This window comes from Bacillus sp. 7_6_55CFAA_CT2, from assembly GCF_000238655.1.
Classification (GTDB): domain Bacteria; phylum Bacillota; class Bacilli; order Bacillales; family Bacillaceae_G; genus Bacillus_A; species Bacillus_A cereus.
This window is the reverse complement of record NZ_JH414709.1, coordinates 690,172-747,842: the sequence shown is the minus strand read 5'-3', so window position 1 is coordinate 747,842 and position 57,671 is coordinate 690,172. Positions and strand designations below refer to the sequence as shown.

The following is a 57,671-nucleotide window of genomic DNA, read 5'->3' as shown; positions in this document are numbered from 1 at the left end:
ACCACAATAAATTTCGTTATATAGTTGACCATCTTTAATAAATACTACTCTACTGCAAAAACTCGCAGCATACGGATCATGTGTAACTAACATCATCGTTGCTTTTTCTTCTTTATTAAGAGTATCAAGCATCTCCATTACATCATTTGAAGATTTAGAGTCCAAGTTCCCTGTTGGTTCATCTGCAAGTAATAATTGCGGCTTATGAACGATCGCACGAGCGATTGCTGTTCTTTGAGCTTGTCCCCCTGATATTTCAAACGTTCTTTTATTCAATATATCTGTAATATTTAACTTCTCTGCAATCTCTTCCAATCGCTTGTTCATTTCTTGCACGGAAACACCATCTAAAGTCATCGGCAATACGATGTTTTCTTTTACAGTAAGTGTGCTAAGAAGATTAAATGATTGAAAAACAAATCCTAATTGTTTTCTGCGGAATAACGCTAATTCTTCTGATGATAATTGAAAAGGATTTGTGCCATTAATAAATATTTCTCCCGATGATGGAGAATCAATAGTAGATACCATATTCAATAACGTTGTTTTTCCGCTACCTGATGGACCCATAATTCCTACAAATTCACCTTCTTGAATTGATAAATCAATATCTACTAATGCTTTATAAGGTACTTTCCCTTTATATACTTTACTAATACTTTTTGCATGTAAAATTTCCATGTATATTCTCCCTTCATTTCCACTGCTCACTATAAAGTGTAAATGAATTGTCTTACAGCTCATATTGATTCATCTTTCATTTACCTTACACGCTTGTAAGATTTCTGAAAAAACTGACAACATAATTATTTCAAACTAAAATTAACGCATAACTATCTTATAATAATTGTATAGTAGTAGGAAATATAATGTATAATAAATCTTTATTATATAAATGAGAAAAGACCGATTGCTATCGGTCTTTTACTACCAAACGTTATATTTTTATCCACTCAGATTTTCTCAATATATAATGATTATATATTTGATTTTCTATCCTCTGTTGGCTCTTATAAATAAACCCGCATTTTTCAATAACTTTATTTGATGCTACATTGTTAATTAAAGCAATTGCGTTAAGGACATTTAAATTTGTTTCTTTAAACAAATAGTCAATTAAACCTTTAGTCGCTTTTGTAGCATAGCCATGATTTTGATATTCATTTGAGATAGCATACATTATCTCTCTGTTTGGTGAAGGGAGTTCTTCTTTCATACCTGTGCAGCACCATCCAATGAGTTCATTTGTAGCTTTCTTAAATATTCCTAGCTTTAACGTATGATTATCTATGTTATTCGTAGTTTTCACTGCATCAAGAAATGCTTTGTTTGCTGGTATTTCATAATCTGCAATCCAATCCACCCTTTGTTCTTTCGTTGATTTCCAGTCTGGTAAAAATTTTGCTATTTCCGGTTGATTTGCTATTTTATAAATACTCTCTGCATCTTTGACCGTAAATTCTTGCAAGTATATATCTCCACAATCTATTTTAAATAACTTAGTGAATCTCTCTTCTCCCATGTTAATCCCCCTTACTTACGTTATAGCTCTTTAATCTGCTTCGTAAGTTCCATAAACCGTTCATCCAGTGCTTTATATTCTTTGTCTTTAGAAGTTAAAAAGCTTAATTTCCCTAATACTTCTTGTCTCTCTGTTTCTAACGTTAAACGTAGCTCTTCAATATCATCTCTTGTTTTAGTAGGTTCTTCTAGCTGCTTTTGTATCGTATTGTTTGAAAACACGAGTTTTGTGTTAGTTGTTTTCTCCAGAAAATATCGATCGTGAGATACAATTACTAATGTTCCGTTATACTCAGCTAATGTATTTTCAAGTTGTTCACGTGAAGGTAGATCCAAGTGATTCGTCGGTTCGTCTAAAATGAGTACATCTTTTTCATCTAAAATATAAGCCATTAGCTTACATTTTACTCTTTCTCCCATACTCATATGCTCAATCGGCTCTTTCCATTGAGACGCTTGGAATCCTAAATGTTTCATTAAATTTTGGACTTTTCCTCTTTCTTCAAACGTCTCTTTAAAAAATAAATTTTCTGGTGTTTTATCAAGCGGTAAATCAAAAACTTCTTGTGTTAAATAGCCGATGTTTGCAGATGGTGAAATCCATATTTCTCCTTCAGCAGTTTCCGTTCCCATAATCATCTTCAGTAATGTTGTTTTCCCACTACCGTTTGGTCCAACAATCGCAACTTTCTCACCGTGCTGAATTGTAAAATTAACGTTTTCAAATAATACTTTCCCATGAAAGTCTTTTTTTAATTGCTTCACTTCTAAAAAGCGTTTTCCTACTTTTTTGTTCGCTTGAATAGAAAACTCAACTGAATACTCTTCTTTCACACGTTCTACTTTCGTTTTCTCCAGCTCTTTTTCGAGTCGTTTTCGTTTTGACTTCACTTGTGCATCCATTCGCTTCGCTTTTACACGATAGAATTCTTTCACACCTTCTTGTTTTGTAGACTGCGCGTGTGCCTTTTGTGACCATGAACTCAATTCTTTTATATGTGTTTCTACTTGTTCTATCTTTTTTTGCTGCTTTTCATATTCACGCTGCTGCGTCTTTCTTTTATGCTCACGTGCTTTCATGTAGCTCGTATAATTACCACTATGCTCAATTAATTTTTTGTCCTCAATTGACCATATTTTTGTTGCGACAACATCTAAAAAATATCGATCATGTGATACAACGATAACTGTACCTTTCATGTTTTTTATTTGTTTAATGAGAAATCCCGTACTGATCTCATCTAAATGATTTGTCGGTTCGTCTAATATTAAGACATTAGGATTTTCAGCAAATCCTTTTGCTAATCGAATTTTCAGCTTTTCACCACCACTTAAAGTATGAAAATCGTTCGTTGGCACGCCCCATTTCGCAAGAAGTTCTGCTTCTTTTGCAATTACATCATTACTAATAAAAGATTCTATTTCTTGCTCAACATATGCGGTTGTCATATTCATTTGCTGCCATTCAACAATCCCTTTTGAAGGCTCAATCTTTCCATTTATTAATTGAAGTAACGTTGATTTACCAGCACCGTTTTTACCAATTAATCCGATAACATCCCCTTGTTTTACTGTCACATTCATTTTCTCTAACAACATATTTTCTTTTATTTCAACATAAACATCATTTAATTTTAATAGTTCTTTCATAATACCGATCCCTTTCATTAAGGGAGAATAAAAAAATCCTCCCAAATAAATTTGGCAGGATTAGTCGTTAAAATATTTACACCCAAATAAGCTATTACGTAACATAAATAGCAATACCGTTCTATGGAAATTGGGCAGACTAATCCTATTTTTTAGAAATTGAAATTTATTGAATTTCAACATTTAAAAATAAGATTAGTTAATCATCGTCCACCCATCATTCCTTTCTGTCATTAATAACCATATTGTACCATGATAATACTGTATGCGTAAATATTATTATTTGTACTTCAAAAGCAATTATTTTTCTTCAAGTTTATTTTTACAATTTCATGTGCTCATATCTTTAATTTTTACTAATTTGTATCATTTATTCATATGAAAACTTTTTAAAAAATACAAAACAAGGCTAAAAAACTTATCTCCAACGTTCTTTAGCCTTGATCACTTTTTACACATTAAAAAATATTACTCGTACTACCGTACCTTTATCAACTTCTGAATGGATTTCTACACTATGTCCTAATTGCTTCGTAATTTCATATACGAGATATAGCCCCATTCCTGTTGATTCTTTAAAATCTCTACCGTTTTCTCCTGTAAAGAAAGGTTTGAAGACTCTTGGTAAATCTTGCTTCGGTATACCTACGCCATTATCAGCAATTTCAAGTATAACGGTATTACCTTCCTTACAAGCTTTCACTTTAATCTTTTCTCTACTACCTGATGAATATTTAATCGCATTCGATAGTATTTGCCCAATTAAAAATTGTAACCATTTCGCATCACTTTCTACAGTAATGTCCTTATCAATTTCAAGCTCTGGATATACAAAATTCCGGATAAAGAACCGTTTATGCTCATGTACCGAATCATTCACTATTTTATGTAGTTGTACTCTTTCTACATAAAAATCTTGTGTAAATGCTTCTAAACGTGCGACATACAGAGCCATTTCTAATCCCTTTTTTAATCGATCAGTTTCCTCATTTATACTTTCAAAACGTGAATCTACTTCATCCTGTGTAATTAATTCTATTACAGATAAAGGTGTTTTCATTTGATGAATCCACTGATTCATAAAGGTTAAATGGTCATTATTTTTTCTCTCTTGCATTTGCAGCTGATTTTGATAATGTCGATATTGCACCTCAAGTAGTTCTTGAAGAGCAGCCGATACAGCTGCAAAATCAGATTTTTGAACAGATTCATCCAAAGATTGCATCGGGTTTGCTAAGCGCTCATAAAAAGAACGATGTGTAAAATAACGAAACACTAAATAACTTCCCATAAAGAAAGCCCCTAGAAACATTGCATATAACGCCGTTGTAATATGATTATGCCCATCAAACCAATATACGAGAAATATAGCTAGTAGTTGAATTATAGTAAAGCAAATAAGTGGTATATGATCACGTATAAATAATCTTATCATTTTTCTATACCAGTATCCCAAGTAATATGCAATCTATATCCAACACTACGAATCGTTTCAATCGCACCTTCTATATGTAACGTTTGTAACTTTTTACGCACACGTGTTGTATTTACACTTAATGTATTATCATCAACATAAGATTCGCTATCCCATAATTTATTTAACAACACTTCCCTACTCACAACACGCGGATAATTTTTCATTAATGTCTCTAATAAAATAGCTTCGTTTCTCGTTATATCAATCTCTTCGTTTCTAAGTTTCAATACAAGTCTTTCAGGATATAAACAAAGGCCTTGTTGCTCAATCATTCGCTCTTCTAGTTTCGGTGCATAATCTCCATATGCACGTCTTAAATGACTACGAATTTTCGCCACTACAACTTCATAATGAAAAGGCTTCGGAATAAAATCATCGCCACCATTTTCTAACGCCATAACTTGATCCATCGTACCTTCACGGGCCGAAATGAATAGTATCGGACATGTAGAAACACCGCGAATTTGACGACACCAAAAGTACCCATCAAAACTCGGTAAATTAATATCTAATAAAACTAACTCTGGTTGTTCATCTAAAAAAATGTCTAATACATTTTGAAAGTCCGATACAATAACTCCTTGATAACCATATTTCGCAACATGTTTTGATAATAGTTCTGCAATTTTCATATCGTCTTCTACAATCATAATTTTGACCATTATTGAACTCCTTTTTAATCCACAATCTCAAATATACTTATATAAAATAAATACTACCTCTTTTCACAAAATCCGTAAATTAAAAAAGGATGCTTTTATACAAAAGTATCCTTTTTCGTCCCTTATCTATTTAATATGAAATTTACTAAAAGTAAATCCTAGTTTCTCCACATAATCCATCCCTAATTCCATACGCGCCGTTTTCAACGGATCCACAACTTGGCAAACTTTTAAATTACCTGCTGCCGATAATAAAAGCGTTGCATCAGCTTTAGACATTGCTAATTCTTCATGTAAAAATGTCACCATATTACGTACAGCACGATTTGCTGCATCATCTAGCAATTTTTCTGAAGCAATCGTCATTACTTTTTCTTTTTGAATAGCCATTGGTAGTGGCCATTTTTTCCCTTTTATAATTTGAACTGTTACAGTTACCTCACCAGCAACCTCTACTCCACTAACCCCAATTTCACCATCCCCCATTGCTGCGTGTAAATCACCTAACGCTAATAGTGCTCCTGGGACATTAACTGGTAGTAGTAATGTTGTTCCTTCTTTAATTTCTTTACAGTCCATATTCCCGCCGTGATCATGCGGTGTGCCACATGAAATGCTCTCTTCTTTCGGTGCAATACCAATTACCCCAATCATTGGATTAATCGGGATTTGTAGTTCACTTGAAAACAAAACATGTTCATTATGTATTGGGACAATTTTCACTGTATTTTCATTTAACTCATTCCCTATTACACCAAGGTTTGCACCTGTAGTTAAAACGCCCTGCTCTGCAATTTTAATCTTTTCAATCGTTACGGCTAATATATCGCCAGGTTCTGCTCCTTTAACATATACAGGTCCAGTCGCTGGATTAATTCGGTTCCAATCTAATTCTTGAAACACAACATCTTCAGAATCGATTTGATTTTCAAAGCAATCATATGTTTCAAATACAAGACTGCTCCCAATTTCCACTTCCATACAAGGCTTATTTTCTGGTGACATTGAGTAAATGATATGGTCTTTATGAATTCGATACATAATACCTCTCCCTTTTATATTTATCTACTATTACTAATTAGCTCTTTTTATACAAGCTCCTCTTAAAATTAAATGTTATTTTTATGTAAAAAAGCACGCAGATTGTTTTATAACATACACTCTTTACTATAACAGAAAGGTGGTATCACTATGCCCCTTATTCCATACAACGAAAGTGATGTTGATTTACTAGCTCGTTTAATTCGTGCTGAAGCTGAAGGCGAAGGTCGCCAAGGTGAGGAGTTAGTTGGATGCGTTGTAGTAAACCGTGTATTTTGTGATTGCTTAGATTTTAAACAACTCCGTACCGTACGCGACGCTGTATATCAAAGCCCCGGCGGATTTGAAGCAGTACAATATGGATATTTTTATCAACGCGCTCGTGAATCAGAAAAAGAAATCGCACGAAAAGTTTTACAAGGTCAATGGCGCTGGCCTGCACGATGGGCTCTTTGGTATTTCCGTCCAGTTGGAGCTTGTCCACCTGAATGGTATAATCAGCCATTTGTAGGACAGTTTAAAAGCCATTGTTTTTATGAACCAAGTGGTGATGAATGTCCGAAAATGTATTCACGATAGTAAAATTTGCAACGCAAGTACTTAGAAATTTTGGTACTTGCGTTGCTTTTAACTGTGTTTTAGAAATCTAATAGTGTGATGAATTTTTCTATGCCTACTACATGTATTAATAATGGTATACGAGGACCATTTGATTGATTCATAATGAGCTTATATATAATAGTGAATAATTGTTTTTGATTTTCTTTCATTATTTTTTTATTTTCATGATGACAAATCGCATATAATTGCTCCATTAAGTTAGAGTAATCTTTATTAGAACGAAGTATTTTACAAACTTCTACTAGCCATTCTTTCTGCCTTTCATCTAATGTGTAGTAAAACTCTGCATTTTTCTCCTCATTTACCGCGATTAATTTTTCAGATTGAAAGTTTCTTATCCAATACTCTGCGCGATTACTTATCGCTCTCATTTCATCTAATGCATAGCTCCTATCTATTTTCTTTAATATCCCCTGTAAAATAGTTGAATCAAAATTTAATAATGGTAACGTTCCTGCTACTTGATTAAATTTCGGATATTCTTTAAACTCACTATCAACTCTAGAGATTTTAATTGCATCAAATAAATCTTCATTTTTGAGCGTTTTATTTTCATAACTATCTTTCAATCGCTCATACTCTGTATAATTACGAATCACATCTTCATCCAACCCAATATGAAAAGCAGCGCCTGGTTTGTATTTGGCAAACATAAAGAGAATTACTTCTGGTATATACACTTTCAATAAATCGCTTGGTGTAATGCTATTCCCTGAAGAACTAGACATTTTTTCTATGATTCCCTTTAATACCAATGAAATCGTAAGCAACGTAATGAGGCGCTTCACGATTGAATATTTTCCTTGCAATTTCTTTTGATACATTATAACTACCCGTTTCTGATGAATGATCTCTTCCACCCGGTTCAAAAATAACATCCTCTATCATCCATCTCATCGGCCAATCGATTTTCCAGTTTAGTTTCATTTTATTTGTATTTAATACGGATAATTCTTTTTCATTTCCGCATTCACATTCATACCGGACTGTTTTTAATACTTCATCAAAATGTGTAATAGTTGTTGTATCTTTTCCACACCTCTCACAATATAATGTAGCTGGATAAAAATTGTTTCGCTCTTCTTCACTACACTCTCCAGTTTTAAAATCCATTAAAATATCATATATTTCTTTTCGTTTATACAAAGCCTCTAAAATATTTTTGTTATACCTTCCACTTCTATATTCATCATGTTGATAAATAAATTCTACTTCAATTCCAAATGCTTGAAGCGATGTTTCAAACTCTTTTTCAAAATGCTCCGCATACGAGTTATGACATCCAGACGGATCTGGAATATCACAGTATGGCATACCAATATACTTTGCAAAAGATGGATCAATATTTTTTGGAACTTTTCTAAATCGATCATAATCATCCCACGAAAATATAAAACGAGTCTTTTTCCCTAAACCTTGAAGTGCTCTTACTACGAAATAAGTCGTTACGATTTCACGAAAGTTCCCAATATGAACAGAACCTGAAGGACTAATTCCAGATGCACAAACAAACGTTTCTTTATTTGGATGTTTCCTAATTAATTCATGTGCTACTTCATACGCCCAATGCATTTATTGCTCACCTCAATTATTTTTTGTTTTCGTATTCTCAGTTTTATGCAATAAAAAAACTCCCACCCCCAAGATTATTCATCTTGAGGACGAGAGTTGTTAGCTTCGCGGTACCACCTCAGTTTGTTAATATGTCACCATATTAACCTCTTCAGGTACGGCAAAATATGCTTATACCCTATCTCTATAACGGGAGAACCCGTCGCACCATCCCTAAATAAATTAGTTCCTTGCGCAGCTCCAAGTCTTTTTTCGTTAAGATGTATACCGCTCTTTCTCAGCTACCAGAGCTCTCTGTACGTATTCTTTCTTAACTACTCTTCTCTTCCATGCCATTTTAAATATTAGTTTTTTAATATGATAATTTATAACACTTTTATTGTCAAACTTTTCCGAATCAAAAACATATAATTACCTAAAAAAATTCTTTATCGCTTCTAATTGAATTTTATGACTACACTCATCACAACAATATGCCCCGTTTGGTTTTTCTTTAAATCGCTTATATTTTTCACTGCCTTCGTAAACACGAAATATATTCTTACAAGAAAAGCAAACAATCTCATAAAACATCATATGCATTTTCCTCTCCTTGGTTATACACTTTTTTAATCACTTGTGAGAAGGTCATTTTTCTACAGCATAAATTTTAATATCCTTTGACTAAAAGGTTTACCTCTATTCTTATCGAATTATATTAATATCTTATAACGCGAGGTGAACATCTTGTTCAGTAATATAGAATTAGTTTTAGATGCTAAAGCAAGTTTAGCTGAAGGACCATGTTGGAATGAAAAAAAGCAACTTTTATATTGGGTTGATATTATGGAGAGAAAATTATGCATATACAATCCTACCGCTAATACGAACCGAGTAATTGCACTCAATCAACAAATCGGCTGTGTTGTTCCATATTTAGAGGATGTACTACTCTTAGCTATGGAAAAAGGCTTTTATTCTATTAATATAAATACCGAAAAACTGACACATATTTTTGACCCTGAACCACATTTAATAGAAAATCGTTTCAATGATGGAAAATGTGATCCAGCTGGTCGTTTCTGGGCAGGTTCTACAGATACATACGGTATGAATGCTGCAGGTTCCTTGTATTGTTTACATCATAATTTAAGTGTAGAGAAAAAAGTTTCACATGTAAATACATCAAATGGAATTGCTTGGTCACCTGATCATACATACTTTTACTTTATAGATACACCTACTAAAAAAGTGGTTCGCTATCAATATAATATACGTACTGGAGACATTCATAATCCAATTGATGTAATCATTTTCTCTGAAAATGATGGTCTACCTGATGGTATGACAATTGACGAAGACGGCTGTTTATGGATTGCACATTGGGGAGGTTCAAAAATAACTAGATGGAATCCCTCTACTGGAGAAAAAATATTAAGCATTCCAATTCCAGCTTTATATGTAACATCATGTACATTTGGAGGACCTAATTTAACAGATTTATATATCACAACAGCCAGAACAAGAATGACAGATGACGAATTAAAAGAGTATCCACATGCTGGTGGTATTTTTCGAATTCAAACAAATATAAAAGGTTGTCCTACATATGAATTTTGCAATAAAAATATTGGGGCTGAAACAATATGAACCGTATCGAATACATAAGACAAGAAGAAAAGAAATATCACGACCTTTGCTATGAACAATATAAACTATTTGAAATTGGCTCTTGGCTGTACAAACCGGTTAAAACAGTTATGGACTTGATGGATCACTTTGAAGGACAAAACAACTTGCAAGTACTTGATCTTGGCTCTGGCATCGGTAGAAATAGCATTCCAATTGCACAAATAATAAAAAATTATAATGGCACTGTTACATGTGTTGATTTACTTGATTCCGCTTTAACAAAGCTACAAACTTATAGTAAAGAACATGATGTATTCGAGGTTATAAAAACAGAACAAACAGAAATTGAAAACTATCATATTGACTCTAACGCTTATGATTATATCGTTGCAGTATCAAGTTTAGAGCATGTTAAATCAAAAGAAGATTTTAAAAAAGTGCTCCATTCTATGAAACAAGGGACAAAAAACGGCGGTATTAATTGTTTAATTATTAACTCTAACATACAAGAAATTGTTTTAAAAACGAATGAAGAATTAGAAGCTTTAATTGAAATTAATCTCCCAACTGATGAAATGATACATCTATTAAAAAGTATTTATAAAGGATGGAAAGAAGTAAAAGTTGAAATAAAAGAATTAGCTTATAATATGGTTCGTAATGAAAGACACATTCAATTAAAAACAAATGCTATAACGTTTGTAGTTCAGAAATAATCGTATAATAAAGATATGGTTATTTCTCTCAGATTTATTTTTATTGCACGAAATTTGCAAGTATAAATATTTATGAAACAAAAAAATAAAAGAGCACTTGTTTCCGCAAGTGCTCTTTTGGGGATTTTGAGATACCCTATTAACGAAAGTTAAGGTTACTTAAAGTTAATAGGTACTTCTATTATATGCTTGTCCTTTTTATTTGTGCATAATCAATATATAAACATCTTTAATAATTCTTAATAACTTTTAATTATAGTTCTCTCTTACATTTTATCGTTAAAAAATTAATTGGAGGTTTATTTGCCATGTTCTTATTTGGTTCATCAATTTCCGAAACTTGTACTAATCCATATTGATTAAAATCTTTTTTTATAGATTCAGAATCATAGAAGAACATTTTTACACCTTCCATTATCTCATAATAATCTTTATCCAACTGTTTTCCTTTTCCGTACATGGGAGCTTTTTTAGAAACAGTTGTAAAAACCATATATCCGCCTGGTTTTAACTGATTATAACAATCTTCAATAAAATTCTCTCTTTCCTGTCCATTCAACAAATGAAGAAGTGCATGACTAAATATCCCATCATACAGTTTATTATCAAAAGGCATTTCGTTTACTGAACCGTGATACATACTAACATCTTCTAGTCCGTTTTCTCTTGCTAAATCGATCGCTGTTTTCGAAATTTCAATACCTGTTACATTTATACCATTATCGATAAAAACCTTTGCATTTCTTCCATAACCAATACCCGGAACTAATATATCCTTAACGTTCTTTTCAATAAAAAAATCTTTTGTCAAAATTGCAGATTCTGTAGGTTCCAATCCCCACATCGTTTGTTTTTCAATAAAACTTGATTCCCAAAATTCCATTATGTTTCTATCTCCTTATTCTTATCTCATGTTTAATATCACATGAAAGACCTATTCATTTTAACGCTGCTTTTTTCACCACAGTCACTATAGCTCCATTGAATATAGCATATTAATAAGCCTATATCTAATTTAAAGATTGGCTGAATATCTATTCTAAATATTAACTTTTACATTTAGAAAAATAAAAAATGCCAATAATTCAATTGTATATTGGCATTTCACATAAGAAATTATCTTTTTATTTTGTGCTGATCTAATGTTTTTTCTAACATTTCTAAAGTTATCGGTTGAGCTTTCTCTATTAATTGATAACCAATACGTCCATTCGGCTCAGCTGTAACTTGCTGCAAAATCTTTAAATCATGTATTCCTTTTTCTCTTAATTGCATATAAAGTTGTTGTTCAGACATTTTTGCCTTCATCAAGTTCGCTTTAATAATCTCTCCATTTTCAACAATTACAAAGCTACTGCCATTTAGGAATTGTTCCGCCTCCCTTGATTTCAGTTCAAAGAAATGAATGATAAGAAGTACGCTTGCAAATATTACAGCTGCAAATATAGATGGGACTACATTCCTACTTAATACAGGCTCTACAATAATACGCGCAATTGATACTACTATGATGATTTCAGCTCTTGTCATTTGGCTAACAGATTTACTACCTGTCATTTTTAATGCAAGAATCCCAGTGAGAATTAAAATAATGCTTTCAACAATAATATGCATAATAGCCCAATCCTTTAATGGTAAATGTTATTAGCATTCTAGATGCACTTTAAACTTTTTGGTGAAAATTAAAACTTACATATATAGAAAATGGATCTATTTAGATCCATCTTTTTTCAATAAGAATTTGATGATCTATTTTCTATTGTCAAAAAAACAAAAGCACCCAAATGGATGCGTATAGATTAAACTTATTCATTATTACTTTCTCCACTTTGATCATCAACTGATTTCGAGTCTAACATGCTGCCTATATCAGGCGGTAAGGCTAGCTCTATACCAGCTACTGGTTGATTATCTTCATTAAACCATTGTTTCTTAAATTTACTCAATTCTTCATTTTTCTTATTTCCATCCATATTACCCCGCCTTTTATGTACGTGATATTAAATACTTTACTTAATATGTACATTGAGAAAGATAATATACGATTTGTACATAATGAAAGAGCAACAACCCGTTGTGCCTATTAAAAATTAACACGTACATGCTACTCCTCGTTTTATTATCATATTAATGACAAAATATATGTGAGCTACGTGACAAGTACGTTGTCATTTTATTCAAATGAGACAAATACTTTTAAAGGAGTAATTATTCCTTGACTTAATTCCTCAAAACATTTTTCAAGTGCAGTATAATGAATTTCATGTTGAAAAATCTCTTCTATCCATGGCGTCTGTTCTATTTGACTAAAAAACCAATCTGCATGTTTTTGGTAACCATATCCATCACTTGAACCAATGATTTTCAATTCTTTTCGATAAAAGTCGGCGGTTAATGTTAAGTCTTCTATATTACCATCAGAAAGAATACATATCGCTCTATTACTATTAATGGCCTTTTGTAATGTGTGAAACCCTCTATTTGTAGCAGAACATTCCAAACCGTAATTATATGTTTCTATTATTTGTTTTTCTGAATCAAAGAGGTTTTTCGCACCAAACTTCTTTGCAAATTCTCTTCTATTTTTATTAGGCTCAACAACATCCACATGCTTAACACCTACATAGTATTTTAAGAAATAACAAGCGAGTAAACCGATAACTCCCAGTAATAAGTACTTTTTCATCCTGTCGCGGGTCTAGCTTCAATACCCCTTTAGCAGCATCACACGAAAGAATAGATAATAAAGCAACTTTAGGTTTTATATAACTAGGTACTCGAATTACTTTATCTCCCTTAACTATTCCTATCGTTTCATGTCCATAAAAAGAAACTACTTTATCACCTACGTTTAAATTTGTTACTTTATTACCAACTTGAATTACTTCACCATAACTTTCATATCCAGTTTTTTTTGGATAGATAGGATTTGTATCTGTAACATCCGATTCTTTATACTGTGGTAACTCTGCTCCAATACTTATTGCACCTGCAATTGTTTTAACGATAATTTCATTATCCTGTATAGACTTAATTTTACATGTTTTCCACTTAAGACGTTTTGGTCCTTCTAAAACTAATTTATTTTGTTCCATTTATACCCCTCACATTTTATAAAATATATTCTCACTAAATTTCAAACAATGTATAATAGATTCATCTAAAATTAAGCTATAAAGTTGGCTAGCAACCAACAGTGATAATATGATAATTGAATTTGATGGATATGAAATAAATGAGTATGTTATTGGCCTTACCTGCTCTATACACGAAATAAGAACAATGTATTTACATGTTAAAAGTGAAGAATTATCTAACGAAGATCTTCTAAGCTTATTTTGTGTACGGTATCACTTTGAAAAATCCTCAAAATTACTACAAGAAGAAGTCCTAAGCGATGCTGTCATTGATTTAGATACAGACTATATTTATATCCCTAATAGATAACAATACACTAGATTTAAATGAGTAGAAATTACGATTCAGCTAAGTGTTTAATAAAATAAGTGAATGCCCAAATTAATGTCGCAAATTGAGTGACAAAATACATTGTCCATTCAAAACCAGTCAATTTTCTCTCTCGTTTCACTTTCTTTAAGTATCTGTAAAATATAAATGTACTTAAAAACATAAGTAATAATGATAATTGCTGTAAATCATCGACTATACGTACCCCCATAGACTCCATCACCCTCCCATTCAAAATAAATGCTATACTTTAAAGATATCATCTATTGGTAGTTTATTTCCATTTAAAACAATTATGTCCTAAACAAAAAGAGCACTCAACAATTGGGTGCTCTAAAAATTATTAACATAACACTTTTCTTCTACTTTTTATAACTCAGTTCTATCACTTTGGGTATATGATTGTTATCATATTTCCTTTTATAGAGGTAACGTCAGGAAAATACGAATATACAAAGTTAAGGAATTTTCATTACTTTATAACCATTTTTAAGTTATATTCAATAACCATGCTTTGACATTGTCTAGAGCATGGTTATTATTTAAACAAATATAAATCTGCTTAGTTGATTTTTTAGTTCATCAATTTATTGAATTCATTAACTGAAAGAAGTATTCAGGTTTGTGAGTTTTATTTAGGTTAAACCATGAATGTAATGTATCTGGTGCAAATACATCTAATTTTTTCAGTACTTCCATCGCAAATTCCAGAGGAGCTATTCCTGATGCAGTAACTAAGTTCGCATCAGATACCGCAGATCTCAACTCATAGAATTTTTCTCCTTTATAGTTAGGACATACCATTTTAGTGTATTCTAAATTATTAGTTGTATGCTTTCTAGTATCTAAGTATCCCCTATTTGCAAGGGCCTCAGTTGCACCACAAATTGCACCAACAATAGTACCAAACTTTAAAGCTTGGCCAACTCCTTCCAAGATAGGTTGATGAATCTCTTCACTCCAAGTAGTCCCTCCTGGTAAAATTAAAAGATCTTTACTCTCAAAAGTACATTCATCAAGGGAAATATCTGGTTTTATGCTCAGTCCCCCCATAGTAGTAATCATTTCTTTATTAGCTCCTACTGTAATTACTTTTAAAGGTACTAAATCTTTTTTAAAATATCTTCCTGAATTTAGTTCGGTAATTAAATATCCATATTCCCAGTCCGACATTGTATTAAATACATATAGAAAAACTTTTTTTGTTTGCATCCCATATCACTCCAATCACAATTGATATGGATATTATAATATAACTTCATGAAATTTTATTAATTCCGACAGAACTTCAATAAGTCTTTTCTTAAGACTTATTGGCTCAATAACTTTAATAGATTTATTGTACGGTAAAAGTAAATAAGGTACATATGTATGTATCATATCTTTTTCAAGAAGAAAAACTGCTTGATTTGAAGTTCGCACTTGTAAATAATGTCCTAAAAACCAATGTTGGCAAATATCATCCAATACACTTTTATCCCCACTAATAACCAAAGAAATAATCCCTTCCTTATCTTCTATAGTTGGAAGAAGATTTTTTATAAAAAAGTCACGTGCTGAAAAATTTTCTGGCCGGTTAAACTTATTTTCGGTTAGCATTAAATTTTCAATTCGATCTACCCTAAAACTACGGATATCATTCCTAAGATGACAAAATCCAATCACATACCACCTATTATTCCAATAGATAATTCTGTACGGATCGACCAATCTATAATTTAATTGCTTTTTCCCACTTTTATAATAAAGAATTTTTACTGAATACCCATCAGTTACGGCCTCCTCCAACTCCTTCAAAAAATGTTCCATAGAGGATGAACTAAATCGACTTATTACTTCTAGACTACTTAAATGTCGGTTTATCTTTGCTTCCTGCTCTTGATTTGAGTATTTACTTAGTTTTGAAATGGCCCTATTTAATGCTTCACCTCCATAATATCCGGCTTCTTCTGCAAAAACAGCAGCGTGAAATAGTGAAGTTTGCTCTTCAAAATCAAAAAAAAGAGGAGCCTCAATAAAATTGTTTAATAACGTGTATCCACCGTTATGTCCTGGTTCTGAAATTATAGGTACACCACTTGTTGAAATTGTATCAATATAACGATACACAGTCCTTATATTCATCTCTAACTTTTCTGAAATTTGTTTTGCAGTAATTTTTTTACCTGAGCGAAGCATCCATAGAATCGCTAACATATTATCAATTTTAGGCATGTAATTCCACCTCTCTATGGAATTTATCCCTTATTATATATTTCTGATTTTTAGTATAACTCATCAACTGTTCCTTTCCGATAGCTTTCTAAATAATGAGGCCCTAGACACATTTGTAATTTCACAAATTTGATTTACATTCATATCTACCTCTTCATAAAGCTTTACTGCATAATTCATTCCTGCATGATTTTTATAGTATTTCTTTAACCAACCTTTAAATTTTCCTTCTTTCTTATTCAGTTCAATACCTTTATGTTTCCACCTACGAATCAGATCACGTTCTAATTGGTTTATACCCGCCATAACCTTAATTAAGCATTGGTTTTAGGGATTATCTTCCAATAAATCGAGCCATGTATCTTTGAAGGATTATAATTATCATCCTTATTATAATATTTAGTTACAACAATAGCTTCAATTATTATAGCGATACACACAAACAAAAGAATTATTTTGCGTCTCACAACAAAGCTACTTATTCATTTTTTTCTTTTTTAAATTGGAAGGATATATGTTCCAATTGTTTGATTTCCTCTATTATTTTACGAATTCCTTCTTCAATCCTATCTTCCTTTACATTCGATACGTTTAACTTTAATAGTCTTTCTTTCGGAAAACCTCTCACATAATTTTTATCAATTGTATCAATACTTATTTGTTTTTCACTTAGTCTTTTGAAAAACATTTCTGAAATACTCGTTTTATGTAATTTTAAACAAGTATGAATTCCAATTGTATTATGCTTTTTATATGTGAATAAAAGTGGGTTTTCACTATGAGTTCTTTCTAGTGTTTCTGCTAATTTTTTAGATCTATTGTGATAGGAAGATTTAATTTTATTTTTATGACGTTCAAACATACCGCTCTTTATATAAATTTCTAAAGCCGCTTGAGAAATCATTGGACTATCAATATCTAGTATCTTTTTGTATGTATAGAACGCATTTGCAATGGATGGTGGGATGACTGCAACTCCAACCCGTAAACCAGGAAAAATAATCTTCGAATAACTTTTCAAATATATGACATGACTACAATTATCCAAGCTATATAACGGATCTGCTTTTGAATCAGTTTCTAAATCTGCTAAATAATCATCTTCCACTATAAATACATTGTATTTCTTAGCCAATAGTGCGATATTTTCTTTCTCATCTTTAGAATAAGAAGTTCCAAGCGGATGATGATATCTCGGTATCGTATAAAAGAATTTTATTTTTCCAGTTTGAAATATTTGCTCCAATTCATTCAAATCGATACCTTCATTCGTACGTTTAATACCGATTACAGGAACTTTATTTATTTCTAGATAATCAATATATAGATGATATGTTGGCTGTTCAATTAATACAGTTTCATTTCCATTCGGAAATGGTATAGAAGTTAATATAGCAAGCGCCTGCTGCACACCTGATGTTATAAAAATATTGTCTTCTTTCGTGAACACTTGATAATTTGCCAACTGTTTTTGAATGACTGGAATTAAAGATGGTAACCCTTTCGGTGTTCCGTATACGAACAAATCATTTTTATAAGTATCAATAGCCTTATTAATGCAATGCTGAAAATCTAAATATGGGAAAACATCTGGATCTGGTGCTGAAGAAGCGAAATCAATTATCTCGTTATTTTCTATGGTACTCCCAGATTTCTTAACAACGTAGTATCCACTTTGAGGGACAGAATATATAATGTGACGCTTTTCTAATTCATGAAGCGCACGTATAACTGTTGCCTTATTACATTCATATTGCGTAACGAGTGACCGTATAGACGGTAATTTCTTTCCTTCTTTTATATCTCCATTTTGAATCTTATTTTCAATGTCATTTAAAATATGTAAATACTTATACATATTACACCTCCTTCAGCAATTCTATATTTGATTCCATCGGTTTTCTATTCATATAGCATTCATTCCTCAATTAGTTAATTTTCCGATCATCTATATCGTAAATCCCAATAGCATATGAATCATTTTCAATCCATTTCTTTACTGCTTCTGTTTTAAGTACAACTTCAACTTCTTTTTCTATTTTCTGTCCAAGTTCTCTCGCCCCTACTTCATCATCGCTAATCTTAGTTTTTATATCAATGGTAACAGGTTGATTCTTTTTATAATTTATTTGCTGAATACCAAACCCTTCATATCCATTTTTTCTGAATACATCATCAAATATATGTCCAAAAACTTGATTCCATCTACTCTCTGCCTTTACAACTTCTCTATTTCTTTGAGTTATATTGATTTTATAAGACGTTACACCTTGTATCACCAATCTTTTATTAATATCATTTTTTATTTCGTTACTATCTTCGCTATCAGCAATCTCTAAATCTACTATCCTTTCTTTTTCATCTCTTATAGCAGCACTAAAAAAAGATTCCTCCTTTACCGCTGCTGTGGCAATATCCATCACTATAGAATCTTCACTTTTAGCATCTTCAATGTCATTCTCACAGGCACATAATAAAGCAAATGGAAATAAAAGTACAAGTAACTTCTTTCCCTTTCTCATGTAGCACCCCTCCAAACATTTTCATTTACGATAAACTTTTTACTTTGACATATAAATACCTTCTTTAATTATTAAATTTAACATTATTTCACATTTTCCCCACTTAACAAGGAAATTACAATTAATAAATAGAATATCTCTATGAATAAATAAAAAGTGAGGGATATATAATGCAACGTGTAAATACGATTGATATTAGTAATGTACTACAATTGGACAAAACTCTTTCGACTTTATTAAATAAAATGATTTCTTCAAAACTAGACCTTGAAAATTGGTTAAAAGAGCAGTCAAAAGTAATTTGGGACATCGAAGAACAATTAAGATCACATTACATCGCCTTTCAATGTAATACGGATGATGAAGAAATAAAGGATACTTTTGAACATGATCAACAATTTGTAAAGCCACTTTTAAAGCGGTACCAAAATTTATTGGATAATAAATATTTAGAGTCACCTTTTCGAATGGAATTAGATTCTAACGTATATGGTTTATTAGATACAAAAATAAAAAACGCTCAAAAGTTATTTTGTGAGGAAAATATTGAATTAGAAATAAAGGAAGACAAATTAATCACAGAGTACTTTGAAATCACTGGAGGATTAAGTGGAATTTGGGACGGAGAAGAAAAAACGATAACAGAATTACAATCCTATTTACAAGATTCGAATCGTGACACCCGTAAAAAGGCAAAAACCATTATTTCTGAAAAATTTTTATCTGTTGAAAAAGAACTCCAAAACATATTAAATCAATTAATTGAAATTCGCCATCAAAAAGCAAAAAATATTCAACTAGAGAATTATCGCGATTATATGTTCAAAAAATACGAGCGTTTTGATTATTCAGCGAAAGATTGCTATGAACTAGCTGAATCCATACGTAAGTATGTTGTGCCTCTTAAAGATAAAATATTGCTAGAGAAAAAAGATAAACTGCAAGTTGATACGCTTCGCCCGTGGGATGTATCAGCTGTAACTCCAGATCAAAAAGTACTTAAACCTATTGCAAATGAAAATGATTTAATTGAAAAGAGCACTCATATCTTTAATAAACTAGATGTTGAATTTTCAGCACTTTTAAACCGAATGTATAAACACAATTGTCTTGATTTAACAAGCCGCAAAGGAAAAGCAGCTGGTGGCTTTTGTGAGTACTTACCAGCTTCACAATTATCTTATATTTTTATGAACTTAAATTATACACAAGATGATATTGTCACTTTTATACATGAAATGGGTCATAGTATTCATAACGAACTCATAAAACCATTAAAATTACGACAGTATATAGAAATTCCAGCTGAAACAGCTGAGCTAGCCAGTATGACAATGGAGTTATTCTCGCTTAATTATTGGGATACCTTCTATACAGACAAAAAAGATTTAAAACAAGCAAAAATTAACTTCTTTAAAGATGTTATTTCATATTTACCTATTATGCTTATTGTCGATCAATTTCAACACTGGCTGTATGAAAATCCAAGTCATACTTCTGAAGAAAGAAATGAAAAATACTTACAACTTCAAAAACATTATCAGTCTAGCTTCATACATATTGATGGCTACGAAAACTGGATAGCAACGAGTTGGCTACCTGTACTCCATATTTTTGAAGTACCATTTTATTATATTGAATATGCGATCGCCCAACTTGGTGCATTACAAATGTATAAACAATATAAAGAGGATCCTAAGCAAGCGCTAGAAAATTATAAAAAGGCATTATCACTAGGAAGCTCACAATCTATAAAAGAAGTGTATGATGCAGCCGGTATTCGTTTTGATTTTTCTGGTGAAACAATTAAAGAACTAATGCTATTTGTAGAAAAAGAATTAGAATTACTTGAGCAATTATAAGAAGAAAGCTGCACCTATATTTTTGGTGTAGCTTTCTTCTTTATTTTATTAATCAGCTCTATGTACTGAGTATCTCCATATCCGATTGTTGGAAAAAGATAAAACAACTTTATTAATAATTCACGAGTTGATAAATCTTTATTTTTAGAGATGAATTTCATTACTGCATTATCTTCTGTTAACATTTCTAAAAATAAGTCTATAGCCTGATACATTACAGGTGGTACCTTATGAGAGGTCTTTTTATGGTGTACTAATACTTCATTGTATATAGAAGAATAATTCCCCAATTCAAGTTCAATTTGATTTACTTTAAATTCATCCTCTCTAAAGCTATTTAAGTATACCTTCCCTTCATAAGCAGACTGTTCAAGGTGAGAAAGTATGGTAAGTAGGTTCATTTGGCAAAACATATCTTCACCAAACCATAGAACAATACATTTATACTTTTTCGTAAAAAGGTTTTCTAACGGATCTATAACCTTTTTTATATAACTTTCTACTGAACTGTTATGTCCTTTCGCTCTTGTTTTAATAAACTCTTCATTAAAAACTTGAGTAGTAGCCGAGTTCACACACATTGCCTCATTAAATGGTGCATAATCAGAATCACCCATTAGCTTTTCGTTTTTAAATTCTTCATACATAACTTGACCATTTAATATGTTAAGTACCTCTTTATCAAATAGCTCACTCTTCCTATCTCGTAACTGTTCAACCTCTATTTTTCTAGAAATATTCATTTTAAACACCCCTTCTTTATTTAAATTTAGTTTAACAAATGATTGAATAGGCATTTTGTTAAGTTGGTATTCTCTTGGATTCATTCCAAAAACATTTTTGAAAGCTCTACTATAAGCCTCTTGGGAAGAGTAATCGTAATCCAACGCTACCTCAATTATCTTCCTACCTTTCTTTAAATCTTCCGTAGATAAATACAACCTTCTAAGAAGAATATAACGTCTAATACTGAAACCCGTTACTTGATGAAATTTAAAAGAGCAATAATAAGGAGAATACCCCATGTAACGAGATAATTCATCTAATGAAAATCTCTTTTTTAAATTGCTCTCAATCCAATTAATCATCTGCTGTATATGTTCATTCATTTCCTTCACTCCTTATTTAAAAGTATAGGAGAAGTGCGTTTCTTTCTTTTGATATTTCTTGTGTTTTATAACATGAGCCTTTCTCTAAAGTCTTTATAATCTATATATAAGTATTAATTTTATATTTTTTCATCTATCTTATTTTGTCATACCTTCTATTCATTTTTCAATTTAGCGTTAATGAGTATGTTGGCAACACCTTACTAATTATTAAAGGTCAATTTACATCATATTTCATTTTAAAGGATTTCAAAAATTAAACACGAATTTTATAAAATAAAATTCTTTTAATTCCCAAGTTAAAAAATTAAGGTTTGGAAAGGACGTTTCAATGAACAAGCTAGAAAAAGAAATACTTCAATTCATAAATGAACAGTATCCGTTGAATTTTATTAACATTAAGCCAATAACAAATGAGATGTATGAATGTCTTACAGAACAAGGTACATACTTCAGTAGAATTACAAACTACAAAACATATGAAGAACAGATAGAAGAAGTTTTATATACAAATTTTTTATATCAAAATGGTTTAGGTGTTCCACCAATAATCCCTTCATTACAAGGGAATTTTGTAGAAAAATTCACATTAGACAAGGAGATTTTTGCTGTATTATATAAAGCTGCTCCTGGTATACATTTACCAAGGTCTGAATGGAATTCTAATATATTTAAAAAACTTGGTAAACAAATTGGAAAATTACATCGTATATCTAAAAGCTTTGAAAAGATTAAACCAGTAAAACATATAAACGATTGGTATGAAAATGAAGAATATAATTTTCTTAAATATATCCCTAAAGAAGAAAATACAATAAGAGAAATTGCATCTGACGTTTTAACTTCCATAAAAGAGCTACCAAAATCCCCTTCAAATTACGGCTTAATACACGGAGATTTATGGTTAGAAAACATTTTAGTCGAAAATAATTCAAACTTAACAATGATAGATTTTCAAGACTGCGAAAAACATTTTTACATATTCGATTTAGCCGTTCCTATTTATAGTGCGATAGAATATTCATTTTCTGGAAATGGGAATATCATTGACTATGAACATTCTATTACAAAAGCACTATTTGAAGGCTACCAAGAGGAAAATGAACTACCAAAAGAGATGATAGACAAGTTTCCATTATTTATTAAATTAAAGGAGATTTTTGAATATAGCTTAATGCATATGTATTGGGATAAAGAAGAATTAACGGAGGAACAAGTACGGATTATGAACCTTTATAGGATGAAGATCGAAAATAAGTATACCTATATCAATATTTAAGAATGCTGTTGTTTAACTAAAAGGAAACTTTGGTTAAACAACAGCATTTATTAATTTGCTGACAGCCTTTTTTATGACTTATAAATACTGATTCAATAATCTTTTCAAATACACTTCATTTTGCGGTGATACTTTTTCAGAAAATCTAGCTGCAATAATAATAGGAGCCCATTGAAAAACTTCATCTCTTGATAAGCCGGTACGACTGCAATATATATGTAAATACATCTCAGCTAATTCTACCGAAGATTGTGAGTACAACAAGTATGTTCGAAATACATCTGCACGAATATCACCTGAACTTGCATCTACCCAGTCTATAACTTTCACTTTCTCTTCCTTACTCAAAATCAAATTAAATGGATGGAAATCTCCATGACATAGCCTAAAATCAAATGTAATAGAATCTAATTTTTGTAATATATTCTTCTTTTTGCTTTCATCCAATTTATGTACAGATTTAATTTGACGCTCTAACCTTTTCCTCATTAACTCCATTTCATCTGTATTCACACGTATAGCATGGATCTTTTTTTGCTCATTAACACAAAGTCCGATATAACGCTCTGCCTCATTTAAATTATTAAGTAGGAGATCACCAACACTGTCCCCTTTTACGTATCCCATAATAATTGCCTGTCTATCGTGTATCTTTGTCACTTCAAATACGTTTGGAACTGGCAGCCCGCATGAATAAGCATATTTTTGTTTTTTTGCTTCATTCATAGACTCTGTATCTGGGAGGTAATCTTTAAATAATTTTACAACCTTATCATCAGTTAAATAAATTTCTGCTGTATTCCCTTTTGCAATTGGATTACCTAAAACCACTTCATTTCTCCCCTTAACATAAATTAAAATAACACCTTATACCTCTCTTTAAATTCACTATAATCCTAGCTAAAACCTTCTTCACGAATATACAAAAAACTTACCGCTTTCCATCCTTAAATAGAAAGCGGTAAGTTTAATTGTTTAGGAATATCAGAATGAAACTCTGATGTATGCACAATTGAAAATGTATATCCTTGCTCAATAAATGATACTTCATTACATTTATATTCAAATGATACACCATTTTTCTTAAAGTTATTTTGGATTCGCTGTAAAAATGCGACGTCTGGTGTTCCGAAAGAAACGTGTACTTTCGGTGATAGAGCTTTCATCGCGATTGGAATCCAAGGTCGCTGCCACCAAGTTGCGACGACATAAGCAGTGCCACCAACTACAAAGTTAAAAATATCCCCGTCTTCCATCGTTTTCATATTTAGATTTGATTTCAGCCATTCCCTAAAAATAGGTACACTTTTAACAGGAAGACCAATTTCCCTTACATATAAAATGTTTAAAGGTGACTGCGGTACTAATACATCTTCTTTAACATAACTATGCGCGATAATTTCGAGTAGATTTCCATCTCCGTCTTTAAAGTATAAATTGAATCGACCATCCTCTTCATCAATTATATGACCATCTTTCCATTTCGCAATGAGTAATCCAGACTCCTCAAGCCATCTTGCTGTTTCATGAAATTTTGAATATGGGATTTCAAAAGCAACATGTGCAGGTGCAATTGGTTCATACACTTCTTGAAAACTAATTGTTGTATAAGGTGTTACTTCAAATTGAATGAAGGATGCTGTTTCTTTTTTTATTGGAAAAGATAATATGTCCTTATAAACTTGTTTTACCCCTTCTATGGAAACCGTTTGTAGTTTTATATCTGATATATGTGTAATCACTTTACATTCCCCCTCATTTCTTATTATCTATTCGTATTGTATTACACTTATAAATAGATAAAATCAAACGGAAGGATGGATTTTCCATATAGAAACTACAACTTTAGTATGAATATGTTAGCTCCAATTATTTTTTATTTCTGCTATAACAATTTCTGGTTTATCCCAGTGCAACATGTGTGTAGTATCAGGAATTACTTTTACTATACTGTCCGTTTTCTCTTTGAAAACATTTACTGTCTTATCTCTATAATCCGCCCAAACTTGTGGAACTGTAGCTCGGAGTAATACAATATTAGCCGGCAGCTTCTCATATATATCTATCGTTTCATCTTTGTACATACCTCTTATTATATTACTAGCTGTATTCCCCCTGGCATGCCACCATACTTTGTTATCCATTTCGATCCCTAGGTCCTTTACAGCAACTTCTAACAATGAAGACCACCTAGTATAAGCTTCTTTTTCACTTTTGAAAAATTCGTCCCAATTATTAAAAACGTATTCATCAAAGTCCTTTTCATAATAAGCAATTTCTTCTTCCAACGTTTTTTCTTGAAGCCTTTTTGTTTGATATCCACCATCAATAAGAATACTTCCTTGTACTTTTTCTGAATGATGTAACAAATAAAATAACGCTACAAAACTTCCCCATGAATGTGATAGAAAATAGAAGTATTCGATTCTCAATTCATTTATTATTTCATTTAACCAATTTGCTAAATTCTGCATCTCATAATCTTCTGTTCTTTCAAATGGCGGTGTTTTACCATGTCCAGGTGCATCAACGGAGATAAATCTATACTCTTCTTTTAATTCCTCAGCAATTTCTATAAAACTTAAACTCGTACTACCTAATCCATGTAAACAAAAGATAACGGGCTTGTCATTATTCCCCCATTCAGTAATATGTACATTTATTTTTTCATTGCTAATATAGTAACGTTTCAAAACATTTATCCTCCATATTTTGATTTACACTTTATTTATTTCTATTATTTTCAAGTATTTCCTGTATTCTTTTCCACACAAAAAGCTGCTTTTCTTTAAATGAAAAGCAGCTTTTACGCTAAAATATATTATAATTTAACAGCGATAATCATAAATCTTTTTGAATTTGTATGAATCCCTTTTTCAGAACTATTCGTGTCAATGAACTTTTGTAAAATATTAAAATCCTCTTCCTCTTCTCCAAATCTAGGAATAATAGGCGTATGTTTTAATAAGAAAATGAGATCTTCAGGCGTATTGTAATAATCAGTAACATCATATTCACGTACTTGCACGAGTTCAAATCCTGCATTTATAAGTTCACCCATATACTTTTCTTTTAAAGTTCCATCTCTTTCACCTAAGCATTGTCCTCTCCCAAATGTCTCTTTTAGGTTTAATTTATCATGTTCGCTAACTTGTTGCGTTAAGAAAAAAGCACCCTTTTTCATTACTTTTGATAATTCAGTCGCTGCAAATGGTGCATGACAACTTGAAGCGATATCAAAATGCGCATGCGGAAACGTTAAAGCTTCAGAACCCATTTGAATAAACTCAACATTTTGTACACCTGATTTTTTCAAATTAGAATGTGCCGTTTCAATCATGCCGTTAGAATTATCAATTCCAATCAACAATTTAGCTGATGATGCTATGTTAAGTACATTTTCTCCTCCGCCTGTACCAACATCAAGTAGAATGTCTGATGATTTACATCTTTCTTTCACTTCTCCATAAAAGTCCCATATTTCTCCTACAGTTTCACATTTTATTTTACTAAAATCCCATCCATTTAATCTTCCTACTTTATCATAAAAGCTTTTGTACTCTAATTCATTCACCTTATAACTCCCCTTTGTAAAAACGAATTAAATATGTATAATAACCTACAACACTATTTAATTATATATTATAAAATACAAATTATTAAAACACCATTCCACTTCGTACGACGATAAGTTTACATAACAATTTTATAGTTCATCTTTATCTATATGTTCTAAATGACCTCTTCCCCAACTACACACACTATCCAAAACAGTACTGACTGTTTTTCCATGTTCAGTTAAGCTATATTCTACTTTAGGTGGTATTTCTTGATAATGCTTATGAATCTTATAAATCTCTTTCTCTTGTAAAAAGGCCTGGCCATAATAATGAAATTGCACATACTGTTCTATATTTAATGCAAAATAGTTTTACTACGGGTAATGTATTATTTCCAGATGGAGGGTACACATATCATTAAATTATTAGCAACAAAAGCCCCTTATTACAGTGGCTTTTGTTGCTAATTTAAACATTGCTGAAGTAATATAGGATTCTCTTTTATTAGTTCTGCTAAAACAAAAGTTGTGGAAAAGGTTGTAAGATTAACTCTTTATCCAGCAACCCCTTTTGTTCTCGAATCATACCGCCTCATCCAATAAAAGCCGCCCTAATTTCTATTCCCTACACTTTTATATAAAATTAACCTTATAAAGGTAGGATTCAACAACTTCTTACAGAATTCTATATTTAATACGTATTGGACGGATTATTTTCAAATTCCTCTTTACTAAAGGTGGTTCATACAATTGTGAAATTTGTACAAGAACGAAGATTAACTGTCAAGACAATTTTTTCAAAAGAATACAAGATTTTTATTTTTGGTTTACTCATTTCACGAATCGGGGATTCATTATATACTTTTGCACTGCCTTGGATTGCCTATCAATTAACTGGTTCAGCTGTAATTATGAGTTCTTTATTTGCTGTAAACGTATTGCCAATCGTTTTATTTGGCCCTTTAGTTGGTGTACTAGTTGATCGATATGATCGAAAAAAGTTACTTTGGATGGCGGATATTACCAATATTATTTTAGTAAGTCTCGTACCAATTCTACATGCATTACATATATTAGAAGTCTGGCATTTATACGTAATTACTTTTATCTTAGCAGTTATGTCCATGCTTTTTGATGTAACAACAGTTACAGTCATTCCACACATCGCAGGTGCATCATTAACGAAGGCTAATTCTTTATATCAAATGGTTAATCAATTGGCTAGTTTGTTTGGTCCAATCATAGCTGGGCTTTTCATATCTTTTATTGGCGGCTTTCAAGTACTTTGGATTAATGCTCTTTCATTTATTGCTACATTAAATTGCTGTGATTATATTACCTTCTATGAAAAACTTAAATAAAAAGAATACTGATAAAAAAATATTGCAAAATGTACTAAATGATTTGTTTGATGGTTTTAAATGGCTCAAAAATGATTGGTTAAATATAGCTTTGTCACTTCAAGCTATGGTAGGTAACTTTGGAGCAAGTGCTGTTTTAGGTGTACTTATGTATTATTTATTATCGACATTAAATCTCACCTCCGCACAAAGTGGCTATAATTATACTTTAATAGGAATAGGTGGGCTTTTAGGAAGCTTAATTGCCGTTCCTTTAGAAAAGAAATTTCGACGTGGTGTACTTATTCCTTTACTCCTATTTTTAGGAGCGCTTGGGTTAACATTTGCTTTGTGGAGTACATATTGGCTTGCTCCCGGAATTGCTTTCGGAATCGCGATGACATGTAATATCACATGGAATACGATTGTTACATCAATTCGGCAGGAAACTGTTCCATCCAATTTGCAAGGACGTGTTTTAGGTTTTTCTCGTGTACTTACACGATTATCTATGCCATTGGGGGCATTAGTAGGTGGAATTATTTCAGCCTACAATCCTGTATTTATATTTGCTTTAGCTGCTTTTACTAAAATAATTGAAGTCTTTATTGCCTTATATAGTCCGATACGAAAACTGTAAAGATAAAGATTTATATATCTTGAGATATTAATAAAATAAAAAAGGCATAAAACATGCCTTTTTTTATTACTTATTTGTTTATTGGATAACAAACTTCTGTAACCCACTTATTAGAATCGGATTCCATCGCTGGGCTCACATGATAAATATTAAACATCGGGCCTGCTAATTTGTAACCCTCTGTCTCAATCCATTTTGCCGCAGCCTCATTTACAGCTGTCATCTGTTCATAACTTCCATTAACTGTTATAGAAGCTACATTAGTCGATTCCATATTTTTAAATGTAACGTCTTTTGTATTTTCGTGCTTACCAAGAATACTTAGCTGTATTTCTATATCCACATCATTTTCTTTGTATTCACGATCATGGAAAACCGCAATACTATAACTCGGTTGGGCAATACTAATATTTTTCATTTGAATTTCTTGCATTAATACACTCCATAAATCACCTTCGCAATTATACGATGGAATAATCTTTCTAACACTAGCTACAGTTCTTTCTGGAATTTCTTTTATTGAAACATGATAATTCATCTCAACAACATCCTCTCTCATCGTTTTCATTGAGTCTTCGAGGAGACGTAATTGTTTTTGGAGGTTATTCATGTCTTCTTTAATTTGAGCACTACGATTAAAAAATTGCTCTTTTATGGTATCTATATTATCGCATTCTATTATTTCTTTGATGGTAGCAATATTAAACCCCATAGCTTTTAACGTTTGAATTTGATTTACTTTTTTTAATTGGTCTGCTGAATAAAATCGATATCCACTCTGCTCATCGACTTTTACTGGTTGTAGTAATTCCACTTTATCGTAGTGTCTCAACATTCGTATACTAATGGAAGATAGTTTTGAAAAATCCCCTATTTTAAACATGATTTCCTCCTATAAGTTACATCTGCTTTGAAGCTCAACTTTATTTTAAACAATAACATTGTGTGAGGGGCAACTGTTTATAACGTTTGAATTATATTTCTTTAATTATTTACCCTTATATACTCTTCTGTCTTATGCCTATAAAGATTGATAATAATCCGTTCACAGCTAATAAAATTACTATAATACTTGTAAGTAAACCTACATCTGCCGCAAATATTTTTATCGTACGCCATGGTGAGCTTGTACAATAAGTAAGAAGTGGGATGAAAATAATAGATAATAGTAGGAATAGAGCCCCTACGAATAACCAAGTTAATTTTTTTACAGTTTCCTTATGTTTATATTTTTTAATTAACATAATTGATGAAATGAAAAGCGCGAGTATAACTGTAGACATAACAATTTGTGTAAATGGTATGCTTTTATGGGGATCAACCGGTTCTTCTTCATTCAAAATATTAATAATCCCCTTTTTTAATACTGAAAGTGCTGGTTCTTCTAATACATGATTTTTATTTGTTAAAATCACACCACCCCAGCCACTTTTATTTAAAGTAAATATTTCTGTACGAGCATCGGGCGTTGATCCTGAATGCCAAATCATCGTTTCGCTTTCATTTATACTTGTTGTTCTTAATCCAAAACCATAGCTTTTTTCTGAATTTATGTTATAAAGTGGTGTAAGATAAAGGTCGATGTTTTCTTTCTTTAAAAATTGAGTATCTTCTTGTCGATTCAAAAACATAATAAATTGAATCATATCTTCCAAATTTGCGGTAATATAACCATACGGTGCCCCGGCATTATCATAGGATACTACACTTTTTCTTGGTATGCCAAACCATGACTGATAACCTGTTAAATAGCCTTTTTCATATGCAGTTTCTTTACTTGCTGCCGCACCATTCATATTTAATAGCTGAAAAACATGTTTTTCCATATATGAGGAATATGTATCATTTGTAATTTCCTCAATAAGTGCACCTAAAACAATATAATTCGCATTACTATATTGATATTTTTCTCCTGGTAGAGCAGTTAATTTTACATTTGAAAGTCTCATTACATTTTCTTTTAATGCTGTAGAACTTTTGGATTGCTTATCTGATATTAATAAGCCTTCATATGTGTTTATTCCGCTTGTATGAGTTAAAAGGTGTTGGATTGTTATAGATGAGGATATTTGAGAATCTTTTAGTTTAAACCAAGGAAGATGTTGTTGAACTGAATCCTCTAATTTTATCTTTTTGTCTTCTATTAATTTCACTATAGCTAAAGCTGTTAAAGATTTGCTTATTGAGCCGATTGCAAATGGTGTTTTACTAGTTATTTTTTTTTCAGATTCCCCAGTAATCCCCCACGTTTTAGTGAAGAATACATCTTTATTATGTACAATTGCAACAGCAGCCCCTGGAATATTCTGTTCCTTTATAAATTTTTCAATATACTTATCTAAAGTAGCTTTAATATCTTGCTGAGCATATGCTTTTGGATAAATGATACATAATACTATTACATTACAAAGAATATAGATTTGAAATAGTTTATAGATAGTTTTCTTCATTATACTTTAGATAGCTTTCTTTTTTTATAACTTACTAAGCTAATAAACACTACTACAGAGAGCATAAAGCTAATCATTATTAATAAAACGTTCCACCATTGATTCTCTGATATGCGATATAAAATATTATAATTAAATGTATTTTTGCTATTAGTTGAATTAAATGATTCAGTTAAAAATATTGAAAATGTAGTTTGCGAGATGAGGTAAGTAATAATTGCGATGAATATGCCACGTAAGATAAATGTGTTGAATTTTCTTTTTTCATTTTGAAGTTGTTTCATTTTAACTTGTAAATCAATTTCATTTATTTCTATAAAATCTTTAACAAATAATTGAGGGGTACCTAAATCATCTATACTGTCTTCACCATGTTCATGACACTCTTGAATATGTTCTAATATTTGTCTCTTAATATTTTCCCTTTCTTCTAAACTAATATCGTATTGCTTTAATTCCTTAAGTACGTCTCTTAAAAATTGCTTTTCTTTACCTATCAATTTATTCCTCATTTCAGAAGGTCTCCTTTCAAACCGCTTTTTAATAATGTTTGAATGTCCAATTGCAATTCTAACCACTCATTAATTTTCTTCTCAAGACGTATTTTCCCATTTTCATTAATTTCATAATAAATCCTCACTTTACCACTGTCTGTTACCTCTTGATAAGTGTTAACCCACTCTTGATTTTTCAACTTAGTTAAAATAGGATAAATACTTCCTACTCCTTTCAATTTTAAATTGTTTATTTCAAGTTCTTTCATAATCTCATAACCATAACTTTTCTTTTTCGACAAAATAGATAATACACACATTTCTAAATGACCTTTAATTAAACTTGTTCTATCCATAGGATAAATTTAACAGAAATATATACTTCATTCAAGTATATATTTCTGTTAAATTTAAAAAATCACACAATGAAAAATAGATTAATAAACAAAAACATATCACTTACGAACCATTTTAAACCTTAATTTTCGCTTTTATAATATAATAATTACATAATATATTAATCGTTTATCACTATTTGTTTGGTATCTCTCCTTCCATATTACTTCTTTTCTTATTGAAAAATATTGTATGGAGACATAAAAATACTAAAAGATCCAATTTCTTAATTTTGATATTAAGAAATTGGATCTTCTTTCATTACCTTGTATTAATCATACTGCGCTAATATATACATTATAAAGAATATATGTTTTATTAATTTATATTAATAAAACATATATTAATAAAATTTACTGATTACTCTCAAGACATTCATAAACCGCCATCATATCTCGTTTATCCAACTCACGTATGCGATTGAAAATGGGTATTTGTCCAACAGCTTCTGTTAATAAGCTTTCATTCACAACATCACTTACTTTTCCAGTTAACCACGTTTGTACATCCACGCCCTCGACAACTTCTTTTAACCCTTCGTCATTAATACCACTTGCATTACAAGTTACACATGGAATTGTTAGTTTAAAGACACCATCATGTAAATTATCTTCGGTTATCACTTTCTTACCTTTACAAAATGGACATGGATTACTTTTTTTAATTTTATTAATTTGGGTAACTAATTTTTTGTATCCAAACGCTTCGTATACATACGTAAGTTTTTTATATTTACCATTTGTGAAATACTTATCTATAATGGTTTCTCTCGTTTCATAAACATTAGGGAAATCACAAACAGTTACCTGATTATTAACACTAATGGATTCGATATTTCCTTTTATTTCGCTCCAGAATGGTAAGACATTTTGTAACACCATTTCATAGTTTGAAAAGCTTGCTTGTTCTAATTCAAACATTTTCAATGCAACTTGTGCTTTTCTGGGCAATAAAGAAACATCTTCCGTCAATACCATATCGCCACCAACAATAGACTTCAATTTAACAAGTGCCGGTAAATCACCAACTATTTTCAATACTTTATTAATAGGCTGATTGATTATTTCACGAATATCTACGTTACCAAATTTAAGTGGTTTATGATGATTTAAAACCGTCCCCTCACAAATTGGACATTTCATCATTTTTTTTGAACTCTTAATTTCTTCTTTAATAGGTGCTTTTGAAATAACAATATATCCACCAATAATTGTATTAAACCCTACCCATGTTCTGCGTGTCTTTCCTTTTTTATCATAAAATGATTTTTCAAAATATCCGTACCAAAACGTATGCTTTTCTTCTTCTGACATATCATTATAGCTCTTTGACAAATCGTGACCAAGCTCATTTTTTATTTCTTCGAATAGAAATTCTATTTTTTCATGCTGATAAAATTTTAATACCTTCATGATTTCTTGATCGAATAGCCCATCCCAAAATGGAACACTTTTATCTTGAATGGCAATATCTTTATCAAAAACTTCAATTTGAAGACGTCCAGAACAAGATGGACAATGATTGTCCTGTGAATAGAAATCAAAACTTCTCGTATCTTTATTAATTGGATGAGCAGCTACAATATGATTAATTAATCCACCAATCTCATATAAGAAACTATATTGACTATATAAATGTCTTTCAAGATCAATAGCAATAACAGGTGCGATTGTATCAGATTCATATTCACCATAAATTAACCTAGCCATTGATGATAAACTTTTTAAAATACCGCCCTTATAAACATTTTCGGCATTTTTAAAATAGTTAATATGATTTTCTTCTAAATAGTGAACTCCTTTTTTCTGCTTAAGCATTGAAGAGATATTTATTTTCTCTGTGCTATTCACATTACTTTTTTGTACGATAGTAATCCTCATGTTTAACTAACATCCAAATAGCTCTACAGATTCATTCTGCCTTTTTCCAAAATCAACTATATAATCAGAGCTTTCTAACATGTAACGATTATGCTCAATCATAATGATAGAAACTGATTCATCTTGCAGAATACCTCTAATACTATCGATAAATTGATTTAAAATATTTTGTGATAAACCTTTTGAAGGCTCATCAAAAATGAATAATGTATGTGGATTTCTAGTGTTTGCAAATAATTCCGAAACTAAATGAACACATTGAAACTCACCTGTCGATAATGTTTGTGTTTTTCTCTCTAATGTTAAATAGCCGAGCCCTAATTTAATTAGTAAGCTCAAACGTTTATAAGCGATATCTTCATTTGGAAGTTCATCAATAATATCCTCAATCGAGCGCTCAAAAATATCATCAATGTCTTCACTATACTTTGTGAGTTTCTTTTTAATATCTAGGAAAGTTGCTACAGTTGATCGACTTGTAATTGATTGATTTCGGTCTTGTCCTACCATAACTAATTTATCTTTTGGATATCGTTTTAAAAAATCTGTAGCTAGACATTCGTTGACAAGTGTAGATTTCCCACATCCCGATTCTCCTGTAACCGTTACAAGCCTGTTTTTAGGAATTTGAAACTCCGCCATTTGGATATTACGGCAATATAAATCATAGAATGTATAATATTCTGTTGGTATTTCTTTATTTCGCTCCCACAGTATTGACTTTGGTCTTGGTGATTCTTTCACAACTTTCCCGCCATATTTTCCGCTACCAGGTCCAAAGAACAATTGCTCATCAGTTGTATCTAGTACCGTATCTGAATGATCAATAAGCCAAATTTGATTTTTACACCCTAATCGTTTAATCTCTTCTAAAATTTGTAATAATGTTTCATGATCAAGTCCAACTGAAATCTCATCAATAATAATTACAGCATTTTCACTTACTGCCATGAATTCAGCCAAATAAAGTCGTGTTAACTCTCCACCTGACAACGTACCCATAATTCGATTTAATGTTAAATAACCAGTGTTCATATTAATAATATTTTGCAGTATATGCTGTTTTTCCTCACTAATATTTAATTGTTTTGCTATTGAAAGAATAGATTCAACACTTAAATCATTAATATTTGAAATTGAATGTGGCTTGGCCAACAAATCAATTTCATGTTTTTCAATTTCTTCACTATAACGTTTTCCCTTACATTTTTTACACTCAACATTTTTTGTAGTACCACGGCCTTTACAACCAGTACACCAGCCTAATTGATTATTAAATGAAAAGACCTCTGGAGAAAGATTAAATACTTCAGCAAGTTTTTCCCGAACCTCTGTAAAAACACCAGTATGAGTACCAATCGTTGAACGTGGATTAGACGAAATCGATGATTTCCCTAAAAAAAGTACTAATGGCATTTCTTCCATCTTAATAGCACTAAAATTTGTTTCCATAATGTTAGGAAATAAATATTGATATTCAGCCTTTGGTAATAAAGAAACTAATCGTTTTTTTGACTCTTCACCAATTGTTTGGCAAAAAGTTGTTTTACCCGATCCAGATAACCCAGCAATTCCAAACGATTTATTAAACGGTATAGTTGCATCTAATTTATTTATGTTATTAGCAATTAATTGATTTACTTTCATATTAACCTCTATTCTTATTTATCCATAAAAGCATTTTTATAATATAATAATTACATAATGAATATTACCTATTATGTAATTATCCTCTAACTTCATGAATCTTACCCTTGTATATTTCAAACCATTGTTGCCATTCTTTTTTAGAAAATTCTTTCTCTTCTCCTTCTAAAACGCAAGAAAAAAGATTTAAACAAATATGCCAACCAGCTACATCTCTCGGTGTATGATCTGTTAATTCATGAATGTACTCTTTAAGAAGTAAAAGAGTACCATTTTCCTCTTTATGTATTTCAAATCGGACACGGTCTTTATCCCAAGTAAATTCAAGTACTGAGTTTAGTTGACACTCTAAAATATCAATATTTATGAATGAACCGTCCATCATGTCGAACTTTATTATTCCACCCGTTTTAAGGCTTTCAATCTGTAAATTGGACATCCATTTTTTCAGCTTACTGTTTTCTGTTAATACAGACCAAACTTCCTCTACCGTATATGGAAATTCACGTTCAAATTTTACAATATATCCATCAGTTAGTTTCCCAATTTCAGCTATCATTTTGATTGCCTCCTTATATAGAATATATGTTCTTATTTCATTTTACACGAATATAAATATAAAATAAATATTTATGTCAACGAAGTGTTAATTTAAAGCGAATGACGCTGAGAAAAACTTAAATATTTTCTAAATCGAGTTATATAGTATTGAAAATTAAATATAGATTTACGTACAAATAAAAAAGCCGCATTTGCGACTTATGAAATCATAGGATTAACTCCTTTTTTGTTGAATGATTAGCGCTTAATCGCATCGACAATTAGCGATGGAAAACCAAGTTTATCGCCTTTATTTCTAGAATCATACCTTTTCGAACGGAAAATAACACCGTCGTTTGCATCCCATTCGTTGTAATAAAACCGACCATTTTCATCACAATATTCAAGTAAAACTACCTCGAATCCAGCAGTTTCAAACATTTTCGTTAATGTTTTATAATTATGAACGATTTTATGACTTGCTGCTGGATGATCTTTCGGACCGGGTCCCCCTATTTGAACTATATTTTGATATACCTCATCCTGAAAGAATGCATCAGGGACTCCGCACCGAATATGACCAGATGGTTTTAAAAATTCATAACAGATTTCAGCTGCTCTTACACCTTCTTCAAAAGTAAGGTGTTCCCATACATGCTCAGCTAAAATAGCTGAAATAGAGTTGTATTCAAATCTTTCTTCCCACGTAGCTTTATCTAGTAAGTTAAGTTCATCTTCTTGCGTTTGAATCCAGCCTGGATTATTATTAAACACTCCAGCTCCGACAACTACTTTAATTTCGTCTTGTTTTATTGCCACCATGTTCACCTCTTAAACATTTTAATTCATTAATATATTCTATGTTTACTATTATCCTTCCTCCTTCAACAAATGTAGTAACATGAGTCCAGTACAATACCGAACTCATGCCCTAAAAACTCTCTAACGCAACAATCTGTCTAACTCTATAAAATCAGTTCATAATATACGATTTTTCTTACAGAAATATAGCACACCAAACATTAGCATAATACCAATTACGTAAAAAATTGTTGTTCCGCTCCCACCAGTATTAGGAATTACCCAATTATTCTTCGCATTTTTCACTGTTATTTTTTGTGTCTTTACTGCTTCTGTAATTTCTATTTCTATTGGATCTCTAAGTAACATGTATCCGTTCGGTGCTTTTATTTCTTTAATCGTATACTTACCAATTGCTAATTGGTTGGAAATTACCTTTCCTTTTTCATCCGTTATTAATCTACTAAGTTCTTTCCCTTCTTTATCTAACACTTGAAATACAGCGCCTTTTAGCTTTAATTCACTATCCTTATCATCAACTTTTTCAATTTCAAATTGCCCAGTCGGATCTGGCAATTTCTTATTTTCTATTTTAATTTCTACTACTGTATCTTTTTCTATTTTTACAGCTATTTTATCTTTTAATAATTCATAACCTTTAGGTGCCTCTATTTCCACTAGGGTATAGTTTCCTATTGGTAAGTCCTTTGATATCATTTCTCCTTTTTCATCTGTTATTAACTCTCCAACTACTTTTCCTTTTGCATCTTCTATATGAAACTTTGCCCCTGCTAGTTTTTTATTTTTATCACTTATGTCTACTTTCACAAGCTTCATTTTTCCCATTGGATCTGGCAATTTCTTATTTCCTATTTTAATTTCTACTTCTGCATCTTTTTCTATTTTTACAGTTATTTTATCTTTTAATAATTCATAACCTTTAGGTGCTTCTACTTCCACTAAGGTATAGTTTCCTATTAGTAAGTCTTTTGATATTACTTCTCCTTCTTCATTTGTTACTAGTTCTCCAACTATTTTCCCATTTAAATCTTCAATTTTAAACTTTGCTCCTGCTAGCTTTTTATTTTTATCACTTATGTCTACTTTCACAAGCTTCATTTTTCCCATTGGATCTGGCAATTTCTTATTTCCTATTTTAATTTCTACTTCTGCATCTTTCTCTACTTTTACAGCTATTTTATCTTTTGATAATTCGTAACCTTTAGGTGCTTCTTTTTCCACTAAAGTATAGTTTCCTATTGGTAAGTCTTTTGATATCGCTTCTCCTTCTTCATTTGTTACTAGTTCTCCAACTATTTTCCCATTTAAATCTTCAATTTTAAACTTTGCTCCCACCAATTTTTTATTATCATTATTACTATCAACCTTTTTTATTTTTACTTTTCCTGTACTAGGCTTGTTCCAATGTTGCCAGTTAAATTTGAAATTGTGAAATTCAAATCCACCAGTTTGTTGTACCGCGCCGACAAATGCTTGTCCATTAATCGAGCCGCCTTTTGTTTCTAATACAGCATTGGGAGCAAACACACTCCCAACGACACCATATCCCTCTGTTGTAATTTTTTTCGCATTTGGAAAAACCCAAATCACTTTCCCGTATAGCTCAGTAAACGGGGAATTAGGAGAATATGGTTGTGATGTAGGAACTATATCTGTAGCCCTTCCAATATTGTTCGTGTCATATAGAATAGACCCATTTTTAAATGTAACCTCTGTTGCATCCGAATAAATAACAATAAAATCTTTGTCCTTAGCACTCGGTAAAAATACATCTCTTATATCTAAATTGTTTTTCCCTGTCAATTCTGATGAAACATAAATATTAGAATTGTTTATATCTTTTCCGATTCCATAACTCATATTTGGAATTGGGGTATTCGTTTTATATTGACCAGCATTTTTACTGACTTGGTTCACTATATTGCGAAATTCATTAAATTTCGCGTCAATTTCTAGTTTTTCTTTATAAACGATATGATCATAAGAAGATTGTATGATGCGATCTGGATCACTCTCTTTTGTCATTACGACTATTCCGTTTTGAATGATAAAAGATTCTTCTCTTGATTTCTTAAATTTTCCAGACAATAACAAGGACGGATATCCCTCATCAACCCATTTTTCACCTACTATATTAGATGTTCCCGCTGCAGCACCTACAATTGTATACCCCGATGCATCCATATCACCTTGAACTGCAATTGCTCCTTCAATGTCGCCACCTATTGCTTTATGGTTACCAAAGACAACTGCATTATAACGCGATATATCACCTAGACCTTCTAAGTTTGTCGTGGATCCATATGCTTCTTTTGGTACATATACGACAAAACTTACACTTAACATTAACAAAACAATAAAATGAATACTTACCAGCTTTAATCGTAGCCTCAATTCCTTTGTTCCCACCTTTACCGTATTTTTTTATAGTCGAATAAAATGACATGTTTATCAATGAGGATTTACTTCATTCCCTATATATCTTCTTTACTTATCTCTGAATTTCCGGTCCCAATGTCCATTAATGCAGGATAAATAAATACATTCTATCGAGTTAACCTTTTCTTATAAATTACGACTAGAAACACACATAACAATAGGATTGGAACTATTACAGTCCACTTATTAAATATAAATATCTCTGTACTCACTTTTTGTTTTTCATTCTCGTTTAACTCCACACGCACACCTCGAACTAGCAATCTATTGGTGTTTACTCCATAAGGCGTACACGTAATTAAAGTTGTATAATCTTTATTTTCTACAATTTGTAGATCGTCCGTTTCGTGTGGTAACACTACTTTAATTTGATCTACTTTATAAGCAAGAACTTTGTCTAAAGAATGAATATAAAAGAGATCTCCTTCGCTCAACTTATCTAAATCTGTAAATAATTTTGCTGATGGTAAACCACGATGCCCTGTTAAAATAGTGTGCGTATTTTCTCCACCTATCGGGAGCGAAGAAAAATCTAAATGACCTATCCCGCGGCTCAATACTTCCTCAGATGTCCCTTGATAGATTGGCAGTTTTATATTAATTTTCGATATTTCAATATACCCCATTACATCTCCTAAATTTAACGCATCAGCATATGCTTGATGATTACTTTTTTTTTCAGAAAATGGATCAGTAAATGTTTTCGTGGAAGTGTGAACTTGTTTATTATATTCGGCTGCTTCTTTTTCCCTACGTTCGACTTCTTTCTTTTGTAGCGCTTTGATCTTCTTATCGTAAGAGCTAATCTCAGAATAATGTGCACGAGTCGCCAACCAATTACTAATAGTAGGATATAAAAAAACACCTAATCCAAATAAAAAAATACCTCCCAAAACAAGATTTCGTTTCATATTTCCACCTCTGTATATGCTTAAATATCGAAAAGAGGGAAGCATTTTGCTTCACCCCTTTTCCCATAGTTACATGTTCCTAAAATCTTAATTATTAGCAAACTTTTTTCTAAAGAAAACAAATGCCGCTGTAACCATTAACGTAAGGCCTATTACAGTAAAAAGAGTCGTTCCTATGCCACCCGTTACCGGAAGAACCCATCCACTTTTATTATTTTCAATCGTTAATTTAACCGTTTGATTATTTTCGCTAATCTTTACATCAATGGGATCTTTTAATAATTGATAAGAAGCTTTTGTACCATCTTCTTTTGTATATGTTGGTGCTTTCGTTTCAAAAATTTGATAGTCTCCATATGGAATGTTAGACCATTTAATAACACCATTTTCATCTGATACACCTGTTACTTCTTTTCCTGCTACAACAACTATTTTTCCATTTTTATCTTTAAGTACAAACTCTGCACCTTTTAATTTATTCTTATTAGCACCATCAATTTTTGTTAACTCAATTATTCCAGTTGTCGGAACAACAACTACAGGTTTAGATTCCTTTTCTCCAATTACATCATTTTTATTTGTAAAATCAATTTTTGCTGTATTTAAAATTTCCGAACCAGATGGTACTCCTTCTTTTACTTGAGATTTAATTTGCAAATGAAATTCTTTTTTACCATCTAATTTTGTGAAATCTTTTACTGTAGCTGTTACTTTTTGACCTTCTATAGCTATCTCTACAATGCTTGCATTTACTTCTGCTCCATCAATTTTCACAATTGGCTTTCCTTGAATCACTAAACGATTATCCAAAGTATCTGTTACCACATATTTTTTATATTCCTTAATGTCTTCTGGAATTAATGTTTTAATATCATAATTATAATTAGTTAACGGATTGATTGGTAACGCTTCCAATTTTCCGTTAATCTTTTTATCAATTATTGGTTCTTCATAGTTTTTCACTTCTAATTTAACTACTGTACCAGAAGTAATAGTTCCATCTTCATTAATTGTTCCCGAGTTCTTAACAAAAAACTCACGTTTAGTTGGATCTATTACATAGCCTTTCGGAGCTTTTGTTTCTTGGAAATAGTATTCTCCATACACCAATCCTTGCACGCGAATATGACCATTAGCATCTGTTACTAACTCTTTTTTCACTTCTGTACCGTCTTTTTTAAATAAAGAGAATACTGCACCTGCTAATGCTTTTTCATTTACACCAGTTTTTATTAAATCCACTGCACCACGTTTAACCTCATTTTTAGGATACATGTGAACATCATAGTTTAGCACCTTACCCTCTTTATTCGTTAATGGGATATCCACTGTATACGTATTGGGATTTAGATTAACATGTGGAGGTCCTGCCACTTCTTTCACCTCATAACGTCCTAGCGGAAGATCTTTTAATACAACTTGTCCGTTATCATCTGTTACTACTTGATTTGGAGTGGCTCCCATTACAGGTTTCACGTCTTCTTTTACGATTTTCCCATCGTTTGAAATTTTTTCAAAAGAAGCAACCCTTTTCACTTCAAACGTTACACCTTTTAATGGTTTCACATCTTTTGGCACCTCTTGATTTGCAGAACCGTCACCTTCTAGTCCCTGCGCTCCATCTTTTTCTTGTTCATACTTATGAATCGTTAAAGTACCTTTAGATGATGAATCTGCCTTTACTAATACACTAGACCATGTAGAAAATGTTAAGAATAACACTAAAAGCACACTAAATATTTTTTTCATTTCTCTTATCCCCTTTACTACTTCTATCATTTTAAAAATTTCTTTACTACTATTACCTTCTTAAAAGCAATAGTGTGCCAAGTATCAGAGTTAAACGAATAACATAAAACATAGTCGTCCAACAATCCATTGATTACAATCACTTATTCACTTTTCTTATCTTCTATTATTACGTTGTCTCTCCGCATGATATATGTAATTTTCTCCCCTAAATTACACGTATATCCCTATTTCAAGAATCATTACATTTGTTACATAATAGCTTTCACTGCTAATTTCTACTAGTCACTTACTGTCAATCTATTCATATCTCACTTCCTATCCCTATTTAAAATCCAATCTTAATCATTTTTTAATACATATAAGTAATAACCAACAAATAAGTGTGACGATTCATATTTTACGTTACTGTCCAAAACTATTACCTGTATATTCAAATAATATGTGCTATTCATGTTAAATTATGGTATTATTCTTAGAAGTTTATAACTTTTATTTATATTTTTTATTGATAAAGGTTTTCCGTATCTACTTATGAAAAAGGAATATATGTTTATTTAACTATTACGCATAACTGTAAGGAGGAAGAATATGACTAAAAAACTCAGTCTAGTTGAGATAGAGTACATTTGCAATATGTTTTTTCAATCTTTCGAAATTCCAGTTTGTTTTTTAGATTGTAACAAAAATATTCTTTTAGAATTTAAATCCAAAAATGATTCACATTCGTTATATACATCAAAAATAGAACAGTTACATATCCTTTTTCAGAGAAATGATACATATAATTCCCCCATCTTCAGAACTCACGAACATCTAGGGCACTTCATTTTAATTCACATAAAGAGCGATTATATGGTGAACGGTACTGTTATTATTGGGCCCTTGGCACATGTAAATTTTTCTACAAGTAAAACGGATAGTAACCTTAATTTCATTCCAAATTATAAAAGAACAAGAGACCATTATTTTTCATTGTCAGTCAAAGATCAAAATTTCTTTGTAAATATAGCAATATTGTTCTATAACATTCTCTATAAAAAAAATTCAGATGTAAGCACCTTTTCAAATAACAGTGATTCACTTCATATAAGTCATAGCAGAATCTTAAACGAAGATGTATATATTTCAATGCAAAAAGACGAATCCATTTATCATAATTTATATATAGAGCAGCAATTACTTGGTTCTATAGAAAACGGGGATAAAGAAACCGTACTCAAATATTATTACGAATTCCAACAAGAGACTCTTTCATCTTTATCTTCATTCCATCAATTAAGACGTCATAAAAACATTTGTATTTCATCCATCACGCTCGCTACTAGATATGCGATAAAAGGGGGACTTCCATCTGGGATTGCTTACAAAATTTATGATTTACATATTCAAAGAACAGAAGATTTAAAAGACAAAGAATCTGTTTGGGATTTGTTAAAAAATACTTTTTGTACCTTTGCAGACCGTGTAAAGGCACAAAAAACACAGCAACATTCACAGACTATTGCTATCTGCAAAAACTATATTTTTAAAAATATTTACAATCCAATATCTGTTAAACAACTTGCTAAATTTGCAAATGTGAATTCAGATTATTTATCTATATTATTTAAAAAAGAGGTCGGTATTTCATTAATTGAGTACATTCAACGTGAACGAGTCGAAGAAGCAAAGAAATTATTAACTTTCACCACCTATCCTTTATCAGACATATGCGCTTCGCTTAATTTTAGCGATCAAAGCTATTTCACTAAAATTTTTAAAAAATTCACCAACGAAACACCTGGTAAATACCGAAAATCTCATGTTGTCATTTAGAGTGACACTTCCATTAAAACAAAATATTTTCAGTAACTTATCAATGGCAGATTAGAAGCACTCCCAGATTCATGAACTATAGGATTTATGCTTTTTCCAAACCAAAAAACACGTTACTATTCTTTTATTTTAATGAGAATAGTAACGTGTTTTTTATGTAATGTAGTTTTGTAGACAGAACATGATCCAACTACAAATTTTTATAGAAGCCAAATGCACCGCTTAACTACTAAAATCTTATTAAGTAAAAAATCCATATTTTGTTTTACTTACTTTCTATTTTATTTCTTTTGAATAATGAACTCTTTTCTTCAAACGAATGATCCCTACTATTATTTTTGTATCTTTCTAAATTTGCGAACAAAAGTGAGTACTGTGCCTGTAATAATCATCAATATGCCGATTGCTGCACTGTTAGTTGTACTTACACCCGTCTTTGGAAGCTCCTTATATGTATATTCTTTTTTATCGGTATTACTGTTGTTTGTCTTATTAGCAAGACCATTAGGTTTGCTAGTTTCTTTATCTTTCACTAATACTTTTTGTATCGTATTTACCTCATTACCCACGGAATCTCTTACACTATATATTATTTCATAAATACCGGCTTTATTTGTATCTATAGTTCCTTCATACGCTACTTTAGAAGTAAGGTCACCGTCTTCTTTGTCAGTAGCTGATACTCCTATCAACGGATCAAATTGATCACCCTCAGTAATTGAAGTTGTAGCAGGTACTTTTAGTATTGGTTTATCATTTTTAACTTCTTCTCTAACTTTGACCGTTACAGTTTGCTTCGCCGTTACTTCATGGCCTTTTGAATCTGTGACTGTGTATTTTAATACGTAAGTACCGGCTTTATTTGTATCTACTTCACCATCAACTTTGATTTTAGAAGTAAGATCACCGTCTTCTTTATCGATAGCTAATACTTCTGCCATTGGAACAAATGAATCTCCTACATGAATTGTCGCTCCAACAGGCACTGTTAATTTAGGTTCTAAATCTGATGTTTCGCCATTTCCCTCTACAATTACAGTCTGTGTAGCCGTTGCATTCCCCCCTTGAGAATCAACAACCAGGTATTCCACAATGTATGTACCTGGTTTTGAAGTATCTACATCGCCTTTATGCTTTACTTTATTTGTTAAATCACCATCTTCTTTATCAACAGCTTTTACATTTCTCATTGGATCAAACGTATCACCTACACGTAGTGTAATCGTAAACGGTACAGTTAACTCTGGAGCTTGGTTTTCTGCTGTTTTTTCGTTTTCTTTCACCGTTCCTGTAATTTTTGCCGCATCAAAAGCATTTTGGACTGCTTGAACTTCAATTGAGTTCGTTCCATATTTATTAGCTGCGACTTTAAGGCATGCCAATTTCAATTCAGAGAAATCAGAAGTCATGTTTAATTCATCAGTATTTGCATAATAGAAAATATCAAACATTTTATCTTCACCAATACCATTTACATTTACACCGTTATGAGTACCACCTTGTGCAATTAAATACGCAACTTTATTAATAATACTTGAATTAAAATGTACGCCTCCATAATCCTCTCCATTTAAATCATTATATTTACTATAATCATCGGGATACGGTAGTCCTTCTGAAAAATTAATTGCAGTTGGATTTTTCATATTACGAAAAATCGATCCAGTTTGCTCTCCTATTGTCCAGTTAAATTCCCCATTATTTATGTATTTCTCTATAGCCGTTCCCATAATATCCGATAATGCCTCGTTAATTGCCCCAGATTCTCCTGAGAATTCAAGGTTAGATTCACTTGATGTAACTGCGTGTGTAAATTCATGACCGGCTATATCGAACGCTTTTACCATAGGATCTCCATATAAAAGCATACTGATGTTATTAATATTAGTACTAAATGCATTCTCCCAATTTTCAGGATCATTTGTTCCTCCAGAATCCCATGCATGTACAACTGAAACTACTTTTTTCCTTTATTATCAAAACTATTACGATTATATTTTTCTTTATAAAAATCATATACCTTTGTTGCTAAGAAATGAGCGCTTACCGCCTTTGGATCATTAAATGTTGTTGAAGCGCTAGTTGCTAGTATGCCAGGATAATAACTTTCTTCATTTGTAATATCTCTATAATTTACATCATATGTCTCAATTCCTTGCCCTCTTGTGTAATCAGCAAGCGCATAATTCCCACTGGTCTGTTTAGAAATACCAAATGTACGAGTTACGCCTAAATCATCTTTTCCTGTTCCAGTTAATGATGTGAAATTGCTAGTTTTATTTTCCTTAACGGATTCAACATACTCTTCACTTATTTTCAAACTTGATTCTTGTACCATATCTTTTAACATATCGCCATTATGAGCATTCACTAAATAAGTTCCAGATACATAATTTGGTGTTGTAGCAGCAAATGTAACTTGATATGCATTGCTAGCCTGCCCATGATTTTCATCAACAAAAATAACCGCCTTAACTTCTGGTTCAGAAATAAATTTAATGTCGTTTCCGTACTTTTTATAAATATATTGTTTCGCTTCTTCTTTTGATAAATTAATAGGTTTCTTTAAATCTTCTTGTGTTAAATTTTGTGCGCTAGCTCCTGAAATGCTTTTAATAATACCTTTTTTATCTACGTGAGCAGTTAACTGGTGGCCATACACTTCTTTTCCTTCATATATTTGTTGCATGCGCACAAGTGTAGTTCCATCATAAGAACCACGTTTTTGAAGAACCTTGTAATCTACTCCTGTTTCTGCACTAACTTGTTTTGGAGACAAAGCATGCTCCGTATTTTCCTTAAGTGCATCTTTCACTACATTCTCTGGCGCCTTTTTTGATGGTTGTGTAAGATCACCTGTACGGAATGAATCCTCTTGAATTTCAACTTGCATTTGACCAGGTTCCTCTGCATGACCTACTCCATATGGTGTTACACTTGTTAAAACAAATCCTGTTGTTAATGCAACTATAGCTATTTCTTTTTTATTTCCCATGGTATTTACCTCGTATAAATTTCTATTATTTATATGAAACTGCTAAAATGTATACAATCTATTCCTAACATAAAAAGATGACTTTTGTAATCTACAAAAGCCACCTCTTCAATATATAATATCCCTAAAATGTTTTTAATACATAATTTCTATACAAAAAAGAAAAAAGCATTCATTAACGAGCATTTTGCAATACTTTTATTAGGTCATTTATATTTTCAACTTTCTGCTGAAACTGATCAAATCTGTTATGTAGCGATGAAGGATTTTTATCTTCAGTTGAAATAACTTGTTTTAATTCATTTTCTAATTTATCATACATATCAAAAAAATTATCAAATTCTACACTTACAAGCTCTTCATTTTCGCGATAGAATCTTTTTGCTTCTATATAAGTCATATATGATTTATTTAAAAATCCTAATGAAATTAAATATTTAGAAGTGTTTTCTTGATAAATAGCAATATCACATGCTATTTTAATATCAGAATAAGTCTTTTGAACGAGACAATGCAATTCAAAAATCTTAAACTTTAATCCATTATTCATTTTCATCCCCTCCCATCGTATCTATTCTACATAAAATTAGAATATTATACAAAGAAAATTATTAGCAAGAAATTGACAATTAAAAAAATAACTTAAGGATAAACAAAATCCCTCTCATTATAAATTATAATTGCGGAGCATTTACCAACATAACAGCAAAATAAAAAACGAAAAGAATAAATCTTTCCGCTCTTAGAGTAATAAATACATTTCATATTGCGCTAAAGAATTCTTTTCAAATCCACATTTCTTAAAAAAACCCTCTAATAAATTATTGTTAGGAAACCCAATTGATAAACTTGATAAATTTAATTCTTCTCTTGCTACTTGTAATAATTTCATCCCAACACCAATATTTCTATAACCTTTGTCTACGAAAATAAAACTAATTTTACCTTGTTCAGTTACGCATAGAGAGCCTTTTAAGTCATTATCAACATATGCACCATAAAATACATTATTTGTTTTTTTGATATAATCAATATCATTTTGCCAATTTATATGGAAGTTTAACCATTTCTGAATTTCATCTTTAAAAGTTGGAAATTCTAATTGTTTTACTTCAATATCCTTACAAACTTTATTCTTTATTTTAGTCAAATCATTTAAATTATAATAAGAAAGATCGTACACTTTTTCATAGCCCAACTTATTATAAAAATGAATCGCTCGGTCGTTTCCTACAATGACTTCGAGAAAAAGTTGCTTACATCCATGTTGAATCGCCTCTTCTTTATGCAGTTCAAATAATTTTTGACTCACACCAATACCGCGGTAATTAGGATGAACCGCTAATGTTCCGCAGCGCATAGTCTTTATACTTTCATAATCCTTTATGCCACCTAGTATTACGCCAACAGATTTGCCTTCTTCTAAAGCAAGAAAAGAATGTTCTAGCAAATTACCTTCTGGTCCCAAAAAACGTTGTATAAAATCCTCTTTTGAAACCTCCATCTTAATAATGTAATCTGAAAATCCATCTTTAAAAGCTTCATATACTAAATCAATATTTACTTCACTACACCTTTTATATTGAATCATATAAAATTGCCCTCCAACTGCTTATATTAAACTCAACGTGTACCCATATAATATATTCCATCTATTATAAATTTCAGCTCTTAATTTGAAATGAGCGGACATTTCCCTACATATAACTCACTATTGATTTGTTTTATAACAAACTATCTATTATTTACTACATTAACCTCATAAACACGTAAAAAAGCAATTAAATGCTCACATGCTCTTTCACATGCTAGCATTTTAAAGATTTTTTGTTCTTCTTTCGTTTTATCATTTGCTTGATCTGAAGCAGCTTTTAAACAGAGAAATGGTTTTTTATTTATTTGGCATACATAGGCGAAAGCTGCTACTTCTTGATCAACTGCCAATGCTCCATATACGGTATGGAGTAAATATCTCATTTCTGAACTACGAATACGTTGATCTCCTGATAAAAATGTACCGAAATGTATCGGATCATACGATCGTATTTTTTTTATTCTTCTTACAAGTGATTTTGTTGTTTCAATAGGTGCTGTTCTACCGTTATATAAATTAAAAACATCTTCTCCTGAACCAGCAGCAGTAACATCATGTTGTATTGCGTTTAGTGCGACTACAATATGACCGTTTTTCACCTTGTTTGATAAACTTCCGCATATTCCTGTCATAAACAACTCATCTGGCTGAAACTCACTAATTAACAATTGTACACAACTAGCGCAGCTTACTTTACCGACACCAGTAACAACTGATATAATTTCCAGCTCATTAATAGTATGAAAATGAAATTCCCAAGCTGCTCTTTTTTCAACACGTTCACTTGGATAATGTTGATGCAAATACGTCAGTTCTGGTTCCCATGCAGATACAATTGCAATACGTTTCATTACACGCTTCACTTCCCCTATTGTCATTTAAATAAGTTATCTATACTTTCTCGTTCATAATCTGGAATCCATTCTTTGTATTTCTTATATAAATCTCGTATTATTTCTTTATTCTTCGCAATTACTTCACATCCTCTATCATCATACATAAACATGACAATATCTTTCGTTGCATTTATGAGAAATACATCTGGATAAGAAATTTCTTTTTTTCGTCCAAATCGAGGATATAAATCAAAGAAATCCTCATGATTAGCAACTTGTATAAGCGATTCATATTTAATATGTTCCGCAAGGCATTTTAAAGAAAAATGATATGTACAATATAAATCTGCTTCTTCATCTTCAAATAAGAACGGTAACGTTTCTTATCTTATATGAAACCTTAAATCTCTTTTCTTAATATATTTATTGTATACATTTATTTTCTGTGGAGTTTTTATATTTTCCTTTTTAAATCTATAAACATTTGTCACTACAAACACTACATCTTCTTTTGAAAATATGTCTTCAAATAAGAATTTATTATATGTATATAGTTGAGAAAAGTATTCCGTATTTAAATTGTCGGTTCCTTCTACAATTTGATATTTATCTTTTCCAAAATCAAAATGTAAATGATTTTCCCACTAAGAATATAAGTAGGGTACTAATGTAACTCCTGGAAATGTTTGATTCATATATTCTTTTAATTGCATTTCCTTGTCCTTTCTACTGTACAATTCCTTTTAAATCCCAGTATGCTTCTTCTAGCCATGGATGTATAACTTTCAATGTATCTTTCCTTTCCCACAAATATGAAATATATACAAAAGCTGCTTTTTCCAAAGATTTTTCCAATCCTTTTTTTATTTCTATTAAATATGGTGGTGTCCCTTTTTGATCCCATTCTATTTTATCTGCAACAAATAATACTAAATCCATCTTCGTTGCATGTTTACGCAACGTTGTGTGGCAACAAATTGCATTTAAAATTTCTTCATCTTCTACTTTAAATATTTCTTTTGCGATTACTCTCGATAGTTTTTGATGAATGATCATAGGAAACTTTCTTTCTGCTTCCACTATTTCTACACCAAATTCTTCAGTAACTGCAATCCGCTCCTCGTTCGGAAAAATGCCACTAATATCATGTAAATATCCTGCAATTGCTGCTTTTTCTTTATCTACGTGAAACTTTTCTGCAATCTTTTTTGCCACATTTGCCACACGAATTGAATGTTTATATGTAAACTCTTTATTATATTTTAGTAGAAAAGCTTTAATATCATTTTCTATTTTTCCAGTTGGAGTAAATGAATATATATCATTACATAACATAGAAAATCCCCCTTATAACTAACTTTCATTATAATGTAGGATCTAAATATCCTCGTTATTTTATATTCGTTATTAATCTTTTTACTCCTTTTTAATACGTTACATGAAATTTTATACAGAATCATCGCTACAAGTACATAAATGTTTGATATTATAGTAATGTTGATGATTTGTAAGGAAAGGAACTACACAATGAATAAAAACATATTAATTATTGATGATGATAAAGAAATTGTTGAATTACTTGCTGTTTATTTGCGAAATGAAGGCTATAACATTTATAAAGCTTATGATGGCGATGAAGCATTGCAAAAGGTTTCTACATATGAAGTTGACCTTATGATTTTGGATATTATGATGCCAAAGCGAAACGGATTAGAAGTTTGTCAGGAAGTGCGTGAAAATAATACTGTACCAATTCTAATGCTTAGTGCAAAAGCAGAAGATATGGATAAAATATTAGGTCTTATGACAGGTGCCGATGATTATATGATCAAGCCATTCAATCCATTAGAATTAGTAGCAAGAGTGAAAGCTTTATTACGAAGATCATCTTTCCAAAACGCTACTTCGCAAAAGAATGAAGATGGTATTATTCGTATTCGCTCTGTTGAAATACACAAACATAATCATACTGTTAAAGTAAATGGAGAGTATATTAAACTAACCTCTATTGAATTCGATATTTTATATTTGCTTGCAAGTAATACAGGAAGAGTATTTAGTTCAGAAGAAATTTTTGAACGCGTTTGGAATGAAGATGGTTACGGTTCAAATAAGACTGTAATGGTCCATATTAGCAACTTACGGGATAAACTTGAAACAGTAATAAATGGAGAGAAATTTATTCACACTGTTTGGGGAGTTGGCTATAAAATTGAGAAATGAAGCATTTGATATATTAAAAGATATCCCTAAATGGAAACTTATTTTTTGGCTCTTATTAGCTATCACACTCACGCCTATTACTGAATTAATTATTTATCGCCTCGTTACGAGTGTAATTGAGAGTTCACTTACTCTAACTGAACTCGGTAAAGAATTCATTCGAATTTTTGGTTATGAAAAGTATAAAGGGATTAAAGAATCGTTATGGATGATGATTGTATCTTATTTGTTTTTATTTTCTATTTTTTCATCCTATCTTTACATTTTTTATCGCCACGAGAAAAAACTTTACTATGAAACTTGTATTAAAAAAATGATAGAAGAAATTCGTTATATTGCAAATGGAAACTTCAATCATAAAGTTTCTATTGTAAATCATAATTATCTAGAAGAATTAGCAATCGGGGTCAATGAAATTGTTGAACAATTAAAAGTCTCCATTGATGAAGAAAGACAAGCGGAACAAGCAAAAAGTGAACTTATTACAAATGTATCACATGACTTACGCACTCCCCTTACTTCTATAGTTGGATACGTAAATTTAATCCATCATGATAATTATAGAGATGAAGTAGAATTGCGATACTATATTCAAGTCATTTACGATAAAGTAACTCGTCTTAATGCATTAATGAATGACTTGTTCGAATATACACGTGTTCAAAATAAAGAGTTAAGCTTGTATTCTGTTCCTATTGACATAGTAGAGTTACTTGGACAATTAACTGTTCAATTCCGTATACAATTTCAAGAAGCAAATATAGAATGTCGACCTTCTTTCCCATCTCAAAAGCTCATGGTATTAGCTGATGGTGAAAAATTAGTGCGTGTGTTTGAAAATCTTATTATAAACGCTATCGCTTATGGAAGCGAAGGTCGCTATATTGACCTTACTGCTTATGAAAGCAATAATATGATTACAATTGATATAACAAATTACGGACAACCTATTCCTAGTACGGATTTACCTCATATTTTTGAACGTTTTTATCGCGTTGAGAAATCTCGCTCTACAAACACTGGTGGATCTGGACTTGGATTAGCTATTGCAAAAAGTATAGTCGAATTGCATAAAGGAACAATTGAAGTATATAGTGATGATGAAAAAACAACATTCACTGTAAAACTACTCCCATACAAATGTTAATATTATAAATAAAAAGTTCAATTTCTTATCATATAAGAAATTGAACTTTTTCCATTAATGCCCAAAATTTAATAATCCTTTATAATTCTTTAGAAATTCTTTACCTTTTCTTTCTTCCTAATTAAGCATTCCTTTTTACAATACTAGTATTGATGTCATAATAGGAGGATCGCTTATGCAATTCTTAAAGAAATTCGCTATTTTATTATTATCTTTTTTTATTACTGCACTTATCGTTTTATATTTTTATCTTTATGTAAATGGTCCGATTATTCAAGCTAAATCAGCTATTTTAATAAATGCTAATTCAGGTGAAATTGTTTATAAAAAAAATGAAGAAACTCCGATACAATCAGCTGCTTTATCTAAATTAATGACAGAATATATCGTATTGGAGCAACTAAATGATAGAAAAATACAGTTAGATGACTTCGTACAAATAAGTAACGAAGTTTTCCGAGTAGAAACAAGCCCTATACAAGTAACATCGAATGATAAAACAACGGTTCGTGATTTACTTCATGCATTGCTACTGGCAGGGAATAATCGTTCTGCACTCGCTCTAGCAGAACACATTGCTGGAAATGAAGATAACTTTACAATATTAATGAATAAAAAAGCAAAAGAACTAAAGTTATTACAACCATCTCCATTTCTAAACTCTACTGGAATTAATAATGATACAAATAAACAATCAACTACAACAGCGATAGATGCAGCTAAACTAGCAGCACGATTAGTAAAAGATTTTCCAGATGTATTGAATATTACGAAACTAACCTCTTACCAATTTACCTTCAAAGATTCCCAAGTTTTCAATACGAATAAAATGATATATTCCCTTAATGAAAACATTAAACTTCAAGGTGTTGATGGCTTACAAACTAGTTTTTCAACTAACGGTAATTATAGTTTTGTCAGTACAGCAAAACTTGGAGATACTAGACTAATTTCAGTAATATTAGATGCAGATGAAGAAAACATTTCATTTATTGAAACAAAAAAGTTACTACAGTATGGTTTTGATCCTTCCTCGTACTCTGCACTCCAAGCTTTTAAAGACGCCCTTACATCCTGGACAATATTACTTCAGTTTAAAAATTTAATTATACAAACTATAATGATTTTTTTAATCATTACCACCTTAATGTTTTTACATATACGTCAGAAAAAATCCGAGGATTTCAATTAAGAAATCTTCTTATATATAAAACCGACTTGCGCTTAAGATGCAAGTCGGTTTTTAATTCTATCATCCTCTTCAAATTTGCTGAAACTGGTTGCAAGTTTAACTTCCTCGCCCATATAGATAGCTGACCAATATGATGAATTTCATATCCCATTACATGTCTTAAAACCTATGTTTTTTGAGGCATACATCCATCTCTGTTTCCTTTCGTTGTATTCGTTTGTTTAGTTTAAATGGGTTAATCTATTAATTCTATTAAATCCAACAATTGAACTATTACATATTAAAGTTCTATTCATATACTGTAGTAGATTACTAGAAAGGAGGCTTAACTATGGATAGTTGCGTTGTATTTGTAAACGGACAACCTTTTTTAGTTCTTTCAGTAGCTGGTATTGAAATTGCTAGATTAGAGATTTCCCTTCAAGTAGCATTAGCTCTAAGAGTGCTTGGGATACCAATCTGTGATTAATTACCAAATTAAAAGAAAAAGAGGGCATTAGCCCTCTTTTTTTATTTTCTTCTCACCTTTTCTTAACAACAAACAAAATTCAAATTTAATTAATTATAAAAAATTAAAGTATATGAACGTTACATGAAACACTTGTTAAGATAGCTGTCCTTCACACTATTTATTTCGCCGACATTATATAATCAAAGCACACAATGATTAACTTTTTATACGTCTTATTTTAAGTGTGCTAGCATTCTAGGCTAGATAATTATGACTGCAAAAAAACTTCAAGTTCTCGTTTATATAAATTAAATAACGCTTTCACTTTTTGAATCGATTGATAATCTTTAAATTGCTGTTCTCTATCTTCTTATCCTTGAAGAGCACTAATCCAACTATACTCTACATCTACAATATGAAATAATGTTTCTAACATACCCCCAGTTTGCAAAGTAAATCTTCCTCTGAAAGTTGTTCACACCACTTAAACCAATCATCTCTTACTTGCCAATTATATTGAAATAAAGTGTACACATTTATCTCTCCCTTACTTCAATTATCCACCTAACAGCATCTGTTATACATTTAACCATTGACAATCATTTCTCTTCGGCCAAGTTCCTCTACAGCGTGATTAATTATTTCACTTACAGATAAAGAACCATCCAATATGATATCTGAATTTGGCTTAACAGTATGAATTGCCTCTAAATAAGCTTTTCTCGCATATGTCATGTAATGTTCCAAATCATTATGTATTTCATCTATTGTACCTTCCTTAAAATCTCGCAAAATCCTTCTAGCCATCGCAATATCTAAAGGCGTATCAATAAATATAGTTACATCAATGAACTTTCGCATCTCACTATTTAAGTTTGCAAAAGGATAATCTATAATAATATAGTCTAAGCTATTATTTTGTATAAGTTGCTCAATATCATGAATTAATGGTGTTAATACCCACTCGTCATAATTCGCCCCATCATCAATCCATTTACAAATATCAGCAGGACAGTTATCAAATGTATAACTATCAAAATATAAAGCTTTTGAGTTTTTAAACTTATGCTTTAATCTTTCTGTAATTGTAGTTTTACCTCCCCCCGAAACAGCTGCAATTGAAATTATTTTTGTTTTATTATCCACTATACCCACCAAGACCCTTTCGTTAACATAATATAATTATAAATTACTATCGTTGCTACTTCTTCCATTCATATTCTAACATACTCATTTCCCATAAATTCCAATACGTTTCTCCTACTCTTTTTGACTCTCTTAATAAGCCTTCTTTTACAAACCCTATTTTTTCGTAACATGAAATGGCCGATGTATTAAAATCATACACACCAAGAGTTACTCTATGTAGTTTTAATTTGTCAAAAGCAATATGAAGTACTGCTTTCATCATATGTTTTCCTATAGAACGTCCTCTCATCTTCGTATTACCAACTAATACTTTTCCAATTCTAGCGGACTTGTTAATATTATCTATTTGCCCAAGCGAAATATGACCAATAACGTCTGAAGTCTCTTCATCTACCACTTTGAAAGCGAATGTATTTGCACTTTCTATATACTTCTCTAATTGCTGTTCGTCTAAAGGAAATGTGAAGGCATTACCTGACCATTGTATTAGAAATTCTTCGGAATTAATCCAATTTATTAATTGTTTATAATCAGATTTTTTAAAGGTTTCTAGTTTAATCACTTCCTTGCTCCTTTCGTACATCATGTTTTATAACCTCAAACTTATTTCTATATAAAGAATATATTCTCCTTTTATATGAAATTAAAATAAAGCCATTCATGTGAATGGCTTTACAAAAAAGCAGCATAATTATGCCTTGTTTGCTACATCAATACCATTAAAATCAAAGTCAGCCGTAACCGTTGTAACAGGTGGGAAAATTGCTTCAATTTTGCAAATGGAAATAATTACTCCAACCGATCCAGGAATAGCCGCAAGCTTAACTACATCACAACTTACAGACGAAACAGTACCTACATAAGTACGTCCCTCTGTGTTAATTTGAACTGTTCGATTAATTAATTTCTTAAGTTCATCTCTAATTCCTTGTACACAAGAATTATCACATTTCTCATGCTGTTCTTTTTTACACTCTTCGAATACTTCCCAACAATCATCCTGTTTACATGTACACTTCTTTTTACAATTATTAAATCGAGAACCCAATACCTCACCCCCTAATCATTTCTATTAGTAAAGTATGTCCACTAGCTTAAAAGGGTACGAGGCAAACGCATAAAAAGAAAAAAACAAGCAATTGTACCAAACCTTCTTTTCATTATTCATTATAAAAACAGACCTCTCCTAATTAAAAGCTTGTTTAATGAGCGGCCGTGAATTTAGTCCTACTCCATTTAATGTTTAGACACCGCTTTCTAAAACAAACCTTTTTTCTTTTAAATAAGACGCTCCTTAAAAACGCACTAGATTTTCCCATTAACTCACATATACATAGACTTTATTTGTGGATTTTTCCTTTGTTATTGTGAAATATACATTCAAAAAAGCGTACTCGAAAATAAGATATTATTTGTAATCAGAACGCTTTCTTCAACAAATGTTTATTAAAAAATACCATAACTAGTAGTAGTTCCCTCCACTATCTCTTAAAAATTAGCATAGTTTGTATGAACTCTATATCGAGTAGAAAACACTCTATCATATAGAGATAAAATAGTAGGTTAATAAACAAGCCATTTTTTTATTAAAACATAGAATAATATGAACACTATTGAAAGGAGGTAGAAATAAATGTCATGGAAAAATGATTGCTGGAGTTCTCAGAAAAAGCATTGTTGTGATGATTGGTGGAAATCTAAAGAAAAGCGTCATTGTGATGATGATTGGAGTTCTCAGAAAAAGCATTGTAATGATGATTGGTGGAAATCTAAAGAAAAGTGTCATTGTGATGACGATTGGAGTTCTCAGGAAAAACATTGTAATGATGATTGGAGTTCTAAACGAAATAAGTGTCGTTGTAAATGTTTCTTTATTTGTTGCCATTGTAAAAGAAAAAATTGGTAATATTTTCAATCTCAACTTAAAGGAAAGAATATGTCTTTTGGAACCAATCGGACTTTTCCGAAAAGTTGATCCCTCACCTACTTCCTTGCTTTCGCTAAATTTTTAGGTGGGGGGCATTACTGCCTGACAAATAGCGAGATAAATACTAGAATGTAATATATAAAAAGA

At 31.2% G+C, this 57,671-nt stretch carries 48 protein-coding genes, 10 pseudogenes and 1 other annotated feature (1 of these 59 running past the window's edge); of the genes and pseudogenes, 14 read left to right on the top strand and 44 right to left on the bottom strand.

Translation table 11 applies throughout. The features are described from left to right. From HMPREF1014_RS12745 to HMPREF1014_RS12720, 6 genes are all read right to left on the bottom strand, one after another. On the bottom strand, positions 1-681 hold the 5' portion of the coding sequence (locus HMPREF1014_RS12745) for an ABC transporter ATP-binding protein (protein ID WP_000404277.1). Its footprint begins 90 nt before the window's first position; the window shows 681 of its 771 coding nt (coding positions 1-681); its start codon is at positions 679-681; its stop codon lies beyond the left edge, outside the window. A 256-nt stretch (positions 682-937) separates the two neighbouring features. Continuing rightward, entirely contained in the window at positions 938-1,522 is a 585-nt protein-coding gene (locus HMPREF1014_RS12740; protein WP_000503529.1) for a GNAT family N-acetyltransferase, read from the bottom strand. Positions 1,523-1,542: 20 nt separating this feature from the next. After that, positions 1,543-3,171, bottom strand: a complete 1,629-nt coding sequence (abc-f, locus tag HMPREF1014_RS12735) for a ribosomal protection-like ABC-F family protein (RefSeq protein WP_009326977.1) — start codon at positions 3,169-3,171, stop codon at positions 1,543-1,545. Between the two features lie 451 nt (positions 3,172-3,622). Further along, the gene (locus HMPREF1014_RS12730; RefSeq protein WP_002103134.1) at positions 3,623-4,606 is read right to left on the bottom strand and encodes a sensor histidine kinase; all 984 of its coding nucleotides are present in this window, start codon (positions 4,604-4,606) and stop codon (positions 3,623-3,625) included. Next, the gene (locus HMPREF1014_RS12725; RefSeq protein WP_000238969.1) at positions 4,603-5,310 is read right to left on the bottom strand and encodes a response regulator transcription factor; all 708 of its coding nucleotides are present in this window, start codon (positions 5,308-5,310) and stop codon (positions 4,603-4,605) included. The genes HMPREF1014_RS12730 and HMPREF1014_RS12725 overlap by 4 nt, the downstream gene beginning before the upstream one ends. Before the next feature lie 126 nt (positions 5,311-5,436). After that, entirely contained in the window at positions 5,437-6,351 is a 915-nt protein-coding gene (locus tag HMPREF1014_RS12720) for an acetamidase/formamidase family protein (RefSeq protein ID WP_000285663.1), read from the bottom strand. A 150-nt stretch (positions 6,352-6,501) separates the two neighbouring features. Here HMPREF1014_RS12720 and HMPREF1014_RS12715 point away from each other — a divergent pair, with 150 nt between their 5' ends. After that, positions 6,502-6,930, top strand: a complete 429-nt coding sequence (locus HMPREF1014_RS12715; RefSeq protein ID WP_001128402.1) for a cell wall hydrolase — start codon at positions 6,502-6,504, stop codon at positions 6,928-6,930. 59 nt (positions 6,931-6,989) lie between these two features. Here HMPREF1014_RS12715 and lysS read toward each other — a convergent pair. Then, positions 6,990-8,544: pseudogene (gene lysS, locus HMPREF1014_RS12710) on the bottom strand (lysine--tRNA ligase). Positions 8,545-8,626: 82 nt separating this feature from the next. Further along, positions 8,627-8,883, bottom strand: a binding site (T-box leader). A 72-nt stretch (positions 8,884-8,955) separates the two neighbouring features. Beyond that, entirely contained in the window at positions 8,956-9,126 is a 171-nt protein-coding gene (locus HMPREF1014_RS12705) for a DUF2197 domain-containing protein (protein WP_000551047.1), read from the bottom strand. 144 nt (positions 9,127-9,270) lie between these two features. On the opposite strand from HMPREF1014_RS12705, the gene HMPREF1014_RS12700 reads away from it, so the two are divergent. Together HMPREF1014_RS12700 and HMPREF1014_RS12695 are read left to right on the top strand one after the other, a co-directional pair. After that, positions 9,271-10,173, top strand: a complete 903-nt coding sequence (locus tag HMPREF1014_RS12700; RefSeq protein ID WP_000492418.1) for an SMP-30/gluconolactonase/LRE family protein — start codon at positions 9,271-9,273, stop codon at positions 10,171-10,173. Then, a complete protein-coding gene (locus tag HMPREF1014_RS12695; protein WP_001079539.1) occupies positions 10,170-10,871 on the top strand; it encodes a class I SAM-dependent methyltransferase in 702 nt (233 codons plus the stop codon). The genes HMPREF1014_RS12700 and HMPREF1014_RS12695 overlap by 4 nt, the downstream gene beginning before the upstream one ends. A 253-nt stretch (positions 10,872-11,124) precedes the next feature. Here the strand turns inward: HMPREF1014_RS12695 and HMPREF1014_RS12690 are convergent, their stop codons facing one another. From HMPREF1014_RS12690 to HMPREF1014_RS12675, 4 genes and pseudogenes are all read right to left on the bottom strand, one after another. Then, entirely contained in the window at positions 11,125-11,754 is a 630-nt protein-coding gene (locus HMPREF1014_RS12690) for a class I SAM-dependent methyltransferase (protein ID WP_000397628.1), read from the bottom strand. A 233-nt stretch (positions 11,755-11,987) separates the two neighbouring features. Continuing rightward, complete coding sequence (locus tag HMPREF1014_RS12685) at positions 11,988-12,485, bottom strand: DUF421 domain-containing protein (RefSeq protein ID WP_000547584.1); 498 nt, start codon at positions 12,483-12,485, stop codon at positions 11,988-11,990. A 191-nt stretch (positions 12,486-12,676) separates the two neighbouring features. Next, positions 12,677-12,844 (bottom strand): hypothetical protein, encoded by a 168-nt coding sequence (locus HMPREF1014_RS31570; protein ID WP_000348947.1) that lies wholly within the window; start codon positions 12,842-12,844, stop codon positions 12,677-12,679. Positions 12,845-13,044: 200 nt separating this feature from the next. Further along, a pseudogene (locus HMPREF1014_RS12675) lies at positions 13,045-13,966 on the bottom strand (zinc-dependent alcohol dehydrogenase). A 109-nt stretch (positions 13,967-14,075) separates the two neighbouring features. On the opposite strand from HMPREF1014_RS12675, the gene HMPREF1014_RS32110 reads away from it, so the two are divergent. Beyond that, positions 14,076-14,318: a hypothetical protein gene (locus tag HMPREF1014_RS32110; RefSeq protein WP_009326972.1), complete on the top strand. Its 243-nt coding sequence runs from the start codon at positions 14,076-14,078 to the stop codon at positions 14,316-14,318. A 28-nt stretch (positions 14,319-14,346) separates the two neighbouring features. Here the strand turns inward: HMPREF1014_RS32110 and HMPREF1014_RS12665 are convergent, their stop codons facing one another. From HMPREF1014_RS12665 to HMPREF1014_RS12640, 6 genes and pseudogenes are all read right to left on the bottom strand, one after another. Further along, positions 14,347-14,550, bottom strand: coding sequence for a hypothetical protein (locus HMPREF1014_RS12665; RefSeq protein ID WP_000538966.1), 204 nt, complete (start codon positions 14,548-14,550; stop codon positions 14,347-14,349). A 371-nt stretch (positions 14,551-14,921) separates the two neighbouring features. Next, positions 14,922-15,551 (bottom strand): type 1 glutamine amidotransferase family protein, encoded by a 630-nt coding sequence (locus tag HMPREF1014_RS12660; RefSeq protein WP_001193604.1) that lies wholly within the window; start codon positions 15,549-15,551, stop codon positions 14,922-14,924. 33 nt (positions 15,552-15,584) lie between these two features. Then, on the bottom strand, positions 15,585-16,553 hold the full coding sequence (locus HMPREF1014_RS12655) for a helix-turn-helix transcriptional regulator (protein ID WP_001124138.1): 969 nt from the start codon (positions 16,551-16,553) through the stop codon (positions 15,585-15,587). A gap of 63 nt (positions 16,554-16,616) precedes the next feature. Further along, positions 16,617-16,925 (bottom strand): annotated as a pseudogene (locus HMPREF1014_RS12650) (helix-turn-helix domain-containing protein); the annotation flags it as partial. Between the two features lie 106 nt (positions 16,926-17,031). After that, positions 17,032-18,411 carry an aminotransferase-like domain-containing protein gene (locus HMPREF1014_RS12645; protein WP_000280108.1) on the bottom strand — a complete coding sequence of 460 codons (1,380 nt, stop codon included), beginning with the start codon at positions 18,409-18,411 and terminating at the stop codon, positions 17,032-17,034. Between the two features lie 70 nt (positions 18,412-18,481). After that, a complete protein-coding gene (locus HMPREF1014_RS12640; RefSeq protein ID WP_001225391.1) occupies positions 18,482-19,075 on the bottom strand; it encodes a DUF4030 domain-containing protein in 594 nt (197 codons plus the stop codon). Positions 19,076-19,245: 170 nt separating this feature from the next. On the opposite strand from HMPREF1014_RS12640, the gene HMPREF1014_RS12635 reads away from it, so the two are divergent. Continuing rightward, entirely contained in the window at positions 19,246-20,937 is a 1,692-nt protein-coding gene (locus tag HMPREF1014_RS12635) for a M3 family oligoendopeptidase (protein WP_001190011.1), read from the top strand. Positions 20,938-20,951: 14 nt separating this feature from the next. Here the strand turns inward: HMPREF1014_RS12635 and HMPREF1014_RS12630 are convergent, their stop codons facing one another. Further along, positions 20,952-22,046 (bottom strand): helix-turn-helix domain-containing protein, encoded by a 1,095-nt coding sequence (locus HMPREF1014_RS12630; protein ID WP_001002107.1) that lies wholly within the window; start codon positions 22,044-22,046, stop codon positions 20,952-20,954. A gap of 331 nt (positions 22,047-22,377) precedes the next feature. Between HMPREF1014_RS12630 and HMPREF1014_RS12625 the strand changes: the two genes are divergently transcribed. Next, positions 22,378-23,325, top strand: a complete 948-nt coding sequence (locus tag HMPREF1014_RS12625) for a phosphotransferase enzyme family protein (RefSeq protein ID WP_001037124.1) — start codon at positions 22,378-22,380, stop codon at positions 23,323-23,325. 78 nt (positions 23,326-23,403) lie between these two features. Here the strand turns inward: HMPREF1014_RS12625 and HMPREF1014_RS12620 are convergent, their stop codons facing one another. From HMPREF1014_RS12620 to HMPREF1014_RS12600, 5 genes and pseudogenes are all read right to left on the bottom strand, one after another. Continuing rightward, positions 23,404-24,156 carry an aminoglycoside phosphotransferase family protein gene (locus HMPREF1014_RS12620; RefSeq protein WP_000242840.1) on the bottom strand — a complete coding sequence of 251 codons (753 nt, stop codon included), beginning with the start codon at positions 24,154-24,156 and terminating at the stop codon, positions 23,404-23,406. A 116-nt stretch (positions 24,157-24,272) separates the two neighbouring features. Beyond that, positions 24,273-25,067, bottom strand: coding sequence for a VOC family protein (locus HMPREF1014_RS12615; RefSeq protein ID WP_000627936.1), 795 nt, complete (start codon positions 25,065-25,067; stop codon positions 24,273-24,275). Between the two features lie 117 nt (positions 25,068-25,184). Further along, on the bottom strand, positions 25,185-26,018 hold the full coding sequence (locus HMPREF1014_RS12610) for an alpha/beta fold hydrolase (protein WP_000833450.1): 834 nt from the start codon (positions 26,016-26,018) through the stop codon (positions 25,185-25,187). A gap of 128 nt (positions 26,019-26,146) precedes the next feature. Continuing rightward, on the bottom strand, positions 26,147-26,899 hold the full coding sequence (locus HMPREF1014_RS12605; RefSeq protein WP_001003878.1) for a class I SAM-dependent methyltransferase: 753 nt from the start codon (positions 26,897-26,899) through the stop codon (positions 26,147-26,149). A 132-nt stretch (positions 26,900-27,031) separates the two neighbouring features. Then, positions 27,032-27,166: pseudogene (locus tag HMPREF1014_RS12600) on the bottom strand (winged helix-turn-helix transcriptional regulator); the annotation flags it as partial. Between HMPREF1014_RS12600 and HMPREF1014_RS29965 the strand changes: the two are divergent. Both HMPREF1014_RS29965 and HMPREF1014_RS12595 read left to right on the top strand, forming a co-directional pair. Continuing rightward, positions 27,163-27,306 (top strand): annotated as a pseudogene (locus HMPREF1014_RS29965) (SDR family oxidoreductase); the annotation flags it as partial. The pseudogenes HMPREF1014_RS12600 and HMPREF1014_RS29965 sit on opposite strands and share 4 nt — an antisense overlap. Positions 27,307-27,636: 330 nt before the next feature. Beyond that, positions 27,637-28,864 (top strand): annotated as a pseudogene (locus HMPREF1014_RS12595) (MFS transporter). A 70-nt stretch (positions 28,865-28,934) separates the two neighbouring features. Here HMPREF1014_RS12595 and HMPREF1014_RS12590 read toward each other — a convergent pair. The 10 genes and pseudogenes from HMPREF1014_RS12590 to HMPREF1014_RS12545 form a co-directional block, all read right to left on the bottom strand. Continuing rightward, positions 28,935-29,747 (bottom strand): MerR family transcriptional regulator, encoded by an 813-nt coding sequence (locus HMPREF1014_RS12590; protein WP_000472628.1) that lies wholly within the window; start codon positions 29,745-29,747, stop codon positions 28,935-28,937. A gap of 115 nt (positions 29,748-29,862) precedes the next feature. Continuing rightward, entirely contained in the window at positions 29,863-31,314 is a 1,452-nt protein-coding gene (locus HMPREF1014_RS12585; protein WP_000751428.1) for a serine hydrolase domain-containing protein, read from the bottom strand. After that, on the bottom strand, positions 31,314-31,826 hold the full coding sequence (locus tag HMPREF1014_RS12580; RefSeq protein ID WP_001244706.1) for a DUF1700 domain-containing protein: 513 nt from the start codon (positions 31,824-31,826) through the stop codon (positions 31,314-31,316). Before HMPREF1014_RS12580 ends, HMPREF1014_RS12585 begins: the two co-directional genes overlap by 1 nt. Next, complete coding sequence (locus tag HMPREF1014_RS12575) at positions 31,823-32,164, bottom strand: PadR family transcriptional regulator (RefSeq protein WP_000376286.1); 342 nt, start codon at positions 32,162-32,164, stop codon at positions 31,823-31,825. The genes HMPREF1014_RS12580 and HMPREF1014_RS12575 overlap by 4 nt, the downstream gene beginning before the upstream one ends. Before the next feature lie 393 nt (positions 32,165-32,557). Next, positions 32,558-35,731: pseudogene (locus tag HMPREF1014_RS12570) on the bottom strand (ATP-binding cassette domain-containing protein). A 79-nt stretch (positions 35,732-35,810) separates the two neighbouring features. Then, positions 35,811-36,290: an SRPBCC family protein gene (locus HMPREF1014_RS12565; RefSeq protein WP_000559844.1), complete on the bottom strand. Its 480-nt coding sequence runs from the start codon at positions 36,288-36,290 to the stop codon at positions 35,811-35,813. A 239-nt stretch (positions 36,291-36,529) separates the two neighbouring features. After that, positions 36,530-37,090, bottom strand: a complete 561-nt coding sequence (locus tag HMPREF1014_RS12560) for a class I SAM-dependent methyltransferase (protein WP_025966173.1) — start codon at positions 37,088-37,090, stop codon at positions 36,530-36,532. 159 nt (positions 37,091-37,249) lie between these two features. Beyond that, on the bottom strand, positions 37,250-39,487 hold the full coding sequence (locus HMPREF1014_RS12555; RefSeq protein WP_001239470.1) for an MSCRAMM family protein: 2,238 nt from the start codon (positions 39,485-39,487) through the stop codon (positions 37,250-37,252). Between the two features lie 152 nt (positions 39,488-39,639). Further along, the gene (locus HMPREF1014_RS12550; RefSeq protein ID WP_000828082.1) at positions 39,640-40,443 is read right to left on the bottom strand and encodes a class C sortase; all 804 of its coding nucleotides are present in this window, start codon (positions 40,441-40,443) and stop codon (positions 39,640-39,642) included. 87 nt (positions 40,444-40,530) lie between these two features. Beyond that, on the bottom strand, positions 40,531-42,192 hold the full coding sequence (locus HMPREF1014_RS12545) for an LPXTG cell wall anchor domain-containing protein (protein WP_000719313.1): 1,662 nt from the start codon (positions 42,190-42,192) through the stop codon (positions 40,531-40,533). A gap of 591 nt (positions 42,193-42,783) precedes the next feature. Between HMPREF1014_RS12545 and HMPREF1014_RS12540 the strand changes: the two genes are divergently transcribed. Next, a complete protein-coding gene (locus tag HMPREF1014_RS12540) occupies positions 42,784-44,010 on the top strand; it encodes an AraC family transcriptional regulator (RefSeq protein WP_000162829.1) in 1,227 nt (408 codons plus the stop codon). A gap of 332 nt (positions 44,011-44,342) precedes the next feature. On the opposite strand, the pseudogene HMPREF1014_RS12535 reads toward HMPREF1014_RS12540, so the two are convergent. From HMPREF1014_RS12535 to yqeK, 6 genes and pseudogenes are all read right to left on the bottom strand, one after another. Beyond that, positions 44,343-47,005 (bottom strand): annotated as a pseudogene (locus HMPREF1014_RS12535) (M4 family metallopeptidase). A 175-nt stretch (positions 47,006-47,180) separates the two neighbouring features. Further along, a complete protein-coding gene (locus tag HMPREF1014_RS12530) occupies positions 47,181-47,555 on the bottom strand; it encodes a hypothetical protein (protein WP_001059023.1) in 375 nt (124 codons plus the stop codon). A gap of 192 nt (positions 47,556-47,747) precedes the next feature. Then, the gene (locus HMPREF1014_RS12525) at positions 47,748-48,596 is read right to left on the bottom strand and encodes a GNAT family N-acetyltransferase (RefSeq protein WP_000617062.1); all 849 of its coding nucleotides are present in this window, start codon (positions 48,594-48,596) and stop codon (positions 47,748-47,750) included. Positions 48,597-48,739: 143 nt separating this feature from the next. Next, on the bottom strand, positions 48,740-49,477 hold the full coding sequence (mtnN, locus tag HMPREF1014_RS12520; protein WP_001987381.1) for a 5'-methylthioadenosine/S-adenosylhomocysteine nucleosidase: 738 nt from the start codon (positions 49,475-49,477) through the stop codon (positions 48,740-48,742). Then, positions 49,474-50,148, bottom strand: a pseudogene (locus HMPREF1014_RS31250) (DUF3885 domain-containing protein). The gene mtnN and the pseudogene HMPREF1014_RS31250 overlap by 4 nt, the downstream one beginning before the upstream one ends. A gap of 13 nt (positions 50,149-50,161) precedes the next feature. Continuing rightward, the gene (yqeK, locus tag HMPREF1014_RS12510) at positions 50,162-50,770 is read right to left on the bottom strand and encodes a bis(5'-nucleosyl)-tetraphosphatase (symmetrical) YqeK (protein WP_000882446.1); all 609 of its coding nucleotides are present in this window, start codon (positions 50,768-50,770) and stop codon (positions 50,162-50,164) included. A 192-nt stretch (positions 50,771-50,962) separates the two neighbouring features. Here yqeK and HMPREF1014_RS12505 point away from each other — a divergent pair, with 192 nt between their 5' ends. The 4 genes from HMPREF1014_RS12505 to HMPREF1014_RS12490 all read left to right on the top strand — a co-directional run bounded on the left by HMPREF1014_RS12505 (position 50,963) and on the right by HMPREF1014_RS12490 (position 54,466). Next, positions 50,963-51,658 carry a response regulator transcription factor gene (locus tag HMPREF1014_RS12505; protein WP_001038807.1) on the top strand — a complete coding sequence of 232 codons (696 nt, stop codon included), beginning with the start codon at positions 50,963-50,965 and terminating at the stop codon, positions 51,656-51,658. Beyond that, on the top strand, positions 51,648-52,805 hold the full coding sequence (locus HMPREF1014_RS12500; protein WP_001243309.1) for a sensor histidine kinase: 1,158 nt from the start codon (positions 51,648-51,650) through the stop codon (positions 52,803-52,805). The genes HMPREF1014_RS12505 and HMPREF1014_RS12500 overlap by 11 nt, the downstream gene beginning before the upstream one ends. 175 nt (positions 52,806-52,980) lie before the next feature. Continuing rightward, positions 52,981-53,997: a D-alanyl-D-alanine carboxypeptidase family protein gene (locus tag HMPREF1014_RS12495; protein WP_001160043.1), complete on the top strand. Its 1,017-nt coding sequence runs from the start codon at positions 52,981-52,983 to the stop codon at positions 53,995-53,997. A gap of 331 nt (positions 53,998-54,328) precedes the next feature. Then, positions 54,329-54,466: a DUF3956 domain-containing protein gene (locus HMPREF1014_RS12490; RefSeq protein WP_000376554.1), complete on the top strand. Its 138-nt coding sequence runs from the start codon at positions 54,329-54,331 to the stop codon at positions 54,464-54,466. 256 nt (positions 54,467-54,722) lie between these two features. Here the strand turns inward: HMPREF1014_RS12490 and HMPREF1014_RS31565 are convergent. From HMPREF1014_RS31565 to HMPREF1014_RS12470, 4 genes and pseudogenes are all read right to left on the bottom strand, one after another. Then, positions 54,723-54,982, bottom strand: a pseudogene (locus HMPREF1014_RS31565) (DinB family protein); the annotation flags it as partial. Between the two features lie 51 nt (positions 54,983-55,033). Further along, positions 55,034-55,603 (bottom strand): nucleoside/nucleotide kinase family protein, encoded by a 570-nt coding sequence (locus HMPREF1014_RS12480; RefSeq protein WP_370940960.1) that lies wholly within the window; start codon positions 55,601-55,603, stop codon positions 55,034-55,036. A gap of 46 nt (positions 55,604-55,649) precedes the next feature. Further along, complete coding sequence (locus tag HMPREF1014_RS12475) at positions 55,650-56,183, bottom strand: GNAT family N-acetyltransferase (RefSeq protein WP_000990086.1); 534 nt, start codon at positions 56,181-56,183, stop codon at positions 55,650-55,652. Between the two features lie 105 nt (positions 56,184-56,288). Next, positions 56,289-56,645: a hypothetical protein gene (locus tag HMPREF1014_RS12470; RefSeq protein ID WP_000535573.1), complete on the bottom strand. Its 357-nt coding sequence runs from the start codon at positions 56,643-56,645 to the stop codon at positions 56,289-56,291. Between the two features lie 598 nt (positions 56,646-57,243). Here HMPREF1014_RS12470 and HMPREF1014_RS12465 point away from each other — a divergent pair. Next, positions 57,244-57,609, top strand: coding sequence for a hypothetical protein (locus tag HMPREF1014_RS12465; protein WP_000560148.1), 366 nt, complete (start codon positions 57,244-57,246; stop codon positions 57,607-57,609). The last annotated feature ends 62 nt before the right edge of the window (positions 57,610-57,671 follow it).

Coding starts and splice junctions, on each gene's coding strand:
- HMPREF1014_RS12590 (WP_000472628.1), bottom strand. CDS start 29,747: ATGTTTAAAATAGGGGATTTTTCAAAACTATCTTCCATTAGTATACGA.
- yqeK (WP_000882446.1), bottom strand. CDS start 50,770: ATGTTATGTAATGATATATATTCATTTACTCCAACTGGAAAAATAGAA.
- HMPREF1014_RS12730 (WP_002103134.1), bottom strand. CDS start 4,606: ATGATAAGATTATTTATACGTGATCATATACCACTTATTTGCTTTACT.
- HMPREF1014_RS31570 (WP_000348947.1), bottom strand. CDS start 12,844: ATGGATGGAAATAAGAAAAATGAAGAATTGAGTAAATTTAAGAAACAA.
- HMPREF1014_RS12635 (WP_001190011.1), top strand. CDS start 19,246: ATGCAACGTGTAAATACGATTGATATTAGTAATGTACTACAATTGGAC.
- HMPREF1014_RS12550 (WP_000828082.1), bottom strand. CDS start 40,443: ATGAAACGAAATCTTGTTTTGGGAGGTATTTTTTTATTTGGATTAGGT.
- HMPREF1014_RS12585 (WP_000751428.1), bottom strand. CDS start 31,314: ATGAAGAAAACTATCTATAAACTATTTCAAATCTATATTCTTTGTAAT.
- HMPREF1014_RS12665 (WP_000538966.1), bottom strand. CDS start 14,550: ATGGGGGTACGTATAGTCGATGATTTACAGCAATTATCATTATTACTT.
- HMPREF1014_RS12530 (WP_001059023.1), bottom strand. CDS start 47,555: ATGAATAATGGATTAAAGTTTAAGATTTTTGAATTGCATTGTCTCGTT.
- HMPREF1014_RS12475 (WP_000990086.1), bottom strand. CDS start 56,183: ATGATGTACGAAAGGAGCAAGGAAGTGATTAAACTAGAAACCTTTAAA.
- HMPREF1014_RS12640 (WP_001225391.1), bottom strand. CDS start 19,075: ATGAGAAAGGGAAAGAAGTTACTTGTACTTTTATTTCCATTTGCTTTA.
- HMPREF1014_RS12645 (WP_000280108.1), bottom strand. CDS start 18,411: ATGTATAAGTATTTACATATTTTAAATGACATTGAAAATAAGATTCAA.
- HMPREF1014_RS12575 (WP_000376286.1), bottom strand. CDS start 32,164: ATGGATAGAACAAGTTTAATTAAAGGTCATTTAGAAATGTGTGTATTA.
- HMPREF1014_RS12565 (WP_000559844.1), bottom strand. CDS start 36,290: ATGATAGCTGAAATTGGGAAACTAACTGATGGATATATTGTAAAATTT.
- HMPREF1014_RS12630 (WP_001002107.1), bottom strand. CDS start 22,046: ATGAATGAACATATACAGCAGATGATTAATTGGATTGAGAGCAATTTA.
- HMPREF1014_RS12685 (WP_000547584.1), bottom strand. CDS start 12,485: ATGCATATTATTGTTGAAAGCATTATTTTAATTCTCACTGGGATTCTT.
- HMPREF1014_RS12740 (WP_000503529.1), bottom strand. CDS start 1,522: ATGGGAGAAGAGAGATTCACTAAGTTATTTAAAATAGATTGTGGAGAT.
- HMPREF1014_RS12490 (WP_000376554.1), top strand. CDS start 54,329: ATGGATAGTTGCGTTGTATTTGTAAACGGACAACCTTTTTTAGTTCTT.
- HMPREF1014_RS12715 (WP_001128402.1), top strand. CDS start 6,502: ATGCCCCTTATTCCATACAACGAAAGTGATGTTGATTTACTAGCTCGT.
- HMPREF1014_RS12660 (WP_001193604.1), bottom strand. CDS start 15,551: ATGCAAACAAAAAAAGTTTTTCTATATGTATTTAATACAATGTCGGAC.
- HMPREF1014_RS12525 (WP_000617062.1), bottom strand. CDS start 48,596: ATGATTCAATATAAAAGGTGTAGTGAAGTAAATATTGATTTAGTATAT.
- mtnN (WP_001987381.1), bottom strand. CDS start 49,477: ATGACAATAGGGGAAGTGAAGCGTGTAATGAAACGTATTGCAATTGTA.
- HMPREF1014_RS12465 (WP_000560148.1), top strand. CDS start 57,244: ATGATTGCTGGAGTTCTCAGAAAAAGCATTGTTGTGATGATTGGTGGA.
- HMPREF1014_RS12580 (WP_001244706.1), bottom strand. CDS start 31,826: ATGAGGAATAAATTGATAGGTAAAGAAAAGCAATTTTTAAGAGACGTA.
- HMPREF1014_RS32110 (WP_009326972.1), top strand. CDS start 14,076: ATGATAATTGAATTTGATGGATATGAAATAAATGAGTATGTTATTGGC.
- HMPREF1014_RS12505 (WP_001038807.1), top strand. CDS start 50,963: ATGAATAAAAACATATTAATTATTGATGATGATAAAGAAATTGTTGAA.
- HMPREF1014_RS12495 (WP_001160043.1), top strand. CDS start 52,981: ATGCAATTCTTAAAGAAATTCGCTATTTTATTATTATCTTTTTTTATT.
- abc-f (WP_009326977.1), bottom strand. CDS start 3,171: ATGAAAGAACTATTAAAATTAAATGATGTTTATGTTGAAATAAAAGAA.
- HMPREF1014_RS12655 (WP_001124138.1), bottom strand. CDS start 16,553: ATGCCTAAAATTGATAATATGTTAGCGATTCTATGGATGCTTCGCTCA.
- HMPREF1014_RS12695 (WP_001079539.1), top strand. CDS start 10,170: ATGAACCGTATCGAATACATAAGACAAGAAGAAAAGAAATATCACGAC.
- HMPREF1014_RS12540 (WP_000162829.1), top strand. CDS start 42,784: ATGACTAAAAAACTCAGTCTAGTTGAGATAGAGTACATTTGCAATATG.
- HMPREF1014_RS12720 (WP_000285663.1), bottom strand. CDS start 6,351: ATGTATCGAATTCATAAAGACCATATCATTTACTCAATGTCACCAGAA.
- HMPREF1014_RS12705 (WP_000551047.1), bottom strand. CDS start 9,126: ATGCATATGATGTTTTATGAGATTGTTTGCTTTTCTTGTAAGAATATA.
- HMPREF1014_RS12625 (WP_001037124.1), top strand. CDS start 22,378: ATGAACAAGCTAGAAAAAGAAATACTTCAATTCATAAATGAACAGTAT.
- HMPREF1014_RS12545 (WP_000719313.1), bottom strand. CDS start 42,192: ATGAAAAAAATATTTAGTGTGCTTTTAGTGTTATTCTTAACATTTTCT.
- HMPREF1014_RS12725 (WP_000238969.1), bottom strand. CDS start 5,310: ATGGTCAAAATTATGATTGTAGAAGACGATATGAAAATTGCAGAACTA.
- HMPREF1014_RS12690 (WP_000397628.1), bottom strand. CDS start 11,754: ATGGAATTTTGGGAATCAAGTTTTATTGAAAAACAAACGATGTGGGGA.